Consider the following 55,528-nt stretch of genomic DNA (forward strand, 5'->3'; position numbering starts at 1 on the left):
GCGACGTTCTCGAAGTTCTCGGGTACCGGCAGGCTTCCCGCCCGGTCCACGGCGCCGGCCGCGATGGCCCGGGCGATCGGGTGCTCGGAGGCGTGTTCCAACGAGCCCGCGAGGCGCAGCAGTTCGCCTTCGTCCACGCCCGGCGCGGTGAACACGTCCTGGAGCCGCATCCGGCCGGTGGTGACGGTGCCGGTCTTGTCGAGGACGATCGTGTCGACACGACGGGTGGACTCCAGGACCTCAGGTCCCTTGATCAGGATGCCGAGCTGGGCGCCGCGGCCGGTGCCGACCATGAGGGCGGTCGGTGTCGCGAGGCCCAGCGCGCACGGGCAGGCGATGATCAGGACGGCCACGGCGGCGGTGAAGGCGGCGGTGGTGTCACCCGTGAGGCCGAGCCAGGCGCCGAGGGTGGCGGCGGTGATGAGCAGGACCGCGGGGACGAAGACGCCGGAGATCCGGTCGGCGAGGCGTTGCACGTCGGCCTTGCCGTTCTGGGCGTCCTCGACGAGCCTCGCCATCCGGGCGAGCTGGGTGTCGGCGCCGACCCGGGTGGCCTCGACGACGAGCCGGCCACCGGCGTTCACCGTCGCCCCGGTCACGGCGTCACCGACGCCCACGTCCACCGGTACGGATTCGCCGGTCAGCATGGCGGCGTCGACCGCGGAAGCACCCTCCACGACGGTCCCGTCGGTCGCGATCTTCTCGCCGGGGCGTACGACGAAGCGGTCGCCGACCGTCAATTGGGCGACCGGGATGCGTACTTCCGTGCCGCCGCGCAGTACCGCGACATCCTTCGCGCCCAGCTCCAGCAGCGCCCGCAGCGCCGCACCGGCCTTGCGCTTGGACCTCGCCTCCAGGTAGCGCCCCGCGAGGATGAACGTGGTCACACCGGCCGCGGCCTCCAGATAGATGGAGGACGAGCCGTCGGAACGGGAGATGGTGAACTCGAAGCCGTGTCGCATGCCCGGCATGCCGGCGTCTCCGAAGAACAGGGCCCACAGCGACCAGCCGAGGGCGGCGAGCGTGCCGATCGACACCAGCGTGTCCATGGTCGCGGCGCCGTGCCGGGCGTTCGTCCAGGCGGCCCGGTGGAAGGGGAACGCACCCCAGATCACGACCGGAGCGGCCAACGTCAGCGACAGCCACTGCCAGTTGTCGAACTGGAGGGCAGGCACCATCGCCATCAGCACCACGGGCACCGACAGCGCCAGCGACCCGAACAGGCGCTGCCGCAGGGTGACCAGCTCGTGGTCCGCGGCGGGCGGGGCGCTCCGTACGCCGCCGTCGTCGCCCGGGGGAGTCGGCGGGGGCGGCTCCGCGGCCGTATAGCCGGTCTTCTCGACGGTGGTGATGAGGTCGGCGACCCCGATGCCGTCCGGGTAGGAGATCTTCGCCTTCTCGGTGGCGTAGTTGACGGTCGCCGTGACGCCGTCGATCCGGTTGAGCTTCTTCTCGATGCGGGCCGCGCAGGAGGCGCAGGTCATCCCGCCGATGGAGAGCTCGACCTCGGAGACGGGCGCGGGTGCCCTGTCGGGAAGCGTCTTCTCGGAAGCCGTGCTGGTCATGGAGATACTCCTGGGGAAGGCCGGGACGTACGGCGTCCGTATCAGCGGAGCGGCACGCCCCGGCGGGGAGGAATACGCGTGGTCCGGGGCCGTCCGGCCCCGGACGGGCTCACGCCGTGCCGACGAGCTCGTAACCCGCCTCGTCGACGGCGGCGCGGACGGCCTCCTCGTCGAGCGGGGCGGTGGAGGCGACGGTCACCTCACCGGTCTTGGCGACCGCCGTGACCGCGGTGACGCCGTCCAGCGCGGAGATCTCCTGCGAGACCGCACCCTCGCAGTGCCCGCAGGTCATGCCGGACACCTTGTAGACGGTGGTGACCGCGCCGCCCTGGGTGTCGGCCGCGGCGCCGGAGTGGCACGAGCCGTCGGCGGAGCAGCAGGAGCCGGAGTTCTGCACGTCGGTCACGTCGGAGTTCTTGAGGTCGGTCATGGCTACTTCCTCGGCTGTCGATGCGTGGGTCGCTTCCGGGGGAGCTGCGTCAGCCCCTCCCGACGAGATCGACTATATACCCCTAGGGGGTATGTCGGAAGTCCGGGGCGGTCGGACCGCGAAATCTCGCGTCCGGAGTCACTCGGCCATCATCAGCGGCAGCGCGGACATGCTCCCGCCCCTCCCGATGCGAGCGGCGAGTGCCGCCTCGGGGAGATGGCCCCGCCCGCCCTGCCGCGCCGGCCGCCGCGACGACCGCGTTCCCTCCCACGGGCCCTGTCCCGGACGCAGAACGTCGACCACACCGCGGGCGACCACGCGGTGCGCCAGCCTTTCTCGGCGCGCGGCGACCCGCTGATGGGGTGTGGTGGCCGCCGCGGCCCTACGGTCCCCCCCCCGACGGCGGCCTGGTGCGGCGGTCACGGCTGGTGGTGGGCTGCCCTGTTCCCCGCGGAGAATCCGGGCACGTTCGCCGCAGGAGTGGCGAAGGCCGTCGGATGCTCCCCGCCGGCGGTCGCACGGCGCCTTCCGCGACGGACCGCCACCACGGCGGCCTGATCCGAGGCGTTCAGCGGGCCGGTCGGCTGGCCGGCCGGCCCACCGACGTCTTCCCCCGCGGCCGGCATCCCGTCCGTGAGGGACGTCAGGATGCGCTCGGCACGGTCGGCACGTGCAGACTCCTCTGCGGGAGTCACCGCCGTTCCGCCGCCGCAGGGCGACACCAGAATCAGGAGAACGCGGGGGGCAGGCCGGACCCCGACGGGTGCCCCCCGTTCTGCAGAGGCGGGGACGAGCGAGCGGCGGGATACTTCGGACAGAGGCTGCGGATCCCCAGGGAGACTTGTGATGGGGCGGAGTCACCACTTCCACCTTGACGTCGGCGGGCACTCGGTGACCGTGAACGTCGATCACGGCCGTCACGGTGCCGCAGAGTTGCTGGTCGACGGCAAGGAGACCGGCCGCGCCGAGATGCACGGAAGCCGTCCCCTGACCCTCACCGGTGAGCTGCCCACCGAGCCTCCACGACCCATGAGCGTCCGCATCACGCCGGTGCCGGGCGGCGCGCCCCGCTGTACCGCCGTGCTCGACGGGACGGAGACGGTGATGCTCCCGCGGGCGTTCTGAGCCCAGGTGCCCCCGGTTGCGGGCGCGGAGGTCGCAGCACCGGTTGTCGGAGTGCGCCGTAGCCCCGGGTCAGGGCCGGGGAGAGGTGAACTGGAGAGAAAGAACGGGACGGCAGGGCCCCACGCCGTCCGGGCTCCGGCAACGGCGGCGCCCGAGGCGGCAGGGCGCCTTGCTCCGGGCGCCATCGAGGGGAGCAGCAAGCCATGAACGGGCCGGTGGTAGTGGGAGTGGACGGCTCGGCCTCAGCCCTGGCAGCCGTAGCCGCCGCGGCCCGAGCCGCGTCACTGCGAGGTGTGGAACTGCGCGTGGTGCACGCCTTTCAGTGGCCCGCCATGCACGCCCCGCCCGATTCGTCACTGCTCGGACCCCCCACCGCTGCCCTGCACGAAACGGTCGAACGGATCGTGGCGGACGCCGTCGAACGCGCGCGGAGCCAGGCTGCGGGCCTGCGCGTCGAACATGCCGTGATCGCAGGGGAGGCAGCGACGGTCCTGCAGACACAGTCGCGCACGGCGCAGCTCATCGTGGTCGGCCACAGAGGCTCCGAGAGCCTCGCCGAGTTGCTTCTGGGGTCCACCGCCGTACATCTGAGCGCGCACGGCCACTGCCCGGTGATGGTCGTCAGGGGACGCCCCGACCCAGCCGGTCCGGTGCTGGTGGCCGTCGACGGTTCTCCCCGAGGACAGCCCGCCATCGCCTTCGCCTTCGCCGAGGCAGCGCTGCGGGGCACAGACCTGGTCGCGCTCCACGCCTGGAGCACCTGGGCCGATCACCGCGAGCACGCGCTCGGCCGCCCGGTGGACCTCGTGGAGCTGGTGGGCGACGCGGACCGGCTCGGGCAGGAGGAAGAGCGGGAGCTGACCGAGGCCCTCTCAGCACACCGTGACCAGTACCCGGGCGTCAGCGTACGGCCCCGCCTGGTCCGCGGGCGCACGCGCCCGGCACTGATCGAAGCGAGCGCGCACGCCCAGTTGCTGGTGGTCGGCGCGCGTGGCCACGGTGGCTTCACCGGCCTGCTCCTGGGCTCGGTCAGCCAGGCCGCCCTCCATCATGCCCACTGCCCGGTCACCGTGGTGCGCTCCGACCTCTGATGGCCTCACCGGCGGCTGCGGGGCGAGACAGACGTTCGTCCTCCGCGTAGGCGCCACAGCCCACGCGGAGGACGAAGCCCTCTGAGGAGCCGGACCGATCGCTGTGCAGCCCGCCCGCCTGTTGCCGTGCCCGTCCTGGGCACCATGGCGGCAGCCGGGACCGCGACGACCGCCTCCGGTCGGCCCCAGGGGCGTGTACCACCGCACACGCCCGCACCAGCAGGCCGACCGGCCGACCGGCCGACCGGACTCCAGCGACCGAGGCGGTTCGGGACCGGGTCCTTCCAGGCGGCCGGAGCCCAGATCCGCGACCGTGAGGAGCAGGCCGGGGACAGGGTGAGGTTCCCTGTCCCCGTACGTGAAGTGCTCTACGACCGGCGCAGGGCAGCGGTCAGTACTGCTCGGTCTCCACGAAACCCGCGTCCACGTCGTCGTCGGCGCCGAGGGCGTCGGCAGCGGCCGTGGGGTCGAATCCGGGCGGGCTGTCCTTGAGGCCCAGGCCCATGCCGGCCAGCTTCGCCTTGACCTCGTCGATCGACTTCGCACCGAAGTTGCGGATGTCGAGCAGGTCGGCCTCGGAGCGGGCCACGAGCTCACCCACGGAGTGGACGCCCTCACGCTTGAGGCAGTTGTACGACCGAACGGTGAGCTCCAGGTCCTCGATCGGCAGGACCAGGTCAGCGGCGAGAGCGGCGTCCGTGGGGGACGGGCCCATGTCGATGCCCTCGGCGTCGATGTTCAGCTCGCGGGCGAGACCGAACAGCTCGACCAGGGTCTTGCCCGCGGAGGCCATGGCGTCACGGGGGCGCATCGACTGCTTGGTCTCGACGTCGACGATCAGCTTGTCGAAGTCGGTGCGCTGCTCGACACGCGTCGCCTCGACCTTGTACGTGACCTTGAGAACCGGCGAGTAGATCGAGTCGACCGGGATGCGCCCGATCTCCTGACCGAGCTGCTTGTTCTGCACGGCGGAGACGTAACCGCGGCCACGCTCGACCGTCAGCTCCATCTCCAGCTTGCCCTTGCCGTTGAGCGTGGCGAGGACCAGGTCGGGGTTGTGCACCTCGACACCGGCCGGGGGCGCGATGTCGGCGGCGGTGACCAGACCCGGACCCTGCTTGCGCAGGTACATCACGACCGGCTCGTCGTGCTCCGAGGAGACGACCAGCTGCTTGATGTTGAGGATCAGGTCGGTGACATCCTCCTTGACGCCCGGCACGGTGGTGAACTCGTGCAGGACACCGTCGACGCGGATGGACGTGACAGCCGCACCCGGGATCGAGGACAGGAGGGTGCGACGCAGGGAGTTGCCGAGGGTGTAGCCGAAGCCCGGCTCCAGCGGCTCGATCACGAACCGGGAGCGGAACTCGTCGACGACCTCTTCGGTCAATGACGGACGCTGAGCAATCAGCACGGGGTGTTGCCTCCAGTGGTTTGGCGCCCGCTATGTGACGCCGTAGACACCCTCAAGGGTACGGGCGATACGGGCGAGGTGGTCTCCGCGGAGGCCGAACCGCCGGTCTCCCCCACTCAGCGACGAGATTTTCGGTCCCGCTGACGTGTCTCAGGGGCCGGGCGCCGCCGCAATTGCCGGCGGCCTGCACGCGCAGCGGGTTCAGGTTCCTGGAAGGGCGTCCACCGGGGCACGGTCGGCCCGGTGCACGCGAAGGCGGGTGGGAGCGGGTCGCCCGGCCGCCTCTTCGGTCCGCGTGTGGAGTGCGAGAACTCTCGGCACGGCGGCCGGTTCCTCGCCGGTGGCGGTGAGCGGGGCGAGCAGCTCGCCATCCCGCGAGGAGGTGCCTGTGGCGGCAGGGAGGGGCTGTCATGCCGTGGCCATCTGCTCCTCGGCCGTCCGCCGCCCCTGCCGGCCACGCTGCAGCGCGCGGGCCAGCAGCCCGTGGCGTGGGGCCAGGCACCAGGTCGCGGCGAACAGGGCGGTCAGGACGCAGACGATGGAGCCGCCCGCGGCCAGGTCGTAGGCGTACGACACATACAGGCCCGCAAGCGCGCCCGTGCCGCCGAAGGCCGACGCCAGCAAGGTCATCGCCCACAGCCGTTCGGTGAGCATCCGGGCTGTGGCGGCCGGCGTGATGAGCAGTGACAGGACGAGGATGTTGCCGACTGCCTCCAGGGACATCACGATCGTGGCGGTCACCACGGTGTAGAGGATCAGGTCGAGGCGCATCACCGGCAGTCCCGCCGCCCGTGCGGTCTCGCGGTCGAGGCTGACGGCGACGAGTTCCTTGCTCAGCAGCAGGACGACCGCCACCAGGAGCGCGCCGACGCCCGCCGCCGTCCACACGTCCTCCGGGCCGACCGCGAGGACCTGCCCGAACAGGAACGACGACAGGTCCGTGGACCAGCTGTCCTGCGTGGACACCAGGACGATGCCGAGTCCGAAGGCGCAGGAGAAGAAGACCCCGATGACGGTGTCCTCCTTCAGCCGGCGGTTCTGCGACACCAGCGCGATCAGCAGCGACGTGGTGAGCCCGGCGAGCGCACCGCCGAGGAGCAGGTTGCCGTTGAAGGCGTAGGCGAGGGCGACTCCCGGGAACGCCGAGTGGGAGACGGCCTCGCCGATGAAGGCCATGCCCCGCAGTACGACGTACACGCCCACCACCCCGCAGACCAGGCCGGTGATGATGGCGACGGCGAACGCCCGTTGCATGAAGGGGAGTTGCCAGGGGTCTGTGAGGAACTCCAGGAGCGTCACGCGGCGGCTCCGATCGCGGTGTCGAGGCCGAAGGCCCGCAGCATCTGCTCGGGATCGGTCAGCAGTTCGGGGCCGCCCTGGGCGACGATCGTGCGGTTGAGCAGGGCGACGCGTGAGCAGGTGCGGGCGGCGGCCGCGAGGTCGTGGGTGGTCATCAGCAGGGCACGGCCGTCGGCGGCCAGGTGCGCGAAGAGTTCGTTGAGGAGTTCCTGGGTGGGGACGTCGACGCCGGTGAACGGCTCGTCCAGCAGCAGGAGCCGGGGTTTGCTCGCCAGTGCGCGGGCCACCAGGACCCGCTGGCGCTGACCGCCGGAGAGTTCGCCGATCGGGCGGCGGCGCAGGTCACTGAGGTCGACCAGTTCCAGTGCCTCCTCGACGGCGGCCCGGTCGGCGGGCCGGGCCCGGCGCAGCCAGCCCATGGAGCGGGTGCGGCCGGACAGCACGGCTCCGGTGATGTCGATGGGGAAGTCCCAGGCGAACTCGTGGCGCTGCGGCACGTATCCGATCAGGTGCCGGGCTCGGGCCGGCGGCACCTCGTCGATGAGGACATGGCCGCCGGTGAGCGGGATCAGGCCGAGCACGGCACGCAGCAGCGTGGTCTTGCCCGCCCCGTTCGGGCCGAGCAGGCCCAGCAACTCACCCTGGTGCAAGGACAGCTGCACCTTCTGGACGGCCGGTCGGCCACCGAGCGCGACCGTCACCTCGTCGACGCGGAGCAGGGCTGGTTCGGGCGTGGGGAACTCCTTCACGCGGTGTTCCTCCCTGCGGTGCGGCTTCTGCGGCGGGTGATCACGACGGCCGCGGTGCCGAGCGCCGCGAGGGCTGCCGCGGTCCCGCCCAGCAGGGCCGGGTTCCCGGCACCGGTGGAGGCCATGGAGCCGTCGTCGTCGGACTTCGGCTGGTCATCACCGGATCCTGTTCCCGTTGCGGCTCCCGTTCCCGTTTCCTCGCCCGAACCGGATTCCGACGTTCCGCCGTCCGCGCCGGAGGTGGCGCCGCCGCCCGACCCGTCACCGGGCTTGACCGCGCCGGGATCCTGGTCGCCGACCACGAACGTCACGGTCTCCGTGTCACTGACCGCCGTGCCGTCGGCGAGCTTGCCGCTCATCGTGAACGTCAGCCGGTAGGTGCCCTCCTCGGTGAAGGCCCAGCCACCGTGGGCGTGCGTGTTCGCCGCGACGTCGAAGGAGTCGGGGACGCCGTCCTTGCTGTTGAACAGCACGTTCGCGCCCGACATCGCGTCGTAGGTGTACAGCGCGTACGTGCCGGGGCCCGCGACGCGGGAGAGCGAAAACTTCACTCCTCCCTCGGTGGCACCCGCCGTGATGTTGTCGGTGGACCAGCCGGGCCACAGCAGCCCTTCCTGCTGCACCTGGTCGAGGAGCCACACGGGGGCGCCGCCCTTGCCGAGGAACGCGAACTCGTCGCCGTCCGGAAGGGTGTTCTTGGCGGCGGGCTTGACGTGCAGGATCACGGAGGAGGGCTCGCGCCAGGTGGTCCTGCCGGAGACCGTGCCGTCCTTGATGTGGATCTGCAGTTTGCCGTCCACGGCCCTGGCGGCGAAGTCGATGTGACCTTCATCGAGAACCTTCGTGGTGGAGACGACGTCCGAAGCCGCGGCGGCGGACGAGGTGGCGGGCGAGGTGGCCGTGGCGGCCGACCCCGCGGCCGCGGTGAGCGGGCTGGCCTGCCCGCCCACGGATCCCGCCCCACCGTCTCCGCTTCCGGGCGCGGCCTCGTCGCCGGTTTCCTCCGCCTCACCCGACGGCGTCCCGCCCATGCCTGTGCCCTCTGCCTCCGCGGCTTCGGCCGCCCGAGCGATCGCCTCGTCCCCGACCAGCACGGTGTAGGCGGTTCCGGTGAACAGGGACCGGCCGTCGGGCGTGGTGGCCTCGGCAGTGAAGATGACCTGGTACGTGCCCTCGGCGGTGAACACCCACCGCGTGGCGCCCGTTTCGCCCACCGGCAGCTCGTACACGTCGGGCAGCCCGTCCGCGCTGTCGAACAGCAGTGCCTCCTCGCCCCCGTCGCGGTCCGCCTCCGCGTACACCCGCAGATCGCCCGGCCCGTCGACCCCGCTCAGCGACCACCGCACACTCTCCCCCGCAGCGGTGCCCTCCGGGATGGCGGTGGTGTCCCACCCGGGCGCCGGGCCGTCCGCCAGGTGCGCGTCGTCGATCGTGATGACGCGGGCGTCCGCGTCGCCGGCACCGTCCAGGCTCAGCTCCCCGTCCGTGTAGGCGATCCGGCCCAGCTCGGGCCGCTCCGTCCCGGCGTCGTCCGCGACTGCGGCCCCGCCCCCCGACAGTGTGGCCGCGAGCACCACCGCGACCGCGATCCGCTCCCTGCCCAGCCTTCGCATGCCCTTCATCAGGCGCCCTCCCCAAGGCACTTCGCGAGCTCGTTCGCGTTGTGCCGCATCATCGATACGTAGTCGTGGACCTTGTCGCCGAACGAGTCGCCGTAGATCGTGCAGATGCCGACTCCCTCGTCCTGGGCAACCCGCTTCAGTACGTCCGCGCGCGCCGCGAGATTCGGTTCCAGGAACACGGACGGGACCTGCTTCTCGCGGATGGTGTCGCCGAGTTCCTCCACCTCGGCGGCGCTCGGCTCCCGGTTGGGCACCGGCACGACGAAGCCGGCGATCTCCATGCCGTACGCCTTCGCCAGATAGCCGAAGGCGTCGTGGGTGGTGATCAGCTTGCGGTTCCGCTCCGGGACGGTCGCGAGTTTCCTGGCGACCTCCGCGTCGAGCGCGCCGAGCGTCTTGAGATACGTCTCGGTGTTCTTCTCGTACGTCACCTTCCCCTCCGGGTCCGCCTTGATCAGTTCGGCCTCGATACGCCGGACGTACGCCTCCGCGTTGGCGACGTCCTCCCAGGCGTGCGGGTCGAGGTCACCGTGCACGTGCTTGCCGATGACGGCCTGGGGGAGGACCCACAGTTCGTCGCCCGCCGTGCCGAGGAAGCCGTAGGGCTTCTCCTTGGGCACCGACTCCTTCGCCCGGTCGGGCACGTTGAGTACGACGTCTTCGGCGGGATGGCGGGTGCGACCGCCGCTCTGCTCCGCGTCAGCGCGGACGTACACCTTGCCGGTCTCGGCGTTGAGCGCGACGTCGGCGTGCCCGCCGTCGAGCACGGTCGCCCCCTTCGGGGGTGCGGTCGCGTCGCCGACGGTGAAGGTGAAGGTGCCGCTGCCGAACTTCTCGGCCCTTCCGTCCAGCGTCTCGGTCCGGCCCTCGACGGTCAGCCTGTACGTGCCCGGTTCGCTGAACGCCCAGTTGACGTGGGTGTGGGCCTCGGGGGGCAGGGTGAAGGAGTCCTCCTCGTCGAAGCCGTCGGCCGAGTCCACGTACACCTTCGGCCTGCCGAGCATGTCCGTGAGGTACACGCGGAGTTCGCCGGGGCCGTCCAGCTTCGTGGCTGTCGTACGTACTTGGGAGCCGTCCCCCGCCACCTCGCCCTCGACGGCCCAGCCGAGCCAGAGCACGTCGAGGCCCAGGTCCTCCTCCAGCTTCATGACAGTGCCGCCGTACTGCTCCAGCTTGTCGGCGATCTCGATCTTCGGCGCGGACTTGGGGGCGTTGTTGTGGATCATCTTCATGATCCCGGGCTCCTCGAGCAGCAGGCCGTTGCTGAACACGACGTCGGCCTCAGTGACCTTCGCCGCGTCGCCGGGGCTCGGCTCGTAGGAGTGAGGGTCGCCGTTGCGCGGCACGATCGATGTGACGTCCACGCGGTCGCCGCCGACCTGCTCGACCAGGTCCGCGATGATCGCGGTGGTCGTCGAGACCGTCAACGCGGCGTCGGACGAAGCCGGTTGAAGGCCACTGCATCCGGCGATCAGAGCGGCGCAGGCCATGGCGAGCGCGGTGGCGGTGGTGCGTCTGGGGTGGCCCCGCATGGGGCTCCTCCTTTGCTGGACATGGCTGAGCCGCGCACGGCGGACTGGGGGCTGTCTGGCCCGGTCCGCCGTACGCGGCGCTTTCACTGGGCGGTACGCCGTCGTCGTACCGCGAACACCGCGCCGCCGCCCGCGAGCAGCGCGAGCGTGGCGACGGCCGCGATCACGGTCACGCCGGCGCCGGTGGAGGCGAGCCCGCCGGTGGTGACCGTGCCGCCGGCGGTGGACGAACCTCCGCTGCCGCCCGGCGTACCGGCCGGCGGAGCGGACGCTGACGCGGTCGCGGTCGCGGTCGCCGTCGCCGAGCCGGACGCGGTCGGGGCCGTGGTCACCGGGGCCGACGCCGATGCGGACGGTGAAGCCGGAACGGAGGCGGAGGCGGTGGCCGTGGGCGACGCCGTCGGCTCGTCACCCGCACCCGGCGTCACCGTCTTCGGGTCCACATCGTCACCGACCACCCAGGCGAGGGTCGCCGTGTCGCTGACCTTCGTGCCGTCGGCGAGTGTGGCGCTCACCGTGAACGCCGTGCGGTAGACGCCTTCCTGGGTGAAGACCCACTCGGTGTGGGAGTGCGAGCCCACGCTGTGCTCGTGGGGGTCGGGCAGGCCGTCGGCGCTGTTGAACCACATGGTGTGCGATCCCAGGCCGCCGTTGTTGAACACGTAAAGGTTCCCCGGACCCTGTACGGAGTCGAGCCGGTGGGTGACCCTGCCGTCGAGTTCGGATTCCTTCCATTCCTGGGTGTTCCAGCCGGGCCAGACGATGCCGCTGATGTAGCTGCTGGGCAGCCACCAGACGGGATCGCCTTCCTTGCCGAGGAAGGTCGTACCGCTTGTGATCTTCCGCCGTGCCGCGGGCACGACGTGCATGACGACCTCGTCGGGCTCGTGCCACGCGTGGTCGAGCTCGCTGCCTTCCTTGACCTGGAAGGAGAGTTCGCCGTCGGCCTTCCGTGCGGCGAGATCCACGTGCCCGTCGTCGATGACGAGCGCGCCCGGAGCGGTGCTCGTGGGGCTGCCGGTGGGCGTGGCCGAACCGCTGTCGGTGGGTGAGGCGGTGGGCGCGGTCCCGTCACCGGGCAGCACGGTGGCCGGATCGACGTCGTCGCCGACCACGACGGCCAGCGTCTCGGTGTCGGTGGCGCCTCCGCTGGTGATGGCGAAGGTCAGCCGGTAGACGCCTTCGGCGGTGAACGCCCAGGAGGGCTGGGTCCGTTGGGCGTCCTTGCCCAGAGTGAACGACGCGTACGCGGGGTCGGTGCTGCTGAGATGCGGCGTGGGATTCCCGTTGCTGTCGTCCATCTCCCGCGTGTACGTGTAGAGGGCGAAGGCGCCGGGTCCTTCGAAGCCCGCCAGCCGCACCTCCGTGTCGCCGCCCGCCTGGGTGCCGTTCCAGCCGGGCTCCAACGCGAAGATGTCCGTGGTCCACAGATGGTTGAGGAACCAGGCGTACAGTCCCTCGCCGATGAGCGGGTAGAGGGGGCTGTAGTTGTCGGCCATGGCCTCGGGCACGACATGCCAGACGACCTGGGAGGGTTCGCGGACGACCGGCTGCGCCCCGGTCCGGTCGTCGATCTGCAACTGCGGTTTCCCGTCGACCAGTCGGGGCGTCAGATCGATATCGCCCTCGCTGAGTACGACGGCCTGCGCTGCGGCCCGCGCGGTGGGGCCGCTGCCGGCGACCAGGCCCGCCGCGCCCATCAGTACGGCGGCCGCGGCGGTGAACACCGCGGCGGTGAAGGCGCCTCTGCCGCGCGCCAGAATCTTCATGGTCCGCTCTCCCTCATGGTCCGGCCTCTCTTCCACGGGTGTGGCCCGCCGTCCTCGCGAGCGGGGACGGCGGGCCACACCGGGGGCTGGATCAGTTGGAGACGACGACGGTGAAGACCTCGGTGTCCGACTCGGTGGTACCGCTCACCGTGCCCCGCACGCGGAACGTCAGCTGGTAGGTGCCGGCCTCCTCGAACGCCCAGCTGGCGTGGTTGTGGGTGCCGACGCCGAAGGTCCTGGACTTGAAGTTGGCGGTGGTGGTGTCGCTGTCGAACCAGCGGGTGGCGCTGCCCTTGTAGACGCTGAAGTCCTCGGTGGTGGCGCCGTTGCGGGTGGCGCTGACGAGGGTGTAGGTCACGGTGTTGTTCGCGAAGACGCCGGTGGAGAGGTGCTCGGTCGAGATGCCGGGGTACAGCACGCCTCTGCTGTTCGCCAGGGCCTCGTCCTCGGGCAGCAGCCATACCTGGCTGCCGCTGCCGAGGAAGCTGTGGCCCGGGTTGGCCGTCTTCGCCGCGGCCGGTACCGACAGCGTCACGTCGGCGGGCTCGTGTTCGGTGTCGGTCTCTTCGTCGTGGACGTGCAGGCTCAGGTCGTTGCCGTCCCAGTCGGCGTCAAGGACGTCGACGTGTCCGCTGCTGAGCGTGGTGGCGGCGGCCGCCGGAGTGGCGGCGAGGCCGACGAGGGCGAGGGCTGCGGCGAGAGAGCCGGTGATGGTCAGAGTGCGGGTGTGAGTGCGCAAAGTAGATCCCCCCTGGATCAGAAGGTGCACGCAAAGGAGCGGGCACGAATAAGGCACATGATAATCATTTTCATCAAGAGTTGGCAATGGGTCGCGTGATCCATGCGCAGCCGGGGAGGCGGGTGGCCGGTGGCAGGGGCCGGGGGGTGACGCCGACGGCCGCCCGGCGGTGGGCCGCGCGGCCGTCGGGATGGCGCCGCATCTCGGGTGCGGGTTACTCCACCTGCGCGTGCCGGATCGCGTCCAGCAGGATGTGGGCGACGTGCTCGTCGGTGAGGCTGTACCGCTTCTCGCGGGCCTGACGCCGGGCGATCAGATCCGGGAGGTGCGCAGCCCCCTCAAGTGCTGGGAGACCAGTGACTGGCTCACTCCGAGTGCGGTCACCAGTTCGTGGACGTGCTTCCCGCCGGCAGGGCGCGCAGCGGGTCACTGTCGGCCTACAGGTCCTGTGGCGGCTCGTCTGCGGGTCGGGCGGGGGACGTGGTCAATGCCTCGTCCGTCACCGACGCGGTGATCGCCGTGCGGCGCGGGGTGTCGCTTGAAGAAGGTCCGGCGCAGGTCGATCCGTCGGGCACGTCGAGGTCGAGGCGAGGTCGAACCAACGTGCCCGGCGGTTGTCGACGCGTTCGTAAAACGTGGTGAGTCCGACACCGATCTCGACGACGGTGTCGGCAGGGCGTCGATCGACGCGATGATCTCCTCGGCCCGGGGGTCGTGAAGGGCTGGATCCGGTTTACGGCTCTCCACTGCCCGGCCGTACGGCGGGATGACGAGTCTCCTGGACTGTGCCCAGGTGTACACCCCGTTCTGTCATCGTGGCCCCCCTCACTCGCGTGCGTACCCGGGCCGGGCGGCGCCGTGGCTGCGAGCCCCCGCCCGACCCGGAGTCTTCAGACCTGCCCCATCGGCATCGGCGCCTGCTCCAGGTGCTCGTGCGCGCAGGTGTCATCGATGCCGTAGGTGTCCCATGCTGGGAACGGATCGACCGGCGGGCCGCTCTCGCCGTCCGCCACAAGGCAGTCGTTCAGGGCGGAATGGAGCGCCTCGGCGTGCAAGTGCGTGCCGATGAAGACGAGTTCCTGACCGCCGGGGCTGTCGTCGTCGCGGGCGGCGGACGGCTCGAAGCGGGCGACGGAGCCCGCCTGCGACCACAGGCCGGTCACGTGGGGGCGGCTGGCGAGAGTGAAGAAGCCCTTCGAGCGCAGGATCTGCCCGTACGCGCCGCTGTCCAGCTCCTTGGTGACGAAAGTCCACAACCGGCCTGGGTGGAAAGGCGCTTCGGAACGGAAGACGGTCGAGGAGATGCCGTACTCCTCGGTCTCCGGAACATGCTCGCCGTTGAGTTCCATGACCCAGCCGGGGGCCTGTTGGGCACGTTCCAGATCGAACAGCCGAGTGCCGAGGACATCCCGGACAGCGATCCGGCCGTGGACGGCGGAGACGATCCGGGCGACGGGATTGAGGCGGGTGAGAGTCGCCCGCAGCCGGTCGGCGGTGTCGGCGTCGACCAGATCGAGTTTGCTGAGCACGATGACGTCGGCGAACTCGATCTGGTCCATCAGCAGGTCGCTGACGGTGCGTTCGTCATCCTCGTACTGGTCCAGGCCGCGCTCGACGAGTTCGTCCCCGCCGGCCAGCTCCGGCAGGAAGTTCGCCGCGTCGACGACCGTGACCATGGTGTCCAGGCGGGCCAGCTCGTCGAGGGTGGCGCCGTCGTCGCGGGCGAAGGCGAAGGTGGCGGCCACGGGCATGGGTTCGGAGATGCCGCTGGACTCGATGAGGAGATAGTCGAAGCGGCCCTCGCGGGCCAGCCGGTCGACCTCTTCGAGGAGATCGTCACGAAGGGTGCAGCAGATGCAGCCGTTGGTCATCTCGACCAGGCGTTCCTCGGTGCGCGAGAGGGCGGCCTCGCCGCCGCGCACGAGGGCGGCGTCGATGTTGACCTCGCTCATGTCGTTGACGATGACGGCGACGCGCATGCCCTCGCGGTTGCCGAGGACGTGATTGAGGAGGGTGGTCTTGCCCGCGCCGAGGAACCCGGACAGGACGGTGACGGGCAGTCGCTCGTACGCCATCGCCGGTCAGCCTTCGGGGTGCAGCAGACCGCGCTCGTACGCCTTGGCCAGCCGCTGGGGGACGAGGTAGGTGGAGCCGTCGATCGTGATCGGCACGAGTTGTGGGGTGGTGGCCTTCCACTGGGCGCGGCGGTGGCGGGTGTTGCTGCGGGACATCTTCCGCTTGGGGACAGCCATGAGTCTCTCCTCGGCCGGTGGGGTGGTGGGTGCCACACGACGCTACATGAAAATGGGATCCATTACTAAGTGGGGTCCAAGAGTTGGCACGCCGGGCCCGCTCGACCAGGTCCGGGTCGAAGCCCGGCCGGACGTGCTCGTGTACACCACCGAGCCCCTGGCCGAGGACGTGGAGGTCACCGGGCGCGTCCGTGCCTTCGTCGACGCCGCCACCGACGCCCCGACGACGGACTGGGTGGTCCGGCTCTGCGACGCCGGCCCCGACGGCGTGTCCCGCAACGTCGTCGACGGGATCGTCCGGGCGCACACCACACCGGGCGAGTCCACCGAGCACGCCGTGGACCTGTGGTCGACCAGCTACGTGTTCCGTACCGGTCACCGCCTGCGCGTCCAGGTCACCTCCAGCAACTTCCCCCGCTGGGACCGCAACCTCGACACCGGCGAACCCCTCGACACCGGAACGGACTTCCGCCCGGTCCGCCAGGAGATCGCCCACGAGGTCGGCGCCACGGCCCTCCCGCATCGTCCTCCCGGTCGTCCGGCCGTGAACAACCGGTGCCGGTGTGCATCCCAGTCCGCTCCCTCGGCTGCACCGGCGCGTTCGTCGGCCTGACCGGAGCGGCCCGCACACCGATCGCGACGCGATGACGTTTCGCGGCGTGCCGTGAGCACACTGGCGCGTACGGCACCGCTGGAAGGGAGCCCCGGCCACGGGTACCGCTCGGGCTGGTGAAGCAGCCAACACCTTGCTGTTGTCGCGGTGTTGCCACGGTTACGCGTCGGCGTCATGGCATCGCGGACGCTGCTCGCCTTGCCCGTGCTTTTGGCCGGAGGCCGGACACTCCGTCGATGACTCCGGTGCACAACCCGGTCGAGTACCTGGCGTTCTCGGCCGGGCGCGTGGACATCGACACCGTTCGCGCTCAACGGCCGCGTCGTCAAGCACCGAGGTCAGCCGATCGGCCTCGACCTCACACGAGTGCGACGACTGGCCGCAGCGACGCGTGAGCACACACCCCCGCCGTCGTCGGAGTGGCCTGCGTGGCGGAACCACCTCGATCGCCACGGGGGAAGCTCGCTGTGTGCGTCGGCGGGCGCGGCTGCGGTGCCACTATGGCTGTTCCACTGCCACCCGCAAGGGCGCCCGGAAGGACAGCAGTCCGAGCATCGGTGCGTCCGCCGCTCCCGCCGCCAACCGCACGCGTGGCAGGTGGCGAGCCGCCGCCCGGAGCGCCACGGCCGCCTCCGTACGCGCCAGGGACGCACCCGGGCAGCGATGGCGGCCAGCACCGAAAGCCAGATGCTGCCGGACGTTGGCCCGGTGGGGGCACATTCGCTCGGGAGAAGTGAAGACCTCGGGGTCCGATCCGCTGCCCATGAGCATCACAAGAAGCTGCGCACCAGCAGGAAGGTGCACCCCACCCAGCTCGACGGGGCGCGCGGTGACCCTTCGCCAAGTGGTCACCGGCGGCTCACGCCGCAGTACCTCCTCCACCCACGCCTCGGCCAGGCCCTCCTCGGAGGCGACGAGGGACCACACATCGGGCTCGGCCAGGGCCCGGCGGAGCACGGTGGCGATGAGCTGCCCTGTGGTGGACTGCCCGGCGATGAAGACGAAGAAGCATGCGGCGACCGCCGTCCTCACGTCGAGCGGCTCGCCGTCGGGCAGACGATGGTGCGCCAGGGCTCCCACGAAGGAGTCGGGCGAGGCTGTGCCGCTGGTCACGGTCTGGGTCAGCCACTGGTGGAACTCGGCCACGAGCGTCGCCAGTTCCCGCTGGCGTTGCGGTGTAGGCCGGCCCCAGAACAGCTCCAGCGAGGCGTCGCTCCAGCGGATCATCGTGGCCGGGGAGACGCCGTCGATGCCCAGGAGCTCCATCAGTACCCGGCACGGCAGGATCTGGGCGAAGGACGTGAACAGGTCGTCGCCGCCCGAGGTGTCGATCCGCTCCCGTGCCGCAACGAGCAGTTCGTCGGCGATGCGCTCGATCACAGGTACGGCGGCCGTGACACGCTGGGCTTTGAAGAACCGGTTGACCAACCTGCGCAGTCCGGGATGGCTCGGGGTGCCGTTGTTCGCCAACGCCGGTGGGAGGTTGAAACCGGCCCGGGTGAGCGTGCGCAGTACGCCGACCGGCAGCGGGGTGACGGCGTGCTGGGCGTTGTCCGGACGGAAGGCGTCCGGGTCTAGCAGCACCTGACGTACGTCCCGGTGGCGGCTGACCAGCCAGAACCCTGTGCCCGGATCCAGATGTACCGGGGCCTGTACGCGCAGCGCGTCCAGGGAAGGGTAGGGGTTGCGGACAAAGGTGTCGCTGAAGAGATCGAGCAGCTCGAGCGGATCACCCGCGTCGTCCGCACCGGGCACGGATGCGTTCAGAACCGGGGAAGTCACGGCCGGACGCTAACACGTGGTCACACGGCCGTCGCAGGCATGTGCGCGGCATCACTGACGGGTCGCATCAAGCCATGCGGGAGCGGGAAACGGGAAGCCGGGCCCGGTGGTGGAACATCGGGCCCGGCGTCGGCAGGAGCTGCGGTTCAGGCGGCGGGGGTGCGCAGCGGGGCCAGGGCTCCGCTCCAGGCGACGACCTGGTCGAGCAGGGTGCCGACGGCTTGCACGTTGTAGTCGCCGGGCTTGAGGACGCTGAAGTTCTCGAACTCGGTCATCATCGACAGTGCCACCTGCTGGCGCACGTCGGCCATCTGCAGTTCGCCGGCGACCAGGCGCAGGTGTTCGACGGCGCGGGCGCCGCCGACGCCGCCGTACGACACGAAGCCGGCCGCTTTGTTGTTCCACTCCGTGTAGAGGTAGTCGATGGCGTTCTTGAGTACGCCGGAGGTGCTGTGGTTGTACTCGGGGGTGACGAAGACGAAGCCGTCGAAGGACGCGATCTTCTCCGCCCACTTCTTGGTGTGGTCGTTCTGGTACTGGCCCATCGACGGGGGCAGCGGCTCGTCCAGGTGCGGCAGCGGGAAGTCGCGCAGGTCGACGAGCTCGAACTCGGCGTCGGTGCGGCGTGAGGCGATGTCGTACACCCACGTGGCCACCTGCTCGCCGTTGCGGTTGGGCCGGGTACTGCCGAGGATGATGCCGATCCTGGTCATGGAACTCTTCTCTGACTGTGTCGCGTGGTGGGGCCGACCTGAGCGGAGGTTCAGGAGGTGTGCGGGAGGTGTTGGGCGGGGATGACGCCGAGGCGGCCTGCTTGGTAGTCCTGGAAGGCCTGCTGGACTTCTTCGGGGGTGTTCATCACGAACGGGCCGTACTGGACGACGGGTTCGCGGATCGGGAGGCCACCCAGCACGAAGAGTTCCAGCTTGGGGGAGCGGGCCTCCTGCACGCGGTCTGCGGTCAGGCGCAGGGCGTCACCCGCGCCGAAGGTGGCGAGCCGGCCCTCCTGGATCGGGCGGGCTTCGGTACCGACGGCGCCGTGGCCCGCCAGGGCGTAGACCATCGCGTTGTGGGCCGGGTCCCAGGGCAGATCGACCTGGGCACCGGGTTCGACGGTGAGGTGGGCGACGGTGATCGGAGTGTGGGTCACTCCCGGGCCGGTGTGGCCGGCGATGTCTCCGGCGATCACGCGGATCAGCGCGCCGCCGTCGGGGGTGGTGAGCAGTCCGGTGTGCTTGCCGCGGATGTCCTGGTAGCGCGGCGGGCTCATCTTCTTGGCACGGGGCAGGTTGACCCACAGCTGCACACCGTGGAACACCCCGCCGCTCCTGACCAGATGCTCCAGCGGCTTCTCGATGTGCAGGATGCCGGCGCCCGCGGTCATCCACTGGGTGTCGCCGTCCGTGAGCTGCCCGCCGCCGCCCTTGGAGTCCTGGTGCTCCACGGCTCCGTCGATGAGGTAGGTGACCGTCTCGAAGCCGCGGTGCGGATGCCACGGGGTGCCCTGGGCCTCGCCCGGCGCCTGCTCGACCACCCCGAGGTGGTCCATGTGCACGAAGGGATCCAGCTCGGGCAACGGCACCCCGGCGAAGGCACGGCGCACCGGGAAGCCCTCACCCTCGAAACCGTGCTGCTGCGCCGCCGTCAGGCGGCGGACGGGCCGGTAGACCGTGCCGACCGGGTCCAGCTCCGGTAGACGCGGCAGGACCAGGACGTCGTCCACGGTGATCGCAGGCAGGTGTTTCCTCCGCTCTCTCCGCTGCTGTCAGAAGGCGTGCGGACCGAAACGGCCCCAGGCCACGAAGACGGTCATGGCGAGGAGGACCACGTTCACGATGATCGACTGGTACTCGCCGCGTCGGCCGTGCGTGATCGCGGCGCCGACCATGACCAGCGCCAGGCCGGTGGCGGCCAGGGGAACGAAGACCGGGGCGATGTCCACCGCCGCAGGCAGAAGCAGCCCGATCGCGCCGAGAACCTCCAGGAGACCGATCGTCTTGATCAGTCCGGGCGAGAAGTCCTCGGCCCAGGTCATGGTCGGTCCCGAGGCGAGGAGCTGTTCCTTCGACCTGGTGAGCTTCATGGCGCCGGCACCGAGGAAGACGAGGGCAAGCAGGGCTGCGACGGCCCACAGGGCGACGTTCATGGATACCTCTTGGCGTGGGGCAGCGGACCGTCTGGCTGAGCCCGCTGCGGATTTAGTTGATGCATCAGCCACCATAGAGGGCGGACGGGTGACACATCAAGTAAATGAGGGAGGCGTGGCCGGTGGACCCGGGCGTCACGGCTTGCACACGGGCGCCGGAAGCGCGGGATGCTCGTGCTCGGCGCGGTGGGCTTCGGTGGCCCGTGAGGCGAGCCGAGGGCGAGAGACGTGCCCCGACAGAGGGGCACGCGTCACTTGATGACCCGGATCGGCTTGCCTGCGACGAATGCGGCGATGTTCTCCGCGGCCTCTTGTTAGAAGACCTGGTCGTCGGAGCTGAGGCCGGTGCCGCCGGAGGAGAGCCGGATACGGCTGGTGCGGTGGCGATGCCGGCGAGCACGGTCTCCGGAGTCGAGATCGCGAACTCCGGGCGATGGTGCTCCCCCAGGGCGATGACCTCGACGCATGTCTGTTCCGCGGGAACGGCCTCTTCGGCGACCTGCCGGATGGCCGTGTCCAGGCCGACAACGAGATCAGGCATGGGTGGGCTCCTTCGTGAGCAGTTGCTTCACTCGCGGAGCCACTTCGCGGCCCAGTAGCTCGATCGTGCGGTACGGGATTCGCGGGGCAGGTTCATGACGTCGTACTTGAGGTCGAAGCGGTTCAGGTGCAGGTCGCGGGCCATCGTGGCGATTTTCCGGGCGATGGTCTCGGGGGAGCCGACGAAGAGTGCGCCCGTCTTGACCTCCGCCTCGTAGCGTTCGCCGGCTTGCAGAACCCGCCTTCCTCGGCGAGTCGGGTCACGGCCGGCTGCCAGTACTGCCACCAGGTCTCGATCGCCTCTTCGTCGGTGTCCGCGACGAGCCCGAGCGAGTGCTGGGCGACCGGGAGCCGGGGGTGTCCGAGTTGGTCGAGGGAGCGGTGGTAGAGCTCGACGAGGGGGCTGAAGCGCTGGGGGCGTCCGCCGATGATGGTCAGCATGAGAGGCAGGCCGTAACGGGCCGCGCGGATCACGGAGTTCGGGCTGCCTCCCACACCGATCCAGGTGGGGATGCCGCCGGGTGGCATCCGGGGACGCAACTGCTGATCGACGAGCGGAGGCCGGAACTTCCCGGACCAGGTCACCGTCTCCTTGCGCTGGAGACGCATGAACAGGTCGAGCTTCTCCTCGAACAGCTCCTCGTAGTCCGCGAGGTCGTAGCCGAACAGGGGAAACGATTCGGTGGCCGATGGCCGCCCGAGTACCAGCTGGGCCCGCCCGTTCGAGACGGCGTCCAGGGTGGAAAACTCGTGGTACAGCCGAACCGGATCGTTCGTGCTCAGTACGGTCACCGAGGTGCCGAGCCGGATGTGTTCGGTCGCCGTGGCGATCGCGGCAAGCAGCACCGGAGTGGAGCTGTCGTTGTGGCCGGGGCGGTAGTGCTCGCCGACGCTGAACACGTCGAGCCCTACCTCCTCGCGAGCCGGGCCTCCTCGATGAGCGGGCGGACGGTCTCGGCATCGCTCAGCGTGCGGCCGCCGTGGGTCGCGACCTCTCCGAACGAGTTCAGTCCCAGTTCGAAACCTGTGGCCGTCATGGGCCCTCCTGCCGAGCTAGTAGGTGGCCGGGCACCACCCCTCTCTGGTTGACGCATCAATCATTGCTGAATTAATCGACGTGTCAGCTAAATGGCGGCGCCGACGTCGACGTCGGCCTGCGCCTGCTGAGGCTCGACGACCTCGGCTTCCCCAGCCGAACGACGTCCTGGCAGGCCCGGAGGTGCGGCCCCGAGGCGGTCAGGGCAGGACAGGTCGCGCCGTGCCCCCGAAGTAGTGGTGGCATCGAGCGACATCGGGCGACTGCGTGAGCGCCCAGTCGGTGAGCTATCAACTACGTTTATGCTTTCTCCATGGAGGAAACGGTGCGTTGGTTGACGGCGGAGGAACAGCACGCGTGGCGGAGTTTCGTCCGGCTGCATGAGAAGCTCGTGGGTCGTCTGTCCCGCTTGCTGCAGTCGGAGTCGAACCTGTCGGCTGCCGACTTCGCTGTGTTGGTCAATCTGACGGACGTGCCGGAGGGGCGGCAGCGTTATCAGGATCTGGCCCGGTCGCTGGAGTGGGAGAAGAGCCGGATGTCCCATCACATCGCGCGGATGGCCGGGCGGGGGTTGGTGGTGCGGGAGGAGTGTCTGGAGGACGGGCGGGGTGCGTTCGTGGTGATCACGGAGCAGGGGCGTGCGGCGATCGAGGCGGCGTCTCCTCTCCATGTGGAGGCCGTGCGTGCGTTGTTCCTCGACCATGTCACTCCGGCGGAGCTGCGGACGCTGGGTCAGATCTCCGAGCGAGTGGTTGCGAAACTGGACGAGGACGCGTCCTGAACTGGACGTGAGGGCGCAGTCGCTCTGCGGAGCGGCAGATTCCGCCGGTCGGCGCCGGGTCTGAGGTCTGGGCTCACATGGCCGGTCCCAGGGTCATGGCGGTGGCCACGGAGAGGGTCATGAGGGCGATGTGGGCCATGGCTTTCCGGCGGGTCGCGGGGTTGGTGTAGTCGCCGAACCGGGCAAGGAAGTCCACGGCGCAGGCCATCAGGATGGTGAAGCCGATGGCGGCGGGGATGCCCAGAGGCTGCCAGGAGGAGCCCACGACCAGGCCCACCGTGGCGGCCGGCTGGGTTCAGCCGCATGAAGCGGATCAGATCGGCACTCAGTCTGCTTTCGGAGCCGTCGCCAACCGCCCCGGTCACGGATCCGCACACCTGAGCCCTGCTGAACGCCGTCGGCCGTGCTCGATCGCCGCACCCTCCAGGTCGTCGGCGACGGGTGGTGCTCGTGGAGCGCATCCTCCAGGTCGTCGGTGACCGGTGGTGCTCGTGGAGCGCATCCTCCTCCAGCGGCTCGGTCGGCTGATCGATCTCGACGCGCTCACACGGCGCACCCACCAGACCAGTCCACCGCGGCACGAGTACGTTTTCACCGAGAACGGTCTGGCGCTCTACCTGACGGTGGCCCGGCACGGGCCTTGAGCACAACCGTGCGGCCGCAGCGAGGAGCCGTAGTCGTCAGTCGGCCGTCGTTCCCGCGGGCTCCTTCGCCACGGTGTCCGGGGCGGCCGGGCCTCGTCGGCGCAGCATGGCGAGTGTGAGCCGAACTGACCGCAGAGGCGGAACTCCGGGTCGGCGGGGACACATGCCCAGAGATAGATGATGAATCAACCACCGGCTACCATCGGTGCATGGCTCAGCAACCCCATGGCTCACCCCGGAGGAGCAGGGCGGCCTGGCGCAGCTTCGTTTGCGTGCAGGAGCAGCTTGGTGGCCGGCTGTCCCGCTGTCCGCAGTCGGAGTCCCGTCTGTCCGCCGCCGACTTCGCGGTGCTCGTCGACTTCGGTGAGGCCCCGGCCGGCCGCAAGCGTCACGCGGATCTCACGAAGTGCCTGGAGTGGGAGAAAAGCAGGATGTCTCATCAGATCTCCCGTATGGCGAAGCGTGGGCTGGTGCTCCTGCGGGAGTGCCCCGAGGATGGGCGCGGCGCGTTCGTGGTCATCACCCCGACGGGCCTGGAAACGATCGCGGCGACCGCGCCCCGCCATGTAGAGGCCGTCCGCCGACTGTTCGTCGACCTCCTGACGCCGGAGGAGCTTCGCCTGTGTGCCAGTGTGGCGAATCGGGTGGTCGAGCGCATCGAGGAGCAGCCCTAGTGGTCGTAATGGGGATGTGCGGGGGCCGTTGTAGGGTTATAGTTGATGTATCAACTCACGGAAAGGCCGAAGACGATGCAGTTCGGCATCTTCACCATCGGCGATGTGGCCACCGACCCGACCACGGGTCGCACCCCGACCGAGCACGAGCGGATCAAGGCGATGGTCACCATCGCGCAGAAGGCCGAAGAGGTCGGTCTCGACGTCTTTGCGACCGGTGAGCACCACAACCGGCCGTTCGTGCCGTCGTCGCCGACCACGATGCTGGGCTGGATCGCCGCGCGCACCGAGCGGATCATCCTGTCCACGGCGACCACCCTGATCACCACCAATGACCCGGTGAAGATCGCCGAGGACTTCGCGATGCTCCAGCACCTGGCCGAGGGGCGCGTCGACCTGATGATGGGCCGCGGCAACACCGGACCGGTCTACCCCTGGTTCGGCAAGGACATCCGCGAGGGCATCAACCTCGCCGTCGAGAACTACGCCCTGCTGCGCCGCCTGTGGCGCGAGGACGTCGTGGACTGGCAGGGGAAGTTCCGTACGCCGCTCCAGGGCTTCACCTCCACGCCCCGGCCCCTGGACGACGTACCGCCCTTCGTCTGGCACGGCTCCATCCGCTCCCCGGAGATCGCCGAGCAGGCCGCGTTCTACGGCGACGGCTTCTTCCACAACAACATCTTCTGGCCCAAGGAACACACCCAGCGGATGATCGAGCTGTACCGGGAGCGGTATGCACACTACGGACACGGCACTCCCGAGCAGGCCATCGTCGGCCTCGGCGGTCACGTCTACATGCGACGCAACTCCCAGGACGCCGTACGTGAGTTCCGCCCGTTCTTCGACCGTTCACCGGTGATGGGCGGCGGCATCTCCCTGGAGGAGTACATGCAGCAGACTCCGCTGACCGTCGGCACGCCCGATCAGGTCATCGAGAAGACGCTCACCTTCCGTGAGTACGCCGGTGACTACCAGCGCCAGCTGTTCATCGTGGACGGCGGGGGAGTCCCGCTGGAGACCGCGCTGGAGCAGATCGAGATGCTGGGCGAGGAAGTCGTACCGGTCCTGCGCAAGGAGTTCGCCAGGAACCGGCCGACCGATGTGCCCGACGCCCCCACCCACGCCTCCCTGCTCGCCGCGCGCGACGCAGAGCGCCCGGCGACCGCCTGACCGGCGGCCTGAGACCACACGAAAGGACCTGACGACGAACCCCTGAAGCTGGTGGTCGTCTCGGCGGGGCTGAGCCTGCCCTCCTCCACTCGGCTGCTCGCCGACCGGCTCGCCGACGCCACCCGTCAGAACCTGGCGGAGGCGGGACATGAGGTGGGCGTGCACGTGATCGAACTGCGCGAGCTGGCCACGGACATCAGCCACAACCTGGTCAACGGCTTCCCGGGGCCCACCCTGAGCGAGGCGCTGGAGGCCGTCATCGTGGTCACGCCGGTCTTCTCCGCCTCGTACAGCGGGCTGTTCAAGTCGTTCTTCGACGTGCTGGACAACGCCGCCCTCGTCGGCAAACCGGTGCTGATCGCCGCCACCGGCGGCAGCTCCCGGCATTCGCTCGTCCTGGAACACGCGCTGCGCCCGCTCTTCGCCTACCTGCGCGCGATCGTCGTACCCACCGCCGTGTACGGGACGTCCGAGGACTGGGGCTCGGCCGGGGACGAGCGCAGTGACGGTCTCGCCGCCCGGATCGGCCGGGCCGGCGGCGAACCGGCGGGGCTCATGGCCGGCCGCCCGGACGTTGCCGGGACCCCCGGGACCATCGCGCCGTTCGAACAACAGCTGGCCGCACTCAAGTCGGCGTGAAGACGCGTGCCGGGCACGCGCCCGGCCGCTCTTCGAGGCCAAGCATCACATCGGCGCCGCACGGTCGCCGGCCGTCGTCGTCGCGGAGGTTCCGAGCAGGACCGGGCCTCGGGTGCTGCTGGGTGGGCTTCATCGTACGGGGACGCGCTGCTGCAGCTTCCTGTGACGGCGTGGGGACGCGGCTCAGCAGGCCGCGGAGAGAGGGTCGGCCGCCAGCCTCGCGTCGGTACGTGCCGTGATCACCTCGCTGGAACGCCAGTGGGACGCACCGGGACGAGGGTGCATTTCGACTTACCCCTTGGCCGTGCGCCGCGGCGGGCGCCTGACGACATCGTGCCTCGTCAGGCGCCCTTTCGCGCGTCTAGAAGAAGCCCAGCTTCTTCGGCGAGTACGACACCAGCAGATTCTTCGTCTGCTGGTAGTGCTCCAGTATCATCTTGTGCGTCTCGCGGCCGATGCCCGACTGCTTGTAGCCGCCGAACGCCGCGTGGGCCGGGTAGGCGTGGTAGCAGTTCGTCCAGACGCGGCCGGCCTGGATCGCCCGGCCCGCGCGGTACGCCGTGTTGATGTCCCGCGTCCACACCCCGGCGCCGAGGCCGTACGAGGTGTCGTTGGCGATCTTCACGGCGTCGTCGAAGTCGTCGAACGAGGCCACCGAGACGACCGGGCCGAAGATCTCCTCCTGGAAGATCCGCATACGGTTGTCGCCCTCGAAGATGGTCGGCTGCACGTAGTAACCGCCCTTCAACTCGCCGTCGTGATCGGCGCGTTCGCCGCCGGTGAGGATCTTGGCGCCCTCCTGTCGGCCGATGTCGATGTAGGAGAGGATCTTCGTCAGCTGGTCGCCGGAGGCCTGGGCGCCGATCATCGTGTCGGTGTCGAGGGGGTGTCCGGGCCTGATCAGCTCGGTGCGGGCGACCGCGGCCGCCATGAACTCGGAGTAGTTGCCGCGCTGGATCAGCCCGCGCGACGGGCAGGTGCACACCTCACCCTGGTTCAGCGCGAACATCGTGAAGCCCTCCAGGGCCTTGTCGCGCAGATCGTCGTCCTTCTCCCAGACGTCGTCGAAGAAGATGTTCGGCGACTTGCCGCCCAGCTCCAGCGTCACCGGCTTCAGGTTCTCCGCGGCATACTGCATGATCAGCCGACCGGTCGACGTCTCACCGGTGAACGCGATCTTCGCCACGCGCGGGCTGGACGCGAGCGGTTTGCCCGCCTCCTCGCCGAAGCCGTTGACGATGTTCACCACGCCAGGCGGCAACAGGTCGGCGACCAGGCTCATCCAGTAGTGCAGCGAGACCGGCGTCTGCTCGGCCGGCTTGATGACGACCGCGTTGCCCGCGGCGAGGGCCGGCGCGAGCTTCCATGTCGCCATCAGGATGGGAAAGTTCCATGGGATGATCTGCGCGACCACCCCGAGCGGCTCGTGGAAGTGGTACGCCACGGTGTCCTCGTCGATCTCGCTGAGCGCCCCCTCCTGCCCGCGGACCGCCCCCGCGAAGTAGCGGAAGTGGTCGATGGCCAGCGGGATGTCCGCCGCCAGCGTCTCGCGGACCGGCTTGCCGTTCTCCCAGCTCTCCGCGACCGCCAGCGGCTCCAGGTACGCCTCCATGCGGTCCGCGATCTTCAGCAGGATGTCGGAGCGCTCGGTCGCTGACGTCCGGCCCCAGCCCGGCGCGGCCGCGTGCGCCGCGTCGAGCGCCCGGTCCACGTCCTCCGCCGTGCCGCGCGCCACCTCGGCGAACGGCTGCCCGTTCACCGGGGACGGGTTCTCGAAGTACTGGCCACGGGCCGGAGGAACGTACTCGCCGCCGATGAAGTGGTCGTAACGCGCCTGGTAGGAGACGATCGAGCCTTCGGTTCCGGGCGCCGCGTAACGGGTCATCGTGGATTGCCTCCCTGAGCAGCGCTGCCCGCCGTTGGGCAGCTCTGCGCGCGAGGCTAGGGACGTCGACGTTGCATCCAGGTTGCGGAGTGCGGGTGGTGCGTGGGGCCCCTGAAGCGGGTCGCGTGACCGTCGCGTCGGGTCGTGCCGACCCTGACGCCCTTGCAGCCGACCGGTGTTGTCAGCTGCGCTTCCACGACGCCGGCGCCGCCAACTCCGACTCCAGCGCGGCCAGCCGAGCCCGTACCGCCGCCGTCGGCCGTGCCGATGCCAGTGCCCGCCATACGCCCAGGTCCTCCTCGCCCCACGGCGCGTGCGCCCAGTCCGCGAGCAGGTCGGGGTCCCGGCCGGCGATCAGGGCGGCACGCAGACCGTCGGCCAGCCTGTTCCGGACCCGCACCACCGCCGGCGCCTGCGACGCCGGCAAGGGCGGACCGGTGTACGCCGTGACCGCGGCCGTGACCGCCCCGGCCGCCAGACGCCGCTCTACGACGGCGATGTCCGACTCGACGGGAACGGTGAGCCGGTACGGCCGCGAGGCCACCAACCCGGGGCCGAGCACCCCGCGCAGCCGGGCGAGCTCGGCCCGCAGGGTCACCGGAGTCACCGACTCGTCCTCGTACACCGCGCACAGCAGCTCGTCCCCGGTCAGGCCCTCCGGATGGCGGGCCAGCAGCATCAGGATCTCGCTGTGCCGCCGACTGAGCCTGATCCGTCGCCCGCCGGCAGCGAGCCACGCCTCGTCCCGGCCCAACACGGTCAGCTGGGGCGGGTCGGTCTCCGGCCGCGCGGGGGCGAGCAGCGCGAGGTGCGACTCGGCGGCCCGCGCGACCGCCTGGACGAAGGCCAGACTGTGCGGATGCGCCAGCCCGTCCCCGCCGGTGATGTCGACCGCGCCCAGCACCCGTCCGGTCCGCGGATCGTGCACCGGCGCCGCGGCGCACGTCCACGGCTGCACCCGCCGGATGAAGTGCTCGGCCGCGAACACCTGCACCGGCCGGTCCAGGGCGACCGCCGTCCCCGGCGCGTTCGTCCCCACCGCGGTCTCCGCCCACCGCGCGCCCGGCACGAAGTTCATCCGTTCCGCCTGCCGCCGCGTCGCCGGGTGGCCCTCGACCCACAGCAGCCGGCCGTGCGCGTCGCACACCGCCAGGAGATGCTTTCCATCGGCGGCGAACGTGCCCATCAGCTCCCGGAAAAGCGGCATCACCCGCGCCAGCGGATGCTCGGCCCGGTAGGCGCCGAGATCCCCGTCGGTCAGCTCCACGCTCGCGGTGCCATCCGGCCCGACGCCCGCCCGCGCCGAGCGCCGCCACGAGTCGGCCACCACGGACCGCACCGGTCGCGGCACCGTGCCGGCCTCGGTGAACGCGTCGTGCGCCCGCCGCAGGACCCGTACACGCTCGACAGGGTCGGCCCCCGGTTCCAGGGCCACCCAGGGATCGGTCAAGTCGGCCTCCCGGCAGGCGAAGTGGCTGGGGACATCGTCACGCCGGGTGTGCGCCCCGACAACCGTTTGGACCGCGGCCACCCGAAAGAGGGGATGGGGAGATCCCGCCGCCTCCGGTCAGGCGACGTTGACGAGTCTGACGTAGCGGACCCAGTCCCAGTCGGGGCCGGGGTCGGTGTGGTCGGTGCCGGGTACCTCGTGGTGGCCGATGATGTGGGCCCGGTCCTTGGGGATGCCGTACCGGTCGCAGACGGACGCCGTGAGCCGGGCGGACCGCTCGTAGAGGACGTCGGTGAAGTAGGCCGGCCGGTCCACCCACCCTTCGTGCTCGATGCCGATGCTCCGTGTGTTGTGGTCCCAGTTCCCCGCGTGCCAGGCGACGTCCGACTCCCGCACGCACTGCGCCACATGACCGTCGGCGGAACGCACCACGTAGTGCGCGGAAACCCTCTTCCGCGGATTCTGGAAAATGGACAGGGCCTGGGCGTACGTGGTCTGCGTGACATGGATGACGACCCGGTCGACGGGGTACGTCGTGGGACGGCTGGACGCCGTGTAGTTGGAGGGTGTCGCGGGCTGCCACTCGGCCGGCGGGTGGTCGACGGACCGCGTCTGCGCACCGGCCCGCGTCTCGGAGAGCAGCACGTACGGTACGGCGGCGAGGGCGGCGCCCTTCAGGATCCGGCGCCTGCCGGGGAGGGGGAGTGGCCTGGTTCGTTCCACGGATGCTGCCTTTCGGGGGACGGGGCGGGCAGGACTCGGCACCGGCTCGGTACGGGGGCGCGCGTCAGCTCCGGAGTGTCGCGGCCGTCTCGCGCAGCCGCGCGTGCAGTCCGCGGTGCGTCTCGCGTGCCGGCAGCCATTCCTTGCGGATCTTGGCCACGCACGTGTAGTTGGTGTCGCACACGTTGGCCAACGGGGACTCGACGGCCTGGGTTGCGAACTGGTACGCGTCCAGCTCAGCGAATCCGTAGTCCCGCACCAGCCACTGGACCAGGTCGAGCTGGGATATGCGGAACGCGTCCTCCAGCGGGCGCGCCGACCCGGTCGAGACGATGTGGGTGTCCGACTCGATGCGCGGCCAGGGCGTGGCCACCCCCTTGAGCAGTTCGACGATCACCACGGTGTTCATCGCGCACTCCACGGCCACCCCGCAGGTCTCGCCCTCGCCCTGCCGGGCGTGCCCGTCGCCGAGGCTCAGCAGCGCCCCCTCGACGTTCACCCCGAGGTAGCAGGTGACGCCCGCCCGCATCTCGGGGGTGTCCATGTTCCCGCCGTGCGCGTCGGGCACCAGGGCCGAGCGCACTTCGAGGTTGGCCGGCGCGACTCCCACCGTGCCGTGCATCGGGTCCAGGGGCAGTTCGAGTTCGATGTCGTTGTCGTGCGCGCGGAACAACGCCGTGCGGCGGGTCCGGTCGAGCTGCCAGATCCACACCTTCTCGGGGAGCGGCGGCTGGAGGGTGGCCGTGGTGTGTGTCGACGTCAGCGCGCCGAACAGGGGGACCGTGGTGGAGGCCGCCCAGTCGCGGGCCGGTTCGATCGACACGAAGTGGACGGCGACGGTGTCCCCCGGCTCGGCGCCCTCGATGTGGAAGGGACCGGTCTGCGGGTTGAGGAAGGGAAACTGGCACACCTCGGACACGAGGTCCTTCTCGGAGCGCACCCGGCCGGCGAAGCAGTCCTCCGTGTACAGGTCCAGGACCGTCCCCGGCGCGATGCGCGCCACGGGCGGCGCGCCGCCGAACGTCCAGGCGTACTCGCCCGGTTCAGGCCGCACGGTGAGGATCCGGGGGTCGGTCATGGTGCACAGCTCCGTTCTGGGCAGGGCCGATGAAGGTGGTGACGTCCGGGCGGACGAGGGTGGTTGCGGTGACGTGCCGGGACGGGGTCGCCGGCTGCGCCCGCGTGGATCACGTTACGGCGCCCTGTGCCTGCGCGGCCGGAAACCGCCGGGATCGGTGGACGACCGCGGCACTGTGGACAACTCGCTCACCCGAAGGGGGAGTTCCGGGGCGCTCCGGTCCGGGGCGGCGAGATGCGTCCGGATGCGGACGGGGGCGTCGGACGGGTCGACAACTGCGACGCGAGGCCGCCTGCCCAGCGCCGGCAGAGGGCTTTGACCCGGTCGGGCCGCACACGGCCGTACGGAGAGGAAACGTCTGCGGGAGGTCGCTCGGCGTGCCTGCCGGGGATCAGACCTCACCCACCCCGAGCGGGCTCAGTCCGGCCCGCCCCTGTCGGCACACCACAGCCCCGTCGCACGACCGCCGGCAGTGGTGGCCGCCGGCGCCGCCGGCCCTCAACCCCGCCCCGCCACACCCGCCGGGTCGTCAAGCACCGTCCGCACCACCGAGTGCGCCGCGCCGAGCAGCGGGCCCTCGGGGCCCAGCCGGGAGACGGACACCGGGCAGGGCGGGCCGGCTGTGCGGCGGGCGAGTTCGGACTCCAGGGACGGCAGCAGCCACGGGGCGAGTCCGGCGAGCGCACCGCCCAGCACGACAGCCTCGGGGTCCAGCAGATTGAGCGCTCCGGTCAGGGCGACGCCCAGCGCCGTCCCCGCCTCGCGCAGTGCCCGCCGTACGTCCTCGTCGCCGTCCGCCGCGCGTCGGGCCAGCAGTCCCACGCGGTCCTCGCCGAGTTCCAGGCCGGCCGCGCGCAGGACCGCCTCCTCACCGGCGTACTGCTCCAGACAGCCCCGGCTGCCGCACCCACAGTCCGGACCGTCGGGATGGACCGGCACATGCCCGAGTTCGCCGGCGAAGCCGCGGGTGCCGCGCAGCAGGCTGCCGTCGACGACGAGCGCGGCACCGATGCCGATCTCCGCCGAGACGTGCAGAAAGTCGCGGGGGGTGTCCGCGCCGAGCCAGAGTTCCGCGAGGCCGCCGAAGTTGGCCTCGTTGTCCACGGTCAGCGGGAACTCGCCGGGAAGCAGGTCGCCGAGGTCGACGTCGTGCCAGTCGAGGTTCGGGGCGCGGACGACGGTGCGGGCGTCTCGGCCCACCAGGCCCGGGACGGCCACCGCGAGCCCCGCCGGCCACAGCCCCTCGCGCTCCCCGTCGGCCACGACCCGGCGCACCAGTCCGGTGAGTTCCCGGAGTACCGGTTCGGGAGCACGGCCCCGGTTCGTGCCGTGCCGTACGGCACGTGCCCGCACCTCGCCGCGCAGGTCGACGGCGCAGACGGCGAGGTGGTCGACGCCGATCTCCGCGCCGATCCCCGCCGGGCCGCGCCCGCTGACCGCGAGCGCCGACCCGGGCCTGCCCACCCTGCCGGGTCGTTCGGGGCCCAGTTCCTCGATCAGGCCGGTGCCTATCAGCTCGTCGACGAGCGTCGAGACCGCCGCACGGGTCAGGCCGATGTGCGAGGCGACCGCTGCCCGTGACAGCGGTCCCTCGGCGCTGACGGCGTGCATCACGCGGGCGAGGTTGCGGCGGCGCATGCCCTGCTGGGTGTCGGGCAGCGCTCGCCCGGGGCCGGTCGGGCGGGCCTCGTGCGGCGGTGCGCTCATGCCTCCGTCGATCCTCAGTGGGTGTCCGTGTCCCGCTCCAGCAGCGGGGCCGCGTCGGAGAGTACCCCGGCGATCCTGGCCAGGGTCGCCTCGTCCCGCTCGACCGCGTCGAGCACCGGGCCCCGTGCGGTGTTCCAGCGCCGGGCGACGGAGGCCGGGTCCTCCCCGGTCAGCAGGCCGGCCGCCTGCGCCGCGGCGCCCAGCGCGACGAGTTCCTTGGCGTCCGGGATCTGCACGGGCCGCCCGGACAGCCGGCGCACGGTCCGCTGCCAGGCCGTGCCGCGGGCACCGCCGCCGATCAGCAGCAGCGGAGCCGAGCGGTCCGCGTCCTCGTCGAGGACCAGGTCCAGCGCGCCGAGCAGGGAGTGCACCGCACCGTCGTAGGCGGCCTGGAGCAGCTGGCCGGCGGTGGTGTCGTGGCGCAGGCCGTGCAGGAGACCGGAGGCGTTCGGCAGGTTCGGGGTGCGCTCGCCGTCGAGGTAGGGCAGGAACGTGAGGCCGGTGGTGGGCTCGACGGCCTCACGGTCCAGGCCCAGCAGTGTGGCGACCCGGTCGACGGCGAGGGTGCAGTTCAGCGTGCAGGCCAGCGGCAGCCAGTCGCCGTGCGCGTCGGCGAAACCGGCCACCGTGCCCGTCGGGTCGGTCGGGCGGCGCCTCGACACGGCGTACACCGTGCCGGAGGTGCCGAGGCTCAGCACCGGAGTGCCGGGGCGCAGGCCGAGGCCGAGCGCCGCCGCAGCGTTGTCGCCGGTGCCCGCGGCGACCAGGGTGCCCTTGGAGAACGGCAGGTCGTGACTGTCCCGCACGGTGCCCGCGACCTCGCCGGGCCGTACCACGCGCGGCAGCAGCGCCGGGTCGAGGCCCACGTGAGCCAGGATCTCCTCGTCGTACGCCTCGGTCCCGGACGCCCACCAGCCGGTGCCGGAGACGTCACCGCGGTCGGTCGTGCCCTCGCCCGTGAGGCGTTCGGTGAGGTAGTCGTGGGGGAGGCGTACGGCCTTCGTCGCGCGCAGGGCCTCCGGCTCGTGCTCGGCGAGCCAGGCCCACTTCGTCACCGTGAAGGAGGCGGCCGGCACCAGTCCGGTGCGCTCCGCCCAGAACTTCGCGCCGCCCAGTTCCTCCGTCAGCCGGCGGGCCTGCGGGGCCGAGCGCACGTCGTTCCACAGCAGCGCAGGGCGCACCGGTTCACCGCGCTCGTCCAGCGTCACGAGCCCGTGCTGCTGTCCGCCGATCGACACGGCCGCCGCCTCGTGCGCCGCGTCACCGCACTGGCGCAGGGCCTCGTGCAGGGCGTCCCACCACTGGCGCGGGTCGCTCTCCCGGCCGGCACCGGAGGACACCGTGTGCGGCGCCTGGCCGCTCGCGACGACCTGACCGGTGGCCGCGTCGACCACCAGCACCTTGGTGGACTGGGTGGACGTGTCCACGCCGACGACGAGCGGACCCTCGGCTGCTGACATCGGGATCTCCCTAACTTTTTCCGCGGCTCCGCGGGATCTGACTTCCCAGAGATGCCTCCGCATACTAATTTGTAAACGGCCATGACGAAATAGTCTGCAAGCAAGGAGCCGCGGCAATGAGCTACCAGCCCACCCCCGACGACAGGTTCACTTTCGGTCTGTGGACCGTCGGCTGGCAGGGACGCGACCCGTTCGGTGACGCCACACGCCGCGCCCTGGACCCGGTCGAGACGGTGCAGCGCCTGGCCGAGCTGGGCGCGCACGGTGTGACTTTCCACGACGACGACCTGATCCCCTTCGGGTCCTCCGACAGCGAGCGCGAGGAGCACATCAAGCGCTTCCGCCAGGCCTTGGACACCACCGGCATGAAGGTGCCGATGGCCACCACCAACCTCTTCACGCACCCCGTCTTCAAGGACGGCGCCTTCACCGCGAACGACCGCGACGTGCGGCGATACGCCCTGCGCAAGACGATCCGCAACATCGACCTGGCCGCCGAGCTGGGTGCGAAGACCTACGTCGCCTGGGGCGGGCGTGAGGGCGCGGAGTCCGGCGCCGCCAAGGACGTGCGCGTGGCCCTCGACCGCATGAAGGAGGCCTTCGACCTCCTCGGCGAGTACGTCGTCGAGCAGGGCTACGACCTGCGCTTCGCCATCGAGCCCAAGCCGAACGAGCCGCGCGGCGACATCCTGCTGCCCACCGTCGGCCACGCGCTGGCGTTCATCGAGCGCCTCGAGCGCCCGGAGATGTACGGCGTCAACCCCGAGGTCGGCCACGAGCAGATGGCGGGCCTGAACTTCCCGCACGGCATCGCCCAGGCCCTGTGGGCGGGCAAGCTCTTCCACATCGACCTCAACGGCCAGTCCGGCATCAAGTACGACCAGGACCTCCGCTTCGGTGCCGGCGACCTGCGCTCGGCGTTCTGGCTGGTCGACCTGCTGGAGACCGCCGGCTACAGCGGCCCGCTCCACTTCGACTTCAAGCCGCCGCGCACCGAGGACCTGGACGGCGTGTGGGCGTCCGCCGCGGGCTGCATGCGCAACTATCTGATCCTCAAGGAGCGTGCGGCGGCCTTCCGCAACGACCCGGAGGTCCAGCAGGCACTGCGCGACTCCCGCCTGGACGAGCTGGCCCAGCCGACCGCCGCCGACGGTCTTCAGGCCCTGCTCGCCGACCGTGGCGCCTTCGAGGACTTCGACGCCGAGACGGCAGCCGCCCGCGGCATGGCCTTCGAGCGTCTCGACCAGCTCGCCATGGACCACCTGCTCGGCGCCCGCGGCTGACGGCACGCGCGCGTGGGTTCCCCCGGGTACTCGCGCGCGCCGTTCGTCACGCACACGCGTGTGCGTGACGAGCACACCCGGCGGCAGCGGCCCCCGTGCGGAGTACGTCGGAATCATGCCGTCCATGGCATGCGCCGGTATCAACTTCCGTGCGGGGGTCGCGCTTCGGCCGGCCCGGCGCCAGGCTGGACGCCATGGCCATGCCGCCCGTACCGCCCAAGCCGCCCGGCCCGCCGGGCGACACGCCGCCTCCGGGCGGCTTCGGACCGCCTTCCCCGGGCTTCGGCCCCGGCCACGCCGCGGGAGGCGGCGACCGGCCGCCGTCCGAGCCGCCCCCTGCGCCGCCCGGACCTCCCGACGGCCCCAGAAGGCGCAGGAACCCTCTTTTCGCCGTACTGGCGCTGCTCGTCGCCGCCGCAGTCGTCATCGCCGTGGTGCTGTTGGCCTCCGGCAACGACGACTCACCGGACGGCGACCCACCGCCGGGAACGGGATCCTCGCCCGCCCCCTCGCTCAGCCTCCCGAGCGAGCTGCCCAGCGGATTCCCGACCGAGCTGCCCACCCAGTTGCCCAGCGAACTGCCGTCCCAGTTCCCCAGCGACCTGCCGAGCGACCTGCCGACCGCGCTGCCGAGCGATCTCGAATCGCTCCTGCCGTCCCTGGAGGAACTGCTGCCGTGACCGCGCCGTCGTGCGGCACACGCGCGTGATGTCGTGTGCCGTGCGGCACGCACACACGCGTCCCGCACGGCACGGCTCACCGGCCGGGTGTCACACGCCCTTCGGCAGGCGCACGTACGTCACCTTCGCTTCACCGGAGCGGCTCTCACCTCAGGAAGGCGCCTCCTCCACATCGGAACCGACAGCGGCCAGGGCGGTCGCCGGATCCTGGGCCGCGTCCCCGGCCGGCACCCAGCGCCCGCGCTCCTTGCGGTACGGCCACCAGCGGCCGTCCCGCCCCAGGCGCAATTGGCCGGCCGACCCGACCACGGTCCACCGGTTGCCCCGCGCCCGCAGCACCGGCCGCACGTCCTCCTCCCAAGCCGTGTCCAGGGCCGCACGCGCGCGTGCGAGTGCCTCGCCCTCGACGGCCCATTCCTCCTCGAGCACCGCAACGGCGGACGCACCCCCCGTGCGCCAGGCCCGGACGGCCAGCGCCAGTTGCTCACGGCCGCGACCCGAGCCGGCGGCGAGCCGGTCCAGTACGGACTGCGCCGTGTCGGCGTCTCCTGGACGGCCCGCCGCCAGCCGCACCGCGTCCTCAGTGACCGTCAGCGCCCTCGCCGGAGCCCGCCGCTCGGCCCCGCCGCGCAGCGCTTCCGCGAGCAGGGCATGGGCATGCGCGGCCGTGCGGGCGGCCAGTAGTTCCAGGGCCGCCGGTTCCACCTCGCCGGGAGGCGGAGCCTCGGTGTCCAATGACGGCGGCACGCCGGGCACTTCGGGCAGCTCCGGCACGGCGGGCAGCGGAGGCAGGACCTGCCCCGCGAGGTACGCCTCCACCGCGTCCACGCCCTGCTGCGGCGCGGGCGCGGCCTCGGCCGGCGCCGCGGTGCCGCGGGCCTGTAGGTCGGCGAGGACAGACTCCTCGGCCCGTCCGCGCAGGAGCAGAAGGACGAACGGGTCCTGATCGAGCAGCCGCGCCACCTGGTAGCACAGGGCCGCCGTATGACCGCAGTGGTCCCAGGCGCCGCAGCCGCACTCCGCCTCCAGGTCGCCCAGCCCCGGCAGCAGGTCGATGCCCGCGGTCTCCGCGTCCTCGACCAGATGCGGCGGCATCTCACGGTCGAGCAGCGCGGCGACATGTCCGGCCCGTTCCACGGCCAGGTCCAGGAAACGGTCCCACTGGGCGTCCGTCAGGACGTCGAGCAGCACGTCGGCCCGGTATCCCGTGCCGTCATGGTCCTGGACGACAGCCGTGATCCGCCCGGGTCGCACCGACACCGCACCCACTGCTCCCGCGCGCGCGAGCCTGCGGCCCGTACGCACCTGTGCCCCGTCCAGCGCGCCGCCCTCCAGGGCCGCCAGCCATGCCTGTCCCCACCAGGACTGGGCGAACCCCCTCCCGTGCGCGGGAGGCAATGCCTCGAAAGTACGTTCCCGCTCGCCGTCGTACGCGTTCATCGTGCGCCCCCTCGCAGTTGCACCAGCTCGGCCAGTTCGGCGTCCGACAGCTCCGTGAACCCTGCCTCGCCGGAGCCGAGCACGGCGTCGGCGAGATTCTGTTTGCGGCGCAGCATGTCGGCGATACGGTCCTCGATCGTGCCCTCCGCGATCAGCCGGTGCACCTGCACCGGCCGGGTCTGCCCGATGCGGTAGGCACGGTCGGTGGCCTGTGCCTCGACGGCCGGGTTCCACCAGCGGTCGTAGTGCACCACGTGCTCCGCGCGCGTGAGGTTGAGCCCGGTCCCGGCTGCCTTGAGCGACAGCAGGAACACGGGAACCTCGCCGGCCTGGAAACGCGCCACCATCGCCTCGCGCTCGGCGACGGGCGTGCCGCCGTGCAGGAACTGGGTCGGTACGCCCCGCGCGGCCAGATGCCGTTCGAGGACCCGCGCCATGCGGACGTACTGCGTGAACACCAGGACGCCCGCCCCCTCGGCGAGGATCGTGTCGAGCAGTTCGTCCAGCAGCTCCAGCTTCCCGGAACGCCCGGTGGTCCTCGGCCGGTCCTCCTTGAGGTACTGCGCCGGGTGGTTGCAGATCTGCTTGAGGCCGGTCAGGAGCTTCACGACCAGCCCACGCCGTGCCATGTCGTCGGCCTCGGCGATCGCCGCCAGCGTCTCCCGCACGACGGCCTCGTACAGGCCCGTCTGTTCCTTGGTCAGGGACACCGGGCGATCGGTCTCGGTCTTGGGCGGCAGCTCGGGCGCGATGCCCGGGTCCGACTTGCGGCGGCGGAGCAGGAACGGGCTCACGAGTCGGGCGAGCCGCTCCGCCGCGGCCGGGTCCCCGCCCTCCTCGACGGCTCGGGCGTACCGCGTGCGGAACGTGCCGAGCCGGCCCAGCAGGCCGGGGGTCGTCCAGTCCAGGATCGCCCACAGCTCCGACAGATTGTTCTCGACCGGTGTGCCCGTGAGCGCCACGCGCGCGCGTGCCCCGATCGTGCGCAGCGCCCGCGCGGTCTCCGAGTACGGGTTCTTCACATGCTGCGCCTCGTCCGCCACCACCAGGCCCCACGGCACGTCGCCGAGCCGGCCCGCGTCCATGCGCAGCGTGCCGTACGTGGTGAGGACGAACTCCCCGTCGGCCAGGTCCGCCAGATCGCGCCGCGGCCCGTGGAAGCGGCGCACCGGTGTGCCGGGGGCGAACCGCTCGATCTCCCGTTGCCAGTTGCCCATCAGGGACGTAGGGCAGACGACCAGGGTGGGCCCGGCGGCCGAGGGGTCCGTCCTGCGGTGCAGATGGAGGGCGATCAGCGTGACGGTCTTGCCGAGCCCCATGTCGTCGGCCAGGCAGCAGCCGAGTCCCAGGGACGTGTTCCTGGCCAGCCAGCCGAGGCCGCGCCGCTGGTAGTCGCGCAGCGTCGCGTCGAGCGCGGCGGGCTGCTCCACCGGCTCCTGGTCGTCGGGGCGCGTCAGCCGCTCCCGCAGGGCCGCCAGCCATCCGGTGGGCTGGACCTCGACCCGACGGCCGTCGACCTCCGTGGAGCCCGTCAGAGCCGCACCCAGCGCGTCGATCGGTGACACCTTGCGGTCCTGCTGGACCCGCGCGCGACGCAGCTCCCGGGGGTCTATCAGCACCCACTGGTCGCGCAGCCGCACGAGCGGCCGGTTCGCCTCTGCCAGACGGTCCAGTTCCTCGCGCGTGAGGCGCTGGTCGCCGAGCGCGAACGACCAACTGAAGCTGAGCAGCGCGTCCGCGGACAGGAACGACGGTGCGTCCGAGCCGGCCCTGTCCGGTCCGGGGACGTCGTCCGGCGGGCCCACCACCGCGCGGGCGGTGAGCGTGCGGGCCAGCTCCCGAGGCCAGTGGACCTCCACCCCCGCCGCGGTGAGCGCCCGCGATCCCTCGCCCAGGAGTTCCGAGACCTCCTCGTCGAGCAGATCGACGGCGTCCGGGACGGCCGCCGACAGCAGGGGCGTGAGCGCCGGCCACGCGCGGGCGGCACGGCGCAGGGCGAGAAGGGCGTCCATCCGCGTGCGTGAGCCGAACGCGCGGTGGCCGGCGCCGGAGTCCTGCCAGATCTCGGCGGCGTCCGCGACGAGCGAGGGATCGCTCAGGCTGTGCACCTGGGGCACGGCGCGAAAGGCCGGCGTCGCCCCCTCGGGGCCCGTGGGGGAGAGTCCCGAGATCTCGATCCGCAGCGAGACCCGTACGCCTGCGTCGTGGCCGGCCGCCACATCGGCGGCCCAGGCCCGCAGGTGCGGCACGCGCAGCGGCTGTGGTGCCGCATAGGCCGGACCGCCCGTCAGCAGCGGTGCGGCGGGGGAGCGGGGGAGGGCGTCGGCGACCGCGTCCAGGAAGGCTCGCAGCAGCCGCTCCTGATCGGGCAGTCGCAGGGGCGGAGTATCGGTCAGGGCTACGGCGTGCGCCTCGGGAGGCATTGCGGCGGCCAGTCGGCGCACCTTCTGGACATCGTCGGGTCCCAAGGGGCCCGCGCGCCAGGCGTCGTGGTCGTCCGAGGAGAGGCCCGGCAGCAGTAGTCCGCGCGCGGTGAACTCCAGGGCAGCGAGAGCCGCCGCACCCCAGAACGCGACCGCCCCGTGTGCCTCCGGGACGGCCCGCGCGCGTGTGAGGACGTGCAGGGCCTCGTGCATCGGCAGCAGCAGGGCCGGCACGCGGACCAGTTCCACGCCCGCGCCGGTGGGCCGGACGACGGACAGGTCCTCGACCGAGCCGGACCCCGACGTCAGGACGGGGGGAGCGTCACCGTCGGGACGCCAGAAGGCGACGCGGCCGGTGCGCGCGGGCACCTCGGGCACGAACACGGCGGGGCAACAAGCCAGTTCCACGATCTCGGACGGTGTTTCCGCGGAAACCCACTGCACGGAGATGCCTACTCCTCAAATTTGACTACTGAAGGTCGGCCGCCGAGAGTACAGCACTGCGCGACCGAACGCGCGCACATCCGCCGAAGAACCTTCATCGAATGTGCGCGCTGAAGGGCTCAGGGACAGCTCAGGGGTGTACGTCAGGGACTTCTCAGGGGTGATGCTGGAACCGCGCGCCGCGCAGAGCCGTTTTCAGACCAGAGAGCGGCAGTGGCCGCGGAGGAGGCGACGCACATGTCGAAGAACGCGAAGATCGCGGCAGGAGGAGTGGCCGTAGGGCTCCTGCTGCTGATCTGGCTGCCCTGGTGGGCGGCCCTGCTGATCGTGCTGGGAGTTCCGGCGGCGGCGTACCTCATGCTGGATCCCTCGCAGCGGCGCAAGTTGCGCCGTGTCACACGCAAGGAGCTCGGTCGCTGAGGCGCGGGGGGCCGCGCCGCGGCCCCCCGCCGTCCAGCACGCGCCCCCGTTCGGCTCAGCTCGGCCGTACGGCCATCTTGTCGAGCGCCTCGAGCAGGCCGGGCAGCTCGGGTCCCCGACCGACCGGCAGTACCTCGCCGGGTTCGTCGTCGAGCAGGACGAAGGCGATGTCGTCGGTCCGGGCCACCAGCGACCAGCCGGGGCCGTCCGCGCGCAGGGTGCGCGCGTCCCCCGGCGCGAACGACGAGCGCACGCGACCCAGCGGAGGCGGTGTCTCCACGTAGGTGCGGACCTCCGCGAGGACACGGCGGACGCCGAGGTGCCCAGCCGCGGAGGTTTCCTTCTCGCCTTCCTCCGCGCCCTCGGTCGTCTCGGCCGGCTCCGACCCGTCGCCCGCGGGCGCGAACTCGGCGTCGTCGATCTGCTCGCGCCACAGGGCCCACTGGAGCGCGATCTCGTCGGCTCCCAGTCGTCGCTGGGCCGGGCCCCAGGTGGTCGTGTCCGGCGGGCGCAGGGCAGCGCCGCCCGCCGCCTCCGGGTCGGGATCGTGCGGCGCCGGTACGCCGGGCGCCGCGACGGCGACCGCCAGCGGCCAGCCGGGCAGGGCGGCGACCACGGTCCGCTCGTCGGGCGACAGGTCGTACTCCATGCCGCAGTCCCATGACGCGATGGCGACGGCCACCAGCGACACGTCGTCGATGGCGACCGTCCACCGAGCGCCCTCGCCGTCCTGGCCCAGCACCAGGCCGTATCCGTCGGCGAGCGGCGCGAGGCCGAGCGCCGCACAGGCCTCCGGGTAGTCGTCGCCCAGCACACTCGGGAACTTCGCCGACGTCAGCAACACCGCCGTGAGCACATAGAGCGCATCGTCCGCGGCGGCGACGGCGTCCTCTTCCGTCCCGGCCATCCCAGCCTCCCCATCGGTTCGTCCATCGGCGCGCACCCTAGTGCCGCGAGAAGCCGCTTGTCACGACTCCCCGACACGCCCGGAGCTGCAGTTTTCCCACCGGACGGGGGCGAATCACCCCTGGCCGCCGACAGTGTCACGCCGACGGCAGCCCCAGAAGGGCACGCGCCACCGCCCGCGGCGACTCGTCCCGCTCGCGCGCGAGGGCGATCACCGCCCGGCACGCCAGTTCGTTGACCCCGAACGACAGCGCCTCGGGCGACACCCAGCCCGCCGCCTCCTCGATCCTGTCCTGGTCATCCTCCGCGCACGCCGAGACGTATGCGGCGGCCGCCTCGAACAGGTTGTGCGCACGCTTCGCGCCGGACTTCCGCGGAGCACGCGCGGACCGCTCCCCACTCGCAGGCGGCCGCCCGCGCGCGGCATCGACAAATCGTCCCCAGGTTCCGCGGACCGAGTCGAACATCGCCGACCACCTTCCCCCTGCGTGAACGTACCGACGGAGCGTTCATCTCCTGTCGCTCAACGTAGAGTCGGAGTTCCGGCAGCAGAAGGGGGACAGCGCGGTGAAGCGCTATGAGAGGCTCGGACGGATCCGGTGCATGGATCCCGTGGCGCAGGCCTCCGAGATCTACCGGTTGACCGTCGCGTACGAGTTCCCGTGGGACTTCACACGAGCCCTTGAACTCGCCCTCTACCGCACCTACGCGGTGCCGAGCATCGGCAGACTGCTCGCCCGCACGGCGGAACTCACCCACCGCTCGCAGAAGCGCTACGACGACACCTCGCTGCTCCTCGACGCCGTCGTCGAGCACGGATTCGACAGCGAAGAGGGCCGAACGGCCGTCCGCCGCATCAACCGCATGCACCGCAGCTACGACATCGGCAACGACGACATGCGCTATGTGCTCTGTACGTTCGTCGTCGTGCCCAAACGCTGGATCGACGCCTACGGATGGCGCAGGCTGTCCCGCCACGAGATCGTCGCCTCCACCGTCCACTACCGCACCCTCGGGCACCGCATGGGCATCAAGGACATCCCCTCGTCGTACGAGGAGTTCGAGGCCTGCCTCGACGCCTACGAAGAGGCCCACTTCGGCTGGGACGAGGGTGCGCGGGCGGTATCGGACGCCACGCTCGACCTGATGGCCTCCTGGTACCCGCGGCCGCTCGCCCCCGTGCTGCGTACCGCCACCCTCGCCCTGCTCGACGAACCGCTTCTGCGCGCCTTCCGGTACACCCCGCCGGCACCCGCCACGCGTGCGCTGGTCCGCCGGGCGGTGCGCGCGCGTGGGCGGGTGGTCCGGCTGTTCCCGCCGCGCCGCGCACCGCACTACGCGCGCCAGAACTGGGAGATCAAGAGCTACCCGGAGGGCTACCGCCTGGAGCAGTTGGGGACCAGGCCGGTACCCGGGCTGGGAGGCTGCCCCGTGCGGCACGGGGACGACTCAGCCGCCGAGTGACTTCAGCGTGGCGCGCAGCCAGGTGAGTTCGGCTCTGGACGTCGCCCGCGCGATGGTCAGCAGGCCACGCCGGAACGGGTCGTCCAGCTCCTCGGCGCGCAGTGCCCGGTCACCGTCGTAGAAGAAGCTCGCGGGCTCCTCCAGGAAGGCCGTGCGGCGTCGCAGTACGGCGGCCTGGGCGGGGGCGTCGTCGAGGTGCCGCAGGAAGGCGAGGACCGTGAACCAGCGGTTCTCGTCGGTGATGTCCCGCTCGTCGGGCTCGGCGAGCCGGCGTCGCAGCTCGAGCCGTCCCTCGTCCGTGAGGCTCAGGACGTGCCGCGGGGCGGCCACGGCACCCGGCTCGGTGGCCCGCACCAGGAGTCCGGCTTTCTCCAGGCGCTTGATCGCCGGATACAAGGTGCTCTCGGCGACGGGCCGCACATGGCCCGTCAGCGCCGAGATGCGCTTGCGCAGCTCGTAGCCGTGCAGCGGCGCGTCGTACAGGAAACCGAGGATGGCGAGCTCCAGCATGCCCACATTCTGCCGTACCGGCGCGGTACATCTCAGAGGCCGTATGCCGAGCAAGCTGTATCTCAGTCACGCGATACATCTGTGCCGATGTATTATCGACGCGTTCGAGTGGACGGTCGTGCCCCGAGGAGGCAGCGATGCAGCAGGCCGAGTTCGGTCAGGGCGGGAGCAGGATCCGCTGGACGGAGGCGCCGGGGGAGGATCCCGCGCGCGTGTACGTGCACGGTCTGGGAGCCGCCTCGACCGTCTATCACGCGCATGTGGCGGCGCGGCCCGAACTCGCCGACCGACGCAGCCTGTTCGTCGACCTCCCGGGACACGGCATCAGCGACCGGCCACACGACTTCGGTTACACGCTAGAGGAGCACGCGGACGCGCTGGCCACGGCGCTGGACGCGGCGGGCGTCACCGGCGCCGAGCTGGTCGCTCACAGCATGGGCGGTTCCGTGGCCATCGTCCTGGCTCACCGCCGGCCCGACCTGGTCGCACGGCTGGTCGTCACGGAGGCCAACCTCGACGCCTTCCCGCCCTCGACCGCGGGCAGCAGCGGCATCGCCTCCTACACGGAGGAGGAGTTCGTCGACGGCGGCCACGCGCGCGTGCTGGACCAGGTCGGACCGCTGTGGGCGGCGACCATGCGGCTGGCCGACCCGCGCGGCCTGCATCGCAGCGCCGTCGGACTGCGCCGCGGATCCGAACCCGTCATGCGCGAGATCCTCGCGGGCCTCGACAAGGTCGAACGCGTCTACCTGCAAGGCGAGTCGAGCGGCCCGCTCGATGGAGCCGACGCACTGGAGGCGGGGGGCGTACGGATCCTGACGGTGCCGGCCGCCGGTCACAACGTCATGTTCGACAACCCCGACGCCTTCGTGAAAGCGGTCGCCGGAGACGCGTGAACCTCAGCTCTCGCGCACGGCCAGTGCGAGGAACCGGGCCTCCTCGTCGACGTACGACGTCATGCGCCACCCCGAACCCGCCAGCAGCGGTCGCAGGTTCGGCTCGGCGCGCAGGTCGTCGGGGGTGATCCTGCGGCCCTGGCGCGCCGCGAGGGCCGCCCTGCCGATCGGATGGAACAGCGCCAGCACGCCGCCGGGGCGCACCACCCGCGCAAGTTCCCGCAGGTTCCGCGCCGGGGCGGGCAGGTGGGCGACGAGCCCGGCGGCGAACACGGCGTCGAGCGAGCCGGAGCGCAGCGGGAGCGCGGCGACATCGGCGAGCAGCAGCCGCCCGTCACGGTCGCGTCCGGCCCGTACGGCCGCCTCCAGCATCGCCGGGGTCAGATCGGCCCCGAGGACCACTCCCGAGGCTCCCACGGCGACGCGCAGCGGCGGCAGGGCCCGGCCGGTGCCGCAGCCCGCGTCGAGCACCCGGTCGCCCTCGCGCAGGCCGAGTTCGGCCACCGCGGCCGCATAGGCGGGACCGTCGTCGGGGAATCTGCTGTCCCAGTCCGCCGCGCGCGGCGTGAAGAACTCCTGGACGTGTGTGTGGTCGTCGCTCATGTTCCGCATGATCCCTCACCAACACGGAGGACGCCCCGGCGCACATGTTCGAGCGTGAGGCGATCGCTCCGGCGCATTTCTGCGTCATATTGCGGCAGGTTTCGAAATGCGCCCCCTTTGTGCTCCCGTGCCCCGGCTAGCGTCCCGGACCCATGGGACACCTGGACCACGCCACCTTCGGCTGGCTGACACCCGTGCTGTCGTACGCGATGGCCTGCATCGGCGCCGCCCTCGGGCTGCGCTGCACCGTCCGTGCGCTGGGCGCGACCGGGCGCTCGCGCCGCAACTGGCTCGTCACGGCCGCCTCGGCGATCGGCACCGGCATCTGGACCATGCACTTCGTGGCCATGCTCGGTTTCGGCGTCAGCGGGACCGACATCCGATACGACGTTCCGCTGACCGTGCTCAGCCTCCTGGTCGCCATGGTCGTCGTCTGCGCCGGTGTGTTCGCCGTCGGCTACAGCCGGGACCGCACGCGCGCGTTGCTGATCGGCGGGCTCACCACCGGGCTCGGTGTGGCGAGCATGCACTACCTCGGCATGGCCGCGGTGAGACTGCACGGCGACGTCACCTACGACCCGATGCGCGTCGGGCTCTCCGTCGCCATCGCCGTCGTCGCGGCGACCGCGGCGCTCTGGGCGGCGCTCAACATCGAGGCGCCGGTCGCGGTCACCTTTGCCTCCCTCGTCATGGGCGCGGCGGTGAGCAGCATGCACTACACCGGAATGCTCGCGGTCCATGTCGAGGTCACGCCCTCGGGCGAGGCCCTGCCGGGGGCCACGGCGATGCAGTTCATCTTCCCCCTCGCCGTCGGTCTCGGGTCCTATCTCTTCCTGACCTCGGCCTTCGTCGCGCTCTCGCCCACCACGGGGGAACGCGAGGCGTCCGCCTCCGCCCAGCAGGCGGAGAGCGCCGTCGGCCGTCAGCAGGCCCGGACCGTGTGACGGGACCGGAGACCGTCCCGCGAACCACTGACGAGCGAGGAGGCCATGCGTAAACCCCGTAGGACCCCCACGGACGGCGCCGAGACGCCGACCCCCGTGCGTGGGCGTCGTGCCCACGCCGGACCACCCGCGGACGAGGGGCCGGACGAACCAATGGCCACACCGACGGACGCGAAGCCCGCGCGCGCGGGACACTGGCGGATCCGTCCGCGCACCGTCCGCGCCAAGATCGTCTGCCTGCTGATGGTGCCGGCCGTCTCCCTGCTGGCGCTGTGGGCGTACGCCACGGTCACCACCGCCCAGGACATCTCCCGGCTGCGCCAGTTGCAGCGGGTGGACGCGCAGGTCCGCACCCCCGTCGCCGCCGCCGTGGCCGCCTTGCAGACCGAACGGGCGGCCGCCGTCCGCCACGCCACCGACCCCGCCGCCGGGCAGGGCGGCGACCTCAGGAAGCTCGGCGAAGCGACCGACCGCGCGGTGGCCGCACTCCGGCTCGGCGACGACGGCACCGTGGCCGACGGCCAGGACCTGCCCGCGGGGGTCGCCCAGCGGATCGAGGCGTTCGTCGACGGAGCCGAACAACTGCGCCCGCTGCGGACCGCGGTCCTCGACGGCAGCGCGGGCTGGGAGCAGACGTACGGGCGGTACACCCGTGCCGTCGCGGCCGCCTTCTCCGTCGGTGGTGCCCTCTCCGGCATCCAGGACGCCGAACTCGGCTCCGACGCGCGCGTGCTGGTCGAGTTCTCCCGCGCGGGTGAGGCCTTGGCCCAGGAGGACGTCGTACTCGGCAGTGCCCGTCTGGCCGGCCGCCTCGACGGTGAGCGCATGCGGCTGTTCACCGGCGCCGTCGAGACCCGCCGCTCCCTCACCGAGACGGCCGTGGTGGACCTCCGCGGCCCCGAGCGCACCGCTTGGCGGAGCCTGGCCGCGGGCAGCGCCTACGCCGCCGTGGACACCATCGAGGACAAGGTGCTCGACGGCGGGCCGGGCGCGAAGGCCGTCGCCGCCGCACCGGAGGAGACCTGGGGCAAGGCCCACACGCGCGTGCAGGACGGGATGCGGACCATCGAGGCGGACGCCGCGCGCGATGTCGCCGAGCGCGCCGACCCGTTCACCCGCGGCCTGCTCACCCCGGCCGGCGCCGCGGTCCTGTTCGGCCTCGCCGCCGTAGCGGCCTCGCTCGTCATCTCCGTGCGCATCGGCCGCGGCCTCGTCGTCGAACTCGTCAGCCTGCGCAACGTCGCCCTGGAGATCGCCCGGCGCAAACTCCCCGAGGCCATGCGGAAACTGCGGGCGGGGGAGGAGATCGACATCCGGGCCGAGGCCCCGTCCGGACCGCGCGCGGAGGACGAGACCGGTCAGGTCGCCGAGGCCCTGGGCACCGTGCACCGCGCCGCGCTGCGGGCCGCGGTGGAACGCGCCGAACTCGCCAGCGGCATCTCCGGAGTCTTCGTCAACCTCGCCCGCCGCAGCCAGGTCCTCGTCCACCGCCAGCTCAGCCTCCTGGACAGCATGGAGCGCCGCTCCGACGACCCGAACGAGCTGAGCGACCTCTTCCGGCTCGACCACCTCACCACCCGCATGCGGCGCCACGCCGAGAGCCTGATCATCCTCTCCGGAGCCGCTCCCGGACGGGCCTGGCGCATGCCGGTCTCGCTGACCAACGTGGTGCGCGCCGCCGTCTCCGAGGTCGAGGACTACGCGCGCGTGGAGGTACGACAGCTCCCGGAGACCTCCGTCAAAGGCACCGCCGTCGCCGACCTCACCCACCTGCTGGCCGAACTCGTCGAGAACGCGGCCCAGTTCTCACCGCCGCACACGCGCGTGCGCGTCACCGGCGAACCCGTCGGCAACGGCTACGCCGTCGAGGTCGAGGACCGTGGCCTGGGCATGGGCAAGGAGACCCTGGCCGAGGCCAACCGGCGTATCGAGCAGTCCGAGGCCCTGGATCTTTTCGACAGCGACCGGCTCGGCCTGTTCGTCGTCAGCAGGCTCGCGGCGCGCCACGGCGTGAAGGTGCACCTGCGCACCTCGCCCTACGGCGGCACCACCGCGGTCGTCCTGCTGCCCACAGCCCTGCTGCACAACGGCACGCCGGAACGTTCCGCCCGCGAGGTGGCGCGGTCGGAGGAGCAGCCTCTGAAACGCGACTACGCGCGCGTGTCCGCCGCCGGCCGCCCGCAGGACGCCGTCCCCACGACCGCCCAGCGGCCGGCGCTGGTCTCCCCCGTCCGGGCCGCCGCGGAACCGACGGCCGACGACGCTCCACTCCCCGGAGTCACCGCCTTGCGCCTGCACCGCCCATCGGACGACTCCGACGGATCGGACCGGTCGGGGAGGCCGGGCAGGTCGGCCGGGTCGAGTGGGTCCGACGCATCGAACACGTCGGACGGACCGGAGGGATCGGACGACCTTCCGCGCCGGGTCCGGCAGGCCAGTCTCGCTCCCCAGCTGCGCCGGTCGGCCGGCGAGGAGCCGGCCCAGACCTCCGGCCCGCGGAACGACGAGCGGCACACCCCCGAACTCGTACGGGACCGGATGGCCGCTTACCGCGACGGCTGGGCGCGAGGCGGCGGCAGGCAACCCGGCCGCGGTGCCGCACCGGGCCGCGAAAGCAGTGAAGGAGACCCCGCATGATCCAGGACCCGAGCATGAGGCCGGCCCAGCGGTCCGGCGAACTCGACTGGCTGCTGGACGACTTGGTGATGCGCGTGAGCGAGGTGCGGCACGCCGTGGTGCTGTCCAACGACGGCCTCGCCGTGGGCGCCTCCACCGGCCTCAGCCGTGAGGACGCCGAGCACCTCGCCGCTGTCGCCTCCGGCTTCCACAGCCTCGCCAAGGGCGCCGGACGGCACTTCGGGGCGGGCGGCGTACGCCAGACCATGGTGGAGATGGATGACGGCTTCCTGTTCGTCGCCGCCGCCGGCGACGGCTCCTGCCTCGCCGTCCTGACCGCAGTGACCGCCGACATCGGCCTGGTGGGGTACGAGATGGCGCGGCTGGTCAAGAGGGTAGGAGAGCACCTCTACACGCCGGCGCGCGTCTCCGCACGACCGCCCACCGCCGGATGAGGCGAGAGGTGACGCGCGCAGATGAACGACAACATGATGACCGGCGCCCCGCACGAACAGGGCAGCCAGTGGTACGACAACGAGGCCGGGCCGCTGGTCCGCCCCTACGCCATGACGGGCGGACGCACGAAGCCCGGTCCCACCGGGGTGCGCTTCGACCTCATCGCCCTGGTGACCCTCGACCCCGCCGCGCCCGGTGCCGACGGCATGGGGCTCGGGCCGGAACACCGCACCCTCGTCGGCCTGTGCCGCACGGAGACCCAGTCCGTCGCGGAACTCGCGGCGGGCTCGGACCTGCCGGTGGGTGTGGTCCGCGTGCTCCTCGGTGATCTGCTGGAACTCGGCTGTGTCACCGTCAGTCGTCCGGTCCCGCCCGCGCAACTGCCCGACGAGCGGATCCTGCGCGAGGTCATCGAGGGACTGAGGGCGCTGTAGATGGACGTTCGGACCGACCCGGAAGCGTACGGACCCGCCCCGAACCGCATCGCGCACATCTTCGACAGCGAACCGACGCGAGGCGGTCACATCGGGCAGACAGCGGTCGAATCAGCAGGAAACGGGCCGCCCTTGCCATGATGCTGCCTTCGCACCCCCACGCCGAAGCCGCGCGCGGCCGACCCGCCGCAGCCCCCGAACCCCGTACCGATGTCGACCGTCGCCGGCCCTCCCGAGAGAAGTGATCCATGGTCTCCGAGCACTCCGACACCGCGGGTGGCGACAGCGCCCCGCTGGCGTTGAAGATACTGGTCGCCGGCGGGTTCGGCGTGGGCAAGACCACCCTCGTGGGTGCGGTCAGCGAGATCAAACCGCTGCGCACCGAGGAACTGCTGAGCGAGGTGGGCCAGTTGGTCGACGACACCGACGGCGTCGACCAGAAGGTGACCACGACCGTCGCCATGGACTTCGGCCGGATCACCATCCGTTCCGGTCTCTCCCTCTACCTGTTCGGCACCCCGGGCCAGGACCGCTTCTGGTTCCTGTGGGACGAACTGTCACAGGGAGCGCTGGGCGCTGTGGTGCTCGCCGACACCCGGCGCCTGGAGGACTGCTTCCCCGCGGTCGACTACTTCGAGCACCGCCACATCCCCTTCGTGGTGGCCGTCAACTGCTTCACCGGAGCGCGCTCCTACGGCGCCCCGGAGGTCTCGCGCGCTCTCGACCTGGACAAGGGAACGCCCGTCGTCCTGTGCGACGCCCGCGACCGCGACTCCGGAAAGGAGGTGCTGATCCGGCTCGTCGAGTACGCCGGGCGGATGCACACCGCCCGGCTGCTCGACTCGGTGAGCTGAGCGACGCCGCCCTCTTCGTCAGTCCGCTACGGCCTTCTGCGCCAGGACCTTCTCGATCCGGACGCGGACGAGCAGTTCGCCCGGGACGCCGTTGCGGGCGCCGAACGCCTCGGCGCGCTCCTCGCCCATGTACCGCGCCGCGATACGAGTCGCCCAGAGCCGCACCTGGTCAAGATCCTCGGAGATCCGGGCGCGTCCCTGCAACACCACGAAATCGAAGGGCGGCCGGTCGTCGTCCACGCACAGGGCGACCCGGCCGTCCCGCGCCAGATTGCGCCCCTTCACCGTCTCCTCACCCGTGTTGAACACCACGTGGTCCCCGTCGAGCAGGAACCAGATGGGTGCCACATGCGGGCTTCCGTCAGCCCGTACCGTCGACAGTTTTCCGGTACGGGTGCCCTGCGAGACGAACGCCCGCCATTCCTCGTCGGTCATCTTCTGTGCCATGCCCCCATCCTCCTTGCCCGGCGGCCGGTGGTGGGGAAGGCTTGCGGACAGACCCGTCGGCCAGGCGGGGACATCAAACGGGGAAACGTCATGGGGAGACGGATCATGGCACAGAAGCAGAGCCTGGGGTGGCTGCTGGACGACCTGACCGAGCGCGTCGAACAGGTGCACCACGCGCTGGTCCTGTCCAACGACGGGCTGGTGGCGGGCGCCAGCACGGGACTTCGTCGGGAGGACGCCGAGCACCTCGCCGCCGTCTCGTCCGGACTGCACAGCCTGGCCAAGGGATCCGGCCGCCACTTCGGCGCGGGCCAGGTGCGCCAGACGATGGTCGAGTTCGACGACGCGGTGCTGTTCGTCACCGCGGCCGGCACCGGCAGCTGTCTCTGCGTGCTCAGCGCGGCGGAGGCCGACATGGGACAGATCGCCTACGAGATGGCCCTGCTCGTCAATCGCGTCGGAGAACATCTCACCGTGGACGCCCGCCGACCCGAGGGCGACCGGTTCACAGATCTCTGACCTGCGCATTCGTTCTCTCCCGTGGAGTTATCCACAGGCTGAACACGAGATTCGCGGATCGGGCTACGGTTTTTCCCGAGACCACCGCGGACATCGCGGGGGCACTTCACTCCACGGGGGAGACCGACCATGTCACGCAACACCGCCGCACCACCGCACGCCCTGTCCTGCGCCTACAGCCGCGCGGCCCGCGAACTTGGCCTCAAACGCAGCCAGTTCGAGCTCGCCGTGAACCTCGGACGGATCAGGACCGTGCCCGACGAAGGGGGCGGAGACCGGCGAGTGGCCCGCACCGAGATCGAACGCCTTCGTGCGGCCCCCGGCTTCCCCGACGCCCTGACCAAGAGCGTCGAGGCCGTCGGCACCACCGAAGGGGCGGCCGTCGTGCAGGTGCCCCCGAGCCGGTTCACCCGCCTGGCGAGGCTGGGGCTCGTGGTGCCCGTGACCTTCTATCTGAACCGCTACCGAGCCGTCGTATGGCTCTATCTCACCGACGAACTACGGCAGTTCGCCGCCGACAAGGACAACGCGCCCCTGCTGACCGGCCGTACACCCGAGGGGGTGCGGGACCAGCTGGCCGCGGGCCTGGACCTGCGGCCCCGGAACTGGCGCGGGCGCCACCTCGGATTCCTGCTGCGGCAGGCCGAAGGGCCCTGGCAGCGGGCGGGAGCCCTGGCCGCGCTCCTGGACCCGGTCCAGGTCGCCGAGATCGCCACGGACCCCTACGAACGCTCCCACCTCAACCGCTTCCGGCCCGGACCGCCGGCGCACGGCACCCCGGGCTCACCCGCCGCGCATCTGGTCGAGCGGATCACGACGGCGGACGACCCCGACGAGATCGCCTGGCTGCGCTCCGACCTGGCGCATGCCCTGGAGGAAGCGCGCTCCCACCAGCCGGCACCACGACCCACCGTGAAGCCGGCCCCTCCACGGCCGATCGCGGAACCGGAGCGGCCCGCGAGGACCGAGCGGGCCAGGAGCGGACTCCTGGGCTGGCTGCGCCGCAGCAGCGTCTGAGACGCGAGTGCCCGCCACTCCCAGGCCCTACAGCTTCCGGAACAGCCCTTCCTGGACGACGGACACCAACAGGTGCCCCTGAAGGTCGTAGATCCGGCCGCGGGCGAGACCGCGGCCCCCGGTCGCGATGGGTGACTCCTGGTCGTAGAGGAACCACTCGTCCGCGCGGAACGGCCGGTGGAACCACATGGCGTGATCCAGGGACGCCATGTCGAAGTTCCGCGGCCCCCACAGGGGTTCGACCGGGAGACGGACGGCGTCCAGGAGCGTCATGTCGCTGGCGTACGTCAGGGCGCAGGTGTGTACCAGCGGGTCGTCTCCCAACGGCCCGACGGCGCGCATCCAGACCGCACTGCGCGGCTCGGCGTCCTTGATCTCCTCAGGGCTCCAGCGCAGCCGGTCCGCGTACCGGATGTCGAAGGGCTGCCGACGCGCCATGCGCTCCAACTGCTCGGGCAGCGCGCCCAGATGAGTCCGCACCTCCTCGGTGACCGTCGGCAGGGACTCGGGGTCCGGCACCTCGCGGGCGGGCGGCAGCTGATGCTCGAAGGGACCTTCCTCAGGCTTGTGAAAGGAGGCGGTGAGATTGAAGATCGTGCGACCCTGCTGCACGGCGGTGACCCGGCGGGTCGTGAACGACCGCCCGTCCCGCACCCGTTCGACCTGGTACACGATCGGCACGCCCGGCCGGCCCGGCCGCAGGAAGTACGCGTGCAGCGAGTGCACCGGCCGGTCGCCCTCGGTCGTCCGGCCGGCCGCCACCAGCGCCTGGCCTGCCACCTGTCCGCCGAAGACCCGCTGCAGCGACTCCTGCGGGCTGCGGCCCCGGAAGATGTTGACCTCGATCTGCTCAAGGTCCAGCAGGTCGACGAGCCTCTCGGCCGGATTCGTCATGAGTGTGCTTCTCCTGTACCTCGTCCGCCTCGTACTGCGCTCACAGCTGGCCGACGTCGGTGACGCGGACCACCGCGCGACCCTCGGCGTCCGACGCCGCCAGGTCGACCTCCGCGCTGATGCCCCAGTCGTGATCGTCGTTCGGGTCGTCGAAGATCTGACGGACGCGCCACAGACCGTGCTCCGGCTCCTCCTTGATGACGAGCAGCTTGGGACCGCGTGCGTCCGGGCCGGTTCCGAGGTCGTCGTACTCGTCCCAGTACTTGTCCATCGCCTCGCCCCACGCGTCGGCGTCCCACCCGGACTCGCCGTCCATCCCGCCCAGCTCCTCGACGTGATCGAGGGCGGCGAGTTCGACACGGCGGAACATCGCGTTGCGGACGAGAACGCGGAACGCACGCGCGTTGGCGGTGACGGGCTTGACCTCGTCGGCCTTCTCCTGGGCCTCCTCGGCGGTCATCTCCGCCGGGTTGGCCAACTGCTCCCACTCGTCCAGCAGACTGGAGTCGACCTGGCGCACCATCTCGCCCAACCACTCGATCAGGTCCTGGAGGTCCTCCGACTTCAGGTCGTCCGGGACCGTGTGGTCGAGGGCCTTGTAGGCGCTCGCCAGGTAGCGCAGCACGATGCCCTCGGTACGGGCCAGCTCGTAGTGCGACACCAGCTCGGTGAACGACATCGCCCGCTCGTACATGTCGCGGATCACCGACTTCGGCGACAGCGGATGGTCACCGACCCACGGGTGGCTCTTGCGGTACACGTCGTACGCGTGGAAGAGCAGCTCCTCCAGCGGCTTCGGGTACGTGATGTCCTGGAGACGCTCCATGCGCTCCTCGTACTCCACCCCGTCCGCCTTCATCGCCCCGACCGCCTCGCCGCGCGCCTTGTTCTGCTGGGCCGCGAGGATCTGCCGCGGGTCGTCCAGCGTGGACTCCACCACGGAGACCATGTCGAGCGCGTACGAGGGCGACTCCGGGTCCAGCAGCTCGAACGCGGCCAGTGCGAAGGTGGACAGCGGCTGGTTCAGTGCGAAGTCCTGCTGAAGGTCCACCGTGAGGCGGACGATGCGGCCCGTGGCGTCCGGCTCGTCGAGCTTCTCCACGATCCCGCCGTCCAGCAGCGAACGGTAGATCGCGATCGCGCGCCGAATGTGCCGCAACTGCTGCTTGCGCGGCTCGTGGTTGTCCTCCAGCAGGTGCCGCATGGCCTCGAAGGCGTTGCCGGGGCGGGCGATCACCGACAGCAGCATCGTGTGCGTCACCCGGAAGCGGGACATCAGCGGCTCCGGCTCGGAGTCGATGAGCTTCTCGAAGGTGTTCTCGGTCCAGCCGACGAAGCCCTCGGGCGCCTTCTTGCGGACCACTTTGCGACGCTTCTTCGGGTCGTCGCCGGCCTTCGCGAGCGCCTTCTCGTTCTCGACGACGTGCTCGGGCGCCTGCGCGACCACCAAGCCCGCCGTGTCGAATCCGGCCCGTCCGGCCCTGCCCGCGATCTGGTGGAACTCACGAGCCCGCAGCGTGCGTACACGGGTGCCGTCGTACTTCGTCAGCGCCGTGAACAGCACGGTCCGGATCGGCACGTTGACGCCGACGCCGAGCGTGTCCGTCCCACAGATCACCTTGAGCAGACCTGCCTGGGCGAGCTTCTCCACCAGCCGCCGGTACTTGGGGAGCATGCCGGCGTGGTGCACGCCGATGCCGTGCCGTACGTAACGCGAGAGGTTGCGGCCGAACTTGGTGGTGAACCGGAAGTTGCCGATCAGCTCGGCGATCCGCTCCTTCTCCTCGCGCGAGCACATGTTGATGCTCATCAGCGCCTGCGCCCGCTCCACCGCCTGCGCCTGTGTGAAGTGCACGATGTAGACGGGAGCCTGCTTCGTCTCCAGCAGCTCGGTGAGCGTCTCCGTGAGCGGTGTGAAGCGGTACTCGTAGGACAGTGGCACGGGTCGGGTCGCCGAGCGGACCACCGAGGTGGGCCGGCCGGTGCGCCGGGCGAGGTCCTTCTCGAAGAAGGACACGTCGCCGAGCGTGGCCGACATGAGGATGAACTGCGCCTGGGGCAGTTCCAGGATCGGGATCTGCCAGGCCCAGCCGCGGTCGCCCTCCGCGTAGAAGTGGAACTCGTCCATGACGACCTGGCCGACATCCGCGTGCTTGCCGTCGCGCAGCGCGATCGAGGCGAGCACCTCGGCGGTGCAGCAGATGACCGGGGCGTCGGCGTTGACGGACGCGTCACCGGTGAGCATGCCGACGTTCTCCGTGCCGAAGATCTTGCACAGCTCGAAGAACTTCTCCGACACCAGTGCCTTGATCGGAGCGGTGTAGAAGGTGACCTCGTCGCGGGCGAGAGCCGCGAAGTGCGCA

53 protein-coding genes and 1 pseudogene (2 of these 54 cut by a window edge) are annotated in these 55,528 nt (G+C 71.1%); 20 read left to right on the forward strand and 34 right to left on the reverse strand.

Annotated elements, in window-relative coordinates:
- On the reverse strand, nucleotides 1-1,565 hold the 5' portion of the coding sequence (locus tag ACFWJX_RS29970) for a heavy metal translocating P-type ATPase (protein ID WP_383249246.1). It extends 718 nt beyond the left edge of the window; only the first 1,565 of its 2,283 coding nucleotides appear in the window; its start codon is at nucleotides 1,563-1,565; the stop codon falls past the left edge of the window.
- A 109-nt stretch (nucleotides 1,566-1,674) separates the two neighbouring features.
- Nucleotides 1,675-1,995: a heavy-metal-associated domain-containing protein gene (locus tag ACFWJX_RS29975; RefSeq protein WP_383249248.1), complete on the reverse strand. Its 321-nt coding sequence runs from the start codon at nucleotides 1,993-1,995 to the stop codon at nucleotides 1,675-1,677.
- Nucleotides 1,996-2,841: 846 nt separating this feature from the next.
- On the opposite strand from ACFWJX_RS29975, the gene ACFWJX_RS29980 reads away from it, so the two are divergent.
- A complete protein-coding gene (locus ACFWJX_RS29980) occupies nucleotides 2,842-3,120 on the forward strand; it encodes a hypothetical protein (RefSeq protein ID WP_383249250.1) in 279 nt (92 codons plus the stop codon).
- A gap of 203 nt (nucleotides 3,121-3,323) precedes the next feature.
- Nucleotides 3,324-4,211: a universal stress protein gene (locus ACFWJX_RS29985; RefSeq protein ID WP_383249252.1), complete on the forward strand. Its 888-nt coding sequence runs from the start codon at nucleotides 3,324-3,326 to the stop codon at nucleotides 4,209-4,211.
- A 391-nt stretch (nucleotides 4,212-4,602) separates the two neighbouring features.
- On the opposite strand, the gene ACFWJX_RS29990 is transcribed toward ACFWJX_RS29985, so the two are convergent.
- From ACFWJX_RS29990 to rpmF, 10 genes are all read right to left on the reverse strand, one after another.
- On the reverse strand, nucleotides 4,603-5,625 hold the full coding sequence (locus tag ACFWJX_RS29990; protein WP_383249254.1) for a DNA-directed RNA polymerase subunit alpha: 1,023 nt from the start codon (nucleotides 5,623-5,625) through the stop codon (nucleotides 4,603-4,605).
- A gap of 408 nt (nucleotides 5,626-6,033) precedes the next feature.
- A complete protein-coding gene (locus ACFWJX_RS29995; RefSeq protein ID WP_383249256.1) occupies nucleotides 6,034-6,924 on the reverse strand; it encodes an anchored repeat-type ABC transporter permease subunit in 891 nt (296 codons plus the stop codon).
- On the reverse strand, nucleotides 6,921-7,673 hold the full coding sequence (locus ACFWJX_RS30000) for an anchored repeat-type ABC transporter ATP-binding subunit (RefSeq protein ID WP_383249258.1): 753 nt from the start codon (nucleotides 7,671-7,673) through the stop codon (nucleotides 6,921-6,923). The genes ACFWJX_RS29995 and ACFWJX_RS30000 overlap by 4 nt, the downstream gene beginning before the upstream one ends.
- A complete protein-coding gene (locus ACFWJX_RS30005) occupies nucleotides 7,670-9,295 on the reverse strand; it encodes a TIGR03773 family transporter-associated surface protein (RefSeq protein ID WP_383249260.1) in 1,626 nt (541 codons plus the stop codon). The genes ACFWJX_RS30000 and ACFWJX_RS30005 overlap by 4 nt, the downstream gene beginning before the upstream one ends.
- On the reverse strand, nucleotides 9,295-10,827 hold the full coding sequence (locus ACFWJX_RS30010) for an anchored repeat ABC transporter, substrate-binding protein (protein WP_383249262.1): 1,533 nt from the start codon (nucleotides 10,825-10,827) through the stop codon (nucleotides 9,295-9,297). The genes ACFWJX_RS30005 and ACFWJX_RS30010 overlap by 1 nt, the downstream gene beginning before the upstream one ends.
- 83 nt (nucleotides 10,828-10,910) lie before the next feature.
- Nucleotides 10,911-12,596 (reverse strand): choice-of-anchor M domain-containing protein, encoded by a 1,686-nt coding sequence (locus ACFWJX_RS30015; RefSeq protein ID WP_383249264.1) that lies wholly within the window; start codon nucleotides 12,594-12,596, stop codon nucleotides 10,911-10,913.
- A gap of 91 nt (nucleotides 12,597-12,687) precedes the next feature.
- Nucleotides 12,688-13,335 carry a choice-of-anchor M domain-containing protein gene (locus ACFWJX_RS30020; protein ID WP_383249267.1) on the reverse strand — a complete coding sequence of 216 codons (648 nt, stop codon included), beginning with the start codon at nucleotides 13,333-13,335 and terminating at the stop codon, nucleotides 12,688-12,690.
- A gap of 312 nt (nucleotides 13,336-13,647) precedes the next feature.
- A complete protein-coding gene (locus tag ACFWJX_RS30025; protein ID WP_383249362.1) occupies nucleotides 13,648-13,719 on the reverse strand; it encodes an ArsR family transcriptional regulator in 72 nt (23 codons plus the stop codon).
- Between the two features lie 506 nt (nucleotides 13,720-14,225).
- Nucleotides 14,226-15,410 (reverse strand): GTP-binding protein, encoded by a 1,185-nt coding sequence (locus ACFWJX_RS30030; protein ID WP_383249269.1) that lies wholly within the window; start codon nucleotides 15,408-15,410, stop codon nucleotides 14,226-14,228.
- Between the two features lie 6 nt (nucleotides 15,411-15,416).
- Complete coding sequence (rpmF, locus tag ACFWJX_RS30035; RefSeq protein ID WP_383249271.1) at nucleotides 15,417-15,587, reverse strand: 50S ribosomal protein L32; 171 nt, start codon at nucleotides 15,585-15,587, stop codon at nucleotides 15,417-15,419.
- Between the two features lie 52 nt (nucleotides 15,588-15,639).
- On the opposite strand from rpmF, the gene ACFWJX_RS30040 reads away from it, so the two are divergent.
- Entirely contained in the window at nucleotides 15,640-16,200 is a 561-nt protein-coding gene (locus ACFWJX_RS30040) for a CocE/NonD family hydrolase (RefSeq protein WP_383249273.1), read from the forward strand.
- A 498-nt stretch (nucleotides 16,201-16,698) separates the two neighbouring features.
- Here ACFWJX_RS30040 and ACFWJX_RS30045 read toward each other — a convergent pair whose 3' ends face one another.
- The 6 genes from ACFWJX_RS30045 to ACFWJX_RS30070 form a co-directional block, all read right to left on the reverse strand.
- The gene (locus ACFWJX_RS30045; protein ID WP_383249275.1) at nucleotides 16,699-17,982 is read right to left on the reverse strand and encodes a cytochrome P450; all 1,284 of its coding nucleotides are present in this window, start codon (nucleotides 17,980-17,982) and stop codon (nucleotides 16,699-16,701) included.
- Between the two features lie 146 nt (nucleotides 17,983-18,128).
- Nucleotides 18,129-18,695 (reverse strand): NADPH-dependent FMN reductase, encoded by a 567-nt coding sequence (locus ACFWJX_RS30050; protein ID WP_383249277.1) that lies wholly within the window; start codon nucleotides 18,693-18,695, stop codon nucleotides 18,129-18,131.
- Between the two features lie 50 nt (nucleotides 18,696-18,745).
- Complete coding sequence (locus tag ACFWJX_RS30055) at nucleotides 18,746-19,720, reverse strand: pirin family protein (RefSeq protein ID WP_383249364.1); 975 nt, start codon at nucleotides 19,718-19,720, stop codon at nucleotides 18,746-18,748.
- Nucleotides 19,721-19,747: 27 nt separating this feature from the next.
- Entirely contained in the window at nucleotides 19,748-20,128 is a 381-nt protein-coding gene (locus tag ACFWJX_RS30060; RefSeq protein ID WP_383249279.1) for a DoxX family protein, read from the reverse strand.
- A gap of 663 nt (nucleotides 20,129-20,791) precedes the next feature.
- Nucleotides 20,792-21,568: an LLM class flavin-dependent oxidoreductase gene (locus tag ACFWJX_RS30065; protein WP_383249281.1), complete on the reverse strand. Its 777-nt coding sequence runs from the start codon at nucleotides 21,566-21,568 to the stop codon at nucleotides 20,792-20,794.
- A gap of 8 nt (nucleotides 21,569-21,576) precedes the next feature.
- Nucleotides 21,577-21,705 (reverse strand): hypothetical protein, encoded by a 129-nt coding sequence (locus ACFWJX_RS30070; RefSeq protein WP_383249283.1) that lies wholly within the window; start codon nucleotides 21,703-21,705, stop codon nucleotides 21,577-21,579.
- 312 nt (nucleotides 21,706-22,017) lie between these two features.
- On the opposite strand from ACFWJX_RS30070, the gene ACFWJX_RS30075 reads away from it, so the two are divergent.
- Complete coding sequence (locus tag ACFWJX_RS30075) at nucleotides 22,018-22,485, forward strand: MarR family winged helix-turn-helix transcriptional regulator (protein WP_383249285.1); 468 nt, start codon at nucleotides 22,018-22,020, stop codon at nucleotides 22,483-22,485.
- A gap of 73 nt (nucleotides 22,486-22,558) precedes the next feature.
- Here ACFWJX_RS30075 and ACFWJX_RS30080 read toward each other — a convergent pair whose 3' ends face one another.
- Nucleotides 22,559-22,750: a hypothetical protein gene (locus ACFWJX_RS30080; RefSeq protein ID WP_383249287.1), complete on the reverse strand. Its 192-nt coding sequence runs from the start codon at nucleotides 22,748-22,750 to the stop codon at nucleotides 22,559-22,561.
- A gap of 226 nt (nucleotides 22,751-22,976) precedes the next feature.
- Here ACFWJX_RS30080 and ACFWJX_RS30085 point away from each other — a divergent pair, with 226 nt between their 5' ends.
- From ACFWJX_RS30085 to ACFWJX_RS30100, 4 genes and pseudogenes are all read left to right on the forward strand, one after another.
- Nucleotides 22,977-23,129, forward strand: a complete 153-nt coding sequence (locus tag ACFWJX_RS30085) for a winged helix-turn-helix transcriptional regulator (protein ID WP_383249289.1) — start codon at nucleotides 22,977-22,979, stop codon at nucleotides 23,127-23,129.
- A gap of 205 nt (nucleotides 23,130-23,334) precedes the next feature.
- A pseudogene (locus ACFWJX_RS30090) lies at nucleotides 23,335-23,803 on the forward strand (MarR family winged helix-turn-helix transcriptional regulator).
- A 75-nt stretch (nucleotides 23,804-23,878) separates the two neighbouring features.
- A complete protein-coding gene (locus ACFWJX_RS30095) occupies nucleotides 23,879-24,973 on the forward strand; it encodes an LLM class flavin-dependent oxidoreductase (RefSeq protein ID WP_383249366.1) in 1,095 nt (364 codons plus the stop codon).
- A 42-nt stretch (nucleotides 24,974-25,015) separates the two neighbouring features.
- The gene (locus tag ACFWJX_RS30100; RefSeq protein WP_383249368.1) at nucleotides 25,016-25,612 is read left to right on the forward strand and encodes an FMN reductase; all 597 of its coding nucleotides are present in this window, start codon (nucleotides 25,016-25,018) and stop codon (nucleotides 25,610-25,612) included.
- A 361-nt stretch (nucleotides 25,613-25,973) separates the two neighbouring features.
- Here the strand turns inward: ACFWJX_RS30100 and ACFWJX_RS30105 are convergent, their stop codons facing one another.
- The 6 genes from ACFWJX_RS30105 to xylB all read right to left on the reverse strand — a co-directional run bounded on the left by ACFWJX_RS30105 (nucleotide 25,974) and on the right by xylB (nucleotide 33,915).
- Nucleotides 25,974-27,497 carry an aldehyde dehydrogenase family protein gene (locus ACFWJX_RS30105; RefSeq protein WP_383249291.1) on the reverse strand — a complete coding sequence of 508 codons (1,524 nt, stop codon included), beginning with the start codon at nucleotides 27,495-27,497 and terminating at the stop codon, nucleotides 25,974-25,976.
- A gap of 181 nt (nucleotides 27,498-27,678) precedes the next feature.
- On the reverse strand, nucleotides 27,679-28,947 hold the full coding sequence (locus ACFWJX_RS30110) for a GAF domain-containing protein (RefSeq protein WP_383249293.1): 1,269 nt from the start codon (nucleotides 28,945-28,947) through the stop codon (nucleotides 27,679-27,681).
- Nucleotides 28,948-29,064: 117 nt separating this feature from the next.
- Nucleotides 29,065-29,670 (reverse strand): N-acetylmuramoyl-L-alanine amidase, encoded by a 606-nt coding sequence (locus ACFWJX_RS30115; RefSeq protein ID WP_383249295.1) that lies wholly within the window; start codon nucleotides 29,668-29,670, stop codon nucleotides 29,065-29,067.
- A gap of 64 nt (nucleotides 29,671-29,734) precedes the next feature.
- Entirely contained in the window at nucleotides 29,735-30,748 is a 1,014-nt protein-coding gene (locus ACFWJX_RS30120; protein ID WP_383249297.1) for an acetamidase/formamidase family protein, read from the reverse strand.
- Between the two features lie 498 nt (nucleotides 30,749-31,246).
- Entirely contained in the window at nucleotides 31,247-32,455 is a 1,209-nt protein-coding gene (locus ACFWJX_RS30125; RefSeq protein ID WP_383249299.1) for an ROK family protein, read from the reverse strand.
- 14 nt (nucleotides 32,456-32,469) lie between these two features.
- Nucleotides 32,470-33,915: a xylulokinase gene (xylB, locus tag ACFWJX_RS30130; RefSeq protein ID WP_383249301.1), complete on the reverse strand. Its 1,446-nt coding sequence runs from the start codon at nucleotides 33,913-33,915 to the stop codon at nucleotides 32,470-32,472.
- A gap of 116 nt (nucleotides 33,916-34,031) precedes the next feature.
- Between xylB and xylA the strand changes: the two genes are divergently transcribed.
- Complete coding sequence (gene xylA / locus ACFWJX_RS30135) at nucleotides 34,032-35,198, forward strand: xylose isomerase (RefSeq protein WP_383249303.1); 1,167 nt, start codon at nucleotides 34,032-34,034, stop codon at nucleotides 35,196-35,198.
- 194 nt (nucleotides 35,199-35,392) lie between these two features.
- Nucleotides 35,393-35,878, forward strand: a complete 486-nt coding sequence (locus ACFWJX_RS30140; RefSeq protein WP_383249305.1) for a hypothetical protein — start codon at nucleotides 35,393-35,395, stop codon at nucleotides 35,876-35,878.
- 150 nt (nucleotides 35,879-36,028) lie between these two features.
- Here the strand turns inward: ACFWJX_RS30140 and ACFWJX_RS30145 are convergent, their stop codons facing one another.
- Together ACFWJX_RS30145 and ACFWJX_RS30150 are read right to left on the reverse strand one after the other, a co-directional pair.
- A complete protein-coding gene (locus ACFWJX_RS30145) occupies nucleotides 36,029-37,318 on the reverse strand; it encodes an SWF or SNF family helicase (RefSeq protein WP_383249307.1) in 1,290 nt (429 codons plus the stop codon).
- Nucleotides 37,315-40,185, reverse strand: coding sequence for a DEAD/DEAH box helicase (locus ACFWJX_RS30150; RefSeq protein ID WP_383249309.1), 2,871 nt, complete (start codon nucleotides 40,183-40,185; stop codon nucleotides 37,315-37,317). Before ACFWJX_RS30150 ends, ACFWJX_RS30145 begins: the two co-directional genes overlap by 4 nt.
- Nucleotides 40,186-40,422: 237 nt before the next feature.
- On the opposite strand from ACFWJX_RS30150, the gene ACFWJX_RS30155 reads away from it, so the two are divergent.
- On the forward strand, nucleotides 40,423-40,605 hold the full coding sequence (locus ACFWJX_RS30155) for a hypothetical protein (RefSeq protein ID WP_383249311.1): 183 nt from the start codon (nucleotides 40,423-40,425) through the stop codon (nucleotides 40,603-40,605).
- 55 nt (nucleotides 40,606-40,660) lie between these two features.
- On the opposite strand, the gene ACFWJX_RS30160 is transcribed toward ACFWJX_RS30155, so the two are convergent.
- Together ACFWJX_RS30160 and ACFWJX_RS30165 are read right to left on the reverse strand one after the other, a co-directional pair.
- Nucleotides 40,661-41,512: a hypothetical protein gene (locus ACFWJX_RS30160; protein ID WP_383249313.1), complete on the reverse strand. Its 852-nt coding sequence runs from the start codon at nucleotides 41,510-41,512 to the stop codon at nucleotides 40,661-40,663.
- Nucleotides 41,513-41,648: 136 nt separating this feature from the next.
- Entirely contained in the window at nucleotides 41,649-41,978 is a 330-nt protein-coding gene (locus ACFWJX_RS30165; RefSeq protein ID WP_383249315.1) for a hypothetical protein, read from the reverse strand.
- A 136-nt stretch (nucleotides 41,979-42,114) separates the two neighbouring features.
- On the opposite strand from ACFWJX_RS30165, the gene ACFWJX_RS30170 reads away from it, so the two are divergent.
- Nucleotides 42,115-42,975, forward strand: coding sequence for an oxygenase MpaB family protein (locus tag ACFWJX_RS30170; protein WP_383249317.1), 861 nt, complete (start codon nucleotides 42,115-42,117; stop codon nucleotides 42,973-42,975).
- Here the strand turns inward: ACFWJX_RS30170 and ACFWJX_RS30175 are convergent.
- The gene (locus ACFWJX_RS30175; RefSeq protein ID WP_383249319.1) at nucleotides 42,961-43,485 is read right to left on the reverse strand and encodes a PadR family transcriptional regulator; all 525 of its coding nucleotides are present in this window, start codon (nucleotides 43,483-43,485) and stop codon (nucleotides 42,961-42,963) included. The two genes, ACFWJX_RS30170 and ACFWJX_RS30175, sit on opposite strands and share 15 nt — an antisense overlap.
- Nucleotides 43,486-43,622: 137 nt before the next feature.
- On the opposite strand from ACFWJX_RS30175, the gene ACFWJX_RS30180 reads away from it, so the two are divergent.
- Nucleotides 43,623-44,381, forward strand: a complete 759-nt coding sequence (locus tag ACFWJX_RS30180; protein ID WP_383249320.1) for an alpha/beta fold hydrolase — start codon at nucleotides 43,623-43,625, stop codon at nucleotides 44,379-44,381.
- Nucleotides 44,382-44,384: 3 nt separating this feature from the next.
- On the opposite strand, the gene ACFWJX_RS30185 is transcribed toward ACFWJX_RS30180, so the two are convergent.
- Entirely contained in the window at nucleotides 44,385-44,984 is a 600-nt protein-coding gene (locus ACFWJX_RS30185) for a class I SAM-dependent methyltransferase (protein WP_383249322.1), read from the reverse strand.
- A 152-nt stretch (nucleotides 44,985-45,136) separates the two neighbouring features.
- On the opposite strand from ACFWJX_RS30185, the gene ACFWJX_RS30190 reads away from it, so the two are divergent.
- The 5 genes from ACFWJX_RS30190 to ACFWJX_RS30210 all read left to right on the forward strand — a co-directional run bounded on the left by ACFWJX_RS30190 (nucleotide 45,137) and on the right by ACFWJX_RS30210 (nucleotide 50,288).
- Nucleotides 45,137-45,928, forward strand: coding sequence for an MHYT domain-containing protein (locus ACFWJX_RS30190; protein WP_383249324.1), 792 nt, complete (start codon nucleotides 45,137-45,139; stop codon nucleotides 45,926-45,928).
- A gap of 45 nt (nucleotides 45,929-45,973) precedes the next feature.
- The gene (locus ACFWJX_RS30195) at nucleotides 45,974-48,565 is read left to right on the forward strand and encodes a nitrate- and nitrite sensing domain-containing protein (protein WP_383249326.1); all 2,592 of its coding nucleotides are present in this window, start codon (nucleotides 45,974-45,976) and stop codon (nucleotides 48,563-48,565) included.
- Nucleotides 48,562-48,999 (forward strand): roadblock/LC7 domain-containing protein, encoded by a 438-nt coding sequence (locus tag ACFWJX_RS30200; protein WP_383249328.1) that lies wholly within the window; start codon nucleotides 48,562-48,564, stop codon nucleotides 48,997-48,999. The genes ACFWJX_RS30195 and ACFWJX_RS30200 overlap by 4 nt, the downstream gene beginning before the upstream one ends.
- A 21-nt stretch (nucleotides 49,000-49,020) precedes the next feature.
- A complete protein-coding gene (locus tag ACFWJX_RS30205) occupies nucleotides 49,021-49,434 on the forward strand; it encodes a DUF742 domain-containing protein (RefSeq protein ID WP_383249330.1) in 414 nt (137 codons plus the stop codon).
- 248 nt (nucleotides 49,435-49,682) lie between these two features.
- A complete protein-coding gene (locus ACFWJX_RS30210; protein ID WP_383249332.1) occupies nucleotides 49,683-50,288 on the forward strand; it encodes an ATP/GTP-binding protein in 606 nt (201 codons plus the stop codon).
- Between the two features lie 18 nt (nucleotides 50,289-50,306).
- On the opposite strand, the gene ACFWJX_RS30215 is transcribed toward ACFWJX_RS30210, so the two are convergent.
- Entirely contained in the window at nucleotides 50,307-50,735 is a 429-nt protein-coding gene (locus tag ACFWJX_RS30215; protein WP_383249334.1) for a PPOX class F420-dependent oxidoreductase, read from the reverse strand.
- Nucleotides 50,736-50,840: 105 nt separating this feature from the next.
- On the opposite strand from ACFWJX_RS30215, the gene ACFWJX_RS30220 reads away from it, so the two are divergent.
- Complete coding sequence (locus ACFWJX_RS30220; protein WP_086764424.1) at nucleotides 50,841-51,254, forward strand: roadblock/LC7 domain-containing protein; 414 nt, start codon at nucleotides 50,841-50,843, stop codon at nucleotides 51,252-51,254.
- A gap of 129 nt (nucleotides 51,255-51,383) precedes the next feature.
- Complete coding sequence (locus tag ACFWJX_RS30225) at nucleotides 51,384-52,271, forward strand: DUF6397 family protein (protein ID WP_383249336.1); 888 nt, start codon at nucleotides 51,384-51,386, stop codon at nucleotides 52,269-52,271.
- Between the two features lie 27 nt (nucleotides 52,272-52,298).
- On the opposite strand, the gene ACFWJX_RS30230 is transcribed toward ACFWJX_RS30225, so the two are convergent.
- The gene (locus ACFWJX_RS30230) at nucleotides 52,299-53,165 is read right to left on the reverse strand and encodes an acyl-CoA thioesterase (protein WP_383249338.1); all 867 of its coding nucleotides are present in this window, start codon (nucleotides 53,163-53,165) and stop codon (nucleotides 52,299-52,301) included.
- Between the two features lie 40 nt (nucleotides 53,166-53,205).
- Nucleotides 53,206-55,528: the 3' portion of a DUF3516 domain-containing protein gene (locus ACFWJX_RS30235; RefSeq protein WP_383249340.1), read on the reverse strand. The gene runs 191 nt beyond the window's last position; the window shows 2,323 of its 2,514 coding nt (coding positions 192-2,514); the start codon falls outside the window, past its right edge; it ends in the stop codon at nucleotides 53,206-53,208.

Source organism: Streptomyces sp. NPDC058335 (genome assembly GCF_042723915.1).
GTDB lineage: Bacteria > Actinomycetota > Actinomycetes > Streptomycetales > Streptomycetaceae > Streptomyces.

Coding starts and splice junctions, on each gene's coding strand:
- ACFWJX_RS29975 (WP_383249248.1), bottom strand. CDS start 1,995: ATGACCGACCTCAAGAACTCCGACGTGACCGACGTGCAGAACTCCGGC.
- ACFWJX_RS29980 (WP_383249250.1), top strand. CDS start 2,842: ATGGGGCGGAGTCACCACTTCCACCTTGACGTCGGCGGGCACTCGGTG.
- ACFWJX_RS29985 (WP_383249252.1), top strand. CDS start 3,324: ATGAACGGGCCGGTGGTAGTGGGAGTGGACGGCTCGGCCTCAGCCCTG.
- ACFWJX_RS30005 (WP_383249260.1), bottom strand. CDS start 9,295: ATGAAGGGCATGCGAAGGCTGGGCAGGGAGCGGATCGCGGTCGCGGTG.
- ACFWJX_RS30010 (WP_383249262.1), bottom strand. CDS start 10,827: ATGCGGGGCCACCCCAGACGCACCACCGCCACCGCGCTCGCCATGGCC.
- ACFWJX_RS30015 (WP_383249264.1), bottom strand. CDS start 12,596: ATGAAGATTCTGGCGCGCGGCAGAGGCGCCTTCACCGCCGCGGTGTTC.
- ACFWJX_RS30030 (WP_383249269.1), bottom strand. CDS start 15,410: ATGGCGTACGAGCGACTGCCCGTCACCGTCCTGTCCGGGTTCCTCGGC.
- rpmF (WP_383249271.1), bottom strand. CDS start 15,587: ATGGCTGTCCCCAAGCGGAAGATGTCCCGCAGCAACACCCGCCACCGC.
- ACFWJX_RS30040 (WP_383249273.1), top strand. CDS start 15,640: ATGGGATCCATTACTAAGTGGGGTCCAAGAGTTGGCACGCCGGGCCCG.
- ACFWJX_RS30050 (WP_383249277.1), bottom strand. CDS start 18,695: ATGACCAGGATCGGCATCATCCTCGGCAGTACCCGGCCCAACCGCAAC.
- ACFWJX_RS30060 (WP_383249279.1), bottom strand. CDS start 20,128: ATGAACGTCGCCCTGTGGGCCGTCGCAGCCCTGCTTGCCCTCGTCTTC.
- ACFWJX_RS30070 (WP_383249283.1), bottom strand. CDS start 21,705: ATGACGGCCACAGGTTTCGAACTGGGACTGAACTCGTTCGGAGAGGTC.
- ACFWJX_RS30075 (WP_383249285.1), top strand. CDS start 22,018: ATGGAGGAAACGGTGCGTTGGTTGACGGCGGAGGAACAGCACGCGTGG.
- ACFWJX_RS30095 (WP_383249366.1), top strand. CDS start 23,879: ATGCAGTTCGGCATCTTCACCATCGGCGATGTGGCCACCGACCCGACC.
- ACFWJX_RS30105 (WP_383249291.1), bottom strand. CDS start 27,497: ATGACCCGTTACGCGGCGCCCGGAACCGAAGGCTCGATCGTCTCCTAC.
- ACFWJX_RS30120 (WP_383249297.1), bottom strand. CDS start 30,748: ATGACCGACCCCCGGATCCTCACCGTGCGGCCTGAACCGGGCGAGTAC.
- ACFWJX_RS30125 (WP_383249299.1), bottom strand. CDS start 32,455: ATGAGCGCACCGCCGCACGAGGCCCGCCCGACCGGCCCCGGGCGAGCG.
- xylB (WP_383249301.1), bottom strand. CDS start 33,915: ATGTCAGCAGCCGAGGGTCCGCTCGTCGTCGGCGTGGACACGTCCACC.
- xylA (WP_383249303.1), top strand. CDS start 34,032: ATGAGCTACCAGCCCACCCCCGACGACAGGTTCACTTTCGGTCTGTGG.
- ACFWJX_RS30140 (WP_383249305.1), top strand. CDS start 35,393: ATGGCCATGCCGCCCGTACCGCCCAAGCCGCCCGGCCCGCCGGGCGAC.
- ACFWJX_RS30145 (WP_383249307.1), bottom strand. CDS start 37,318: ATGAACGCGTACGACGGCGAGCGGGAACGTACTTTCGAGGCATTGCCT.
- ACFWJX_RS30155 (WP_383249311.1), top strand. CDS start 40,423: ATGTCGAAGAACGCGAAGATCGCGGCAGGAGGAGTGGCCGTAGGGCTC.
- ACFWJX_RS30160 (WP_383249313.1), bottom strand. CDS start 41,512: ATGGCCGGGACGGAAGAGGACGCCGTCGCCGCCGCGGACGATGCGCTC.
- ACFWJX_RS30165 (WP_383249315.1), bottom strand. CDS start 41,978: ATGTTCGACTCGGTCCGCGGAACCTGGGGACGATTTGTCGATGCCGCG.
- ACFWJX_RS30170 (WP_383249317.1), top strand. CDS start 42,115: ATGGATCCCGTGGCGCAGGCCTCCGAGATCTACCGGTTGACCGTCGCG.
- ACFWJX_RS30175 (WP_383249319.1), bottom strand. CDS start 43,485: ATGCTGGAGCTCGCCATCCTCGGTTTCCTGTACGACGCGCCGCTGCAC.
- ACFWJX_RS30180 (WP_383249320.1), top strand. CDS start 43,623: ATGCAGCAGGCCGAGTTCGGTCAGGGCGGGAGCAGGATCCGCTGGACG.
- ACFWJX_RS30185 (WP_383249322.1), bottom strand. CDS start 44,984: ATGAGCGACGACCACACACACGTCCAGGAGTTCTTCACGCCGCGCGCG.
- ACFWJX_RS30190 (WP_383249324.1), top strand. CDS start 45,137: ATGGGACACCTGGACCACGCCACCTTCGGCTGGCTGACACCCGTGCTG.
- ACFWJX_RS30195 (WP_383249326.1), top strand. CDS start 45,974: ATGCGTAAACCCCGTAGGACCCCCACGGACGGCGCCGAGACGCCGACC.
- ACFWJX_RS30200 (WP_383249328.1), top strand. CDS start 48,562: ATGATCCAGGACCCGAGCATGAGGCCGGCCCAGCGGTCCGGCGAACTC.
- ACFWJX_RS30205 (WP_383249330.1), top strand. CDS start 49,021: ATGAACGACAACATGATGACCGGCGCCCCGCACGAACAGGGCAGCCAG.
- ACFWJX_RS30210 (WP_383249332.1), top strand. CDS start 49,683: ATGGTCTCCGAGCACTCCGACACCGCGGGTGGCGACAGCGCCCCGCTG.
- ACFWJX_RS30215 (WP_383249334.1), bottom strand. CDS start 50,735: ATGGCACAGAAGATGACCGACGAGGAATGGCGGGCGTTCGTCTCGCAG.
- ACFWJX_RS30220 (WP_086764424.1), top strand. CDS start 50,841: ATGGCACAGAAGCAGAGCCTGGGGTGGCTGCTGGACGACCTGACCGAG.
- ACFWJX_RS30225 (WP_383249336.1), top strand. CDS start 51,384: ATGTCACGCAACACCGCCGCACCACCGCACGCCCTGTCCTGCGCCTAC.
- ACFWJX_RS30230 (WP_383249338.1), bottom strand. CDS start 53,165: ATGACGAATCCGGCCGAGAGGCTCGTCGACCTGCTGGACCTTGAGCAG.